At 68.9% G+C, this 56449-nt stretch carries 52 protein-coding genes and 5 tRNA genes (1 of these 57 cut by a window edge); 30 read left to right on the top strand and 27 right to left on the bottom strand.

Features of this window, described 5'->3' with window-relative positions; all coding sequences use genetic code 11:
• Positions 1-130: 130 nt before the first annotated feature.
• Together M3195_RS00005 and M3195_RS00010 are read right to left on the bottom strand one after the other, a co-directional pair.
• Positions 131-219 (bottom strand) — tRNA-Ser (locus tag M3195_RS00005).
• 72 nt (positions 220-291) lie between these two features.
• Entirely contained in the window at positions 292-1296 is a 1005-nt protein-coding gene (locus tag M3195_RS00010) for a LacI family DNA-binding transcriptional regulator (RefSeq protein ID WP_251583910.1), read from the bottom strand.
• Between the two features lie 144 nt (positions 1297-1440).
• On the opposite strand from M3195_RS00010, the gene rhaI reads away from it, so the two are divergent.
• From rhaI to M3195_RS00055, 9 genes are all read left to right on the top strand, one after another.
• Positions 1441-2607, top strand: a complete 1167-nt coding sequence (rhaI, locus tag M3195_RS00015) for an L-rhamnose isomerase (RefSeq protein WP_251583919.1) — start codon at positions 1441-1443, stop codon at positions 2605-2607.
• Positions 2604-4130: a sugar ABC transporter ATP-binding protein gene (locus tag M3195_RS00020; protein WP_251583921.1), complete on the top strand. Its 1527-nt coding sequence runs from the start codon at positions 2604-2606 to the stop codon at positions 4128-4130. Before rhaI ends, M3195_RS00020 begins: the two co-directional genes overlap by 4 nt.
• Positions 4127-5158: an ABC transporter permease gene (locus tag M3195_RS00025; protein WP_251583923.1), complete on the top strand. Its 1032-nt coding sequence runs from the start codon at positions 4127-4129 to the stop codon at positions 5156-5158. The genes M3195_RS00020 and M3195_RS00025 overlap by 4 nt, the downstream gene beginning before the upstream one ends.
• Positions 5151-6236 (top strand): ABC transporter permease, encoded by a 1086-nt coding sequence (locus M3195_RS00030; RefSeq protein WP_251583928.1) that lies wholly within the window; start codon positions 5151-5153, stop codon positions 6234-6236. The genes M3195_RS00025 and M3195_RS00030 overlap by 8 nt, the downstream gene beginning before the upstream one ends.
• Before the next feature lie 25 nt (positions 6237-6261).
• Entirely contained in the window at positions 6262-7317 is a 1056-nt protein-coding gene (gene rhaS, locus M3195_RS00035) for a rhamnose ABC transporter substrate-binding protein (RefSeq protein ID WP_251583934.1), read from the top strand.
• A gap of 91 nt (positions 7318-7408) precedes the next feature.
• Positions 7409-8854, top strand: a complete 1446-nt coding sequence (locus tag M3195_RS00040) for an L-fucose/L-arabinose isomerase family protein (RefSeq protein WP_251583935.1) — start codon at positions 7409-7411, stop codon at positions 8852-8854.
• Positions 8854-9246 (top strand): L-rhamnose mutarotase, encoded by a 393-nt coding sequence (locus tag M3195_RS00045; protein ID WP_251583936.1) that lies wholly within the window; start codon positions 8854-8856, stop codon positions 9244-9246. The genes M3195_RS00040 and M3195_RS00045 overlap by 1 nt, the downstream gene beginning before the upstream one ends.
• Positions 9243-11279 carry a bifunctional aldolase/short-chain dehydrogenase gene (locus M3195_RS00050; RefSeq protein ID WP_251583937.1) on the top strand — a complete coding sequence of 679 codons (2037 nt, stop codon included), beginning with the start codon at positions 9243-9245 and terminating at the stop codon, positions 11277-11279. Before M3195_RS00045 ends, M3195_RS00050 begins: the two co-directional genes overlap by 4 nt.
• A gap of 112 nt (positions 11280-11391) precedes the next feature.
• Complete coding sequence (locus M3195_RS00055) at positions 11392-12792, top strand: rhamnulokinase (protein WP_251583938.1); 1401 nt, start codon at positions 11392-11394, stop codon at positions 12790-12792.
• A 106-nt stretch (positions 12793-12898) separates the two neighbouring features.
• Here the strand turns inward: M3195_RS00055 and M3195_RS00060 are convergent, their stop codons facing one another.
• A complete protein-coding gene (locus M3195_RS00060; protein WP_251583941.1) occupies positions 12899-15187 on the bottom strand; it encodes a glycoside hydrolase family 3 C-terminal domain-containing protein in 2289 nt (762 codons plus the stop codon).
• 92 nt (positions 15188-15279) lie between these two features.
• On the opposite strand from M3195_RS00060, the gene M3195_RS00065 reads away from it, so the two are divergent.
• Positions 15280-15861, top strand: coding sequence for a TetR/AcrR family transcriptional regulator (locus M3195_RS00065; RefSeq protein WP_251583943.1), 582 nt, complete (start codon positions 15280-15282; stop codon positions 15859-15861).
• Positions 15862-15891: 30 nt separating this feature from the next.
• Here the strand turns inward: M3195_RS00065 and M3195_RS00070 are convergent, their stop codons facing one another.
• The 4 genes from M3195_RS00070 to serS all read right to left on the bottom strand — a co-directional run bounded on the left by M3195_RS00070 (position 15892) and on the right by serS (position 19418).
• Positions 15892-17142, bottom strand: a complete 1251-nt coding sequence (locus M3195_RS00070; protein WP_251583945.1) for an LCP family protein — start codon at positions 17140-17142, stop codon at positions 15892-15894.
• A gap of 50 nt (positions 17143-17192) precedes the next feature.
• Positions 17193-17277: transfer RNA gene (locus M3195_RS00075), tRNA-Ser, on the bottom strand.
• Positions 17278-17319: 42 nt separating this feature from the next.
• Positions 17320-18138, bottom strand: coding sequence for an HAD family hydrolase (locus M3195_RS00080; RefSeq protein WP_251583947.1), 819 nt, complete (start codon positions 18136-18138; stop codon positions 17320-17322).
• Entirely contained in the window at positions 18135-19418 is a 1284-nt protein-coding gene (gene serS / locus M3195_RS00085; protein ID WP_251583949.1) for a serine--tRNA ligase, read from the bottom strand. The genes M3195_RS00080 and serS overlap by 4 nt, the downstream gene beginning before the upstream one ends.
• Positions 19419-19492: 74 nt before the next feature.
• Between serS and M3195_RS00090 the strand changes: the two genes are divergently transcribed.
• A complete protein-coding gene (locus tag M3195_RS00090; RefSeq protein WP_251583951.1) occupies positions 19493-20491 on the top strand; it encodes a diacylglycerol/lipid kinase family protein in 999 nt (332 codons plus the stop codon).
• Between the two features lie 23 nt (positions 20492-20514).
• On the opposite strand, the gene M3195_RS00095 is transcribed toward M3195_RS00090, so the two are convergent.
• The 3 genes from M3195_RS00095 to M3195_RS00105 form a co-directional block, all read right to left on the bottom strand.
• Positions 20515-21240 carry a hypothetical protein gene (locus M3195_RS00095; RefSeq protein WP_251583953.1) on the bottom strand — a complete coding sequence of 242 codons (726 nt, stop codon included), beginning with the start codon at positions 21238-21240 and terminating at the stop codon, positions 20515-20517.
• Between the two features lie 63 nt (positions 21241-21303).
• Positions 21304-22764, bottom strand: a complete 1461-nt coding sequence (gene cls, locus M3195_RS00100; RefSeq protein WP_251583955.1) for a cardiolipin synthase — start codon at positions 22762-22764, stop codon at positions 21304-21306.
• A 90-nt stretch (positions 22765-22854) separates the two neighbouring features.
• Entirely contained in the window at positions 22855-23028 is a 174-nt protein-coding gene (locus tag M3195_RS00105; RefSeq protein ID WP_179297466.1) for a hypothetical protein, read from the bottom strand.
• Positions 23029-23140: 112 nt separating this feature from the next.
• On the opposite strand from M3195_RS00105, the gene M3195_RS00110 reads away from it, so the two are divergent.
• Positions 23141-24253 (top strand): DUF4192 family protein, encoded by a 1113-nt coding sequence (locus tag M3195_RS00110; protein ID WP_251583957.1) that lies wholly within the window; start codon positions 23141-23143, stop codon positions 24251-24253.
• 9 nt (positions 24254-24262) lie between these two features.
• Here M3195_RS00110 and lysS read toward each other — a convergent pair whose 3' ends face one another.
• The gene (lysS, locus tag M3195_RS00115) at positions 24263-25789 is read right to left on the bottom strand and encodes a lysine--tRNA ligase (RefSeq protein ID WP_251583959.1); all 1527 of its coding nucleotides are present in this window, start codon (positions 25787-25789) and stop codon (positions 24263-24265) included.
• Between the two features lie 103 nt (positions 25790-25892).
• Between lysS and M3195_RS00120 the strand changes: the two genes are divergently transcribed.
• Positions 25893-27731, top strand: coding sequence for a DUF2207 domain-containing protein (locus tag M3195_RS00120; RefSeq protein ID WP_251583961.1), 1839 nt, complete (start codon positions 25893-25895; stop codon positions 27729-27731).
• 10 nt (positions 27732-27741) lie between these two features.
• Here the strand turns inward: M3195_RS00120 and M3195_RS00125 are convergent, their stop codons facing one another.
• The 10 genes from M3195_RS00125 to hpt all read right to left on the bottom strand — a co-directional run bounded on the left by M3195_RS00125 (position 27742) and on the right by hpt (position 36439).
• Complete coding sequence (locus M3195_RS00125; protein ID WP_251583964.1) at positions 27742-28446, bottom strand: DUF2520 domain-containing protein; 705 nt, start codon at positions 28444-28446, stop codon at positions 27742-27744.
• On the bottom strand, positions 28439-30460 hold the full coding sequence (locus M3195_RS00130) for a PH domain-containing protein (RefSeq protein ID WP_251583967.1): 2022 nt from the start codon (positions 30458-30460) through the stop codon (positions 28439-28441). The genes M3195_RS00125 and M3195_RS00130 overlap by 8 nt, the downstream gene beginning before the upstream one ends.
• Positions 30457-31053 carry a PH domain-containing protein gene (locus tag M3195_RS00135; protein WP_251583975.1) on the bottom strand — a complete coding sequence of 199 codons (597 nt, stop codon included), beginning with the start codon at positions 31051-31053 and terminating at the stop codon, positions 30457-30459. The genes M3195_RS00130 and M3195_RS00135 overlap by 4 nt, the downstream gene beginning before the upstream one ends.
• Complete coding sequence (locus M3195_RS00140; protein WP_251583976.1) at positions 30989-31486, bottom strand: DUF3180 domain-containing protein; 498 nt, start codon at positions 31484-31486, stop codon at positions 30989-30991. Before M3195_RS00140 ends, M3195_RS00135 begins: the two co-directional genes overlap by 65 nt.
• Positions 31483-32022: a 2-amino-4-hydroxy-6-hydroxymethyldihydropteridine diphosphokinase gene (folK, locus tag M3195_RS00145; RefSeq protein ID WP_251583977.1), complete on the bottom strand. Its 540-nt coding sequence runs from the start codon at positions 32020-32022 to the stop codon at positions 31483-31485. Before folK ends, M3195_RS00140 begins: the two co-directional genes overlap by 4 nt.
• Positions 32019-32411 carry a dihydroneopterin aldolase gene (folB, locus tag M3195_RS00150; protein WP_251583978.1) on the bottom strand — a complete coding sequence of 131 codons (393 nt, stop codon included), beginning with the start codon at positions 32409-32411 and terminating at the stop codon, positions 32019-32021. Before folB ends, folK begins: the two co-directional genes overlap by 4 nt.
• A gap of 3 nt (positions 32412-32414) precedes the next feature.
• A complete protein-coding gene (folP, locus tag M3195_RS00155) occupies positions 32415-33218 on the bottom strand; it encodes a dihydropteroate synthase (protein ID WP_251583979.1) in 804 nt (267 codons plus the stop codon).
• The gene (gene folE, locus M3195_RS00160; RefSeq protein ID WP_251583980.1) at positions 33215-33817 is read right to left on the bottom strand and encodes a GTP cyclohydrolase I; all 603 of its coding nucleotides are present in this window, start codon (positions 33815-33817) and stop codon (positions 33215-33217) included. Before folE ends, folP begins: the two co-directional genes overlap by 4 nt.
• Positions 33818-33819: 2 nt before the next feature.
• The gene (ftsH, locus tag M3195_RS00165; RefSeq protein WP_251583988.1) at positions 33820-35820 is read right to left on the bottom strand and encodes an ATP-dependent zinc metalloprotease FtsH; all 2001 of its coding nucleotides are present in this window, start codon (positions 35818-35820) and stop codon (positions 33820-33822) included.
• Positions 35821-35887: 67 nt separating this feature from the next.
• Positions 35888-36439, bottom strand: coding sequence for a hypoxanthine phosphoribosyltransferase (hpt, locus tag M3195_RS00170; RefSeq protein ID WP_251583990.1), 552 nt, complete (start codon positions 36437-36439; stop codon positions 35888-35890).
• Between the two features lie 128 nt (positions 36440-36567).
• Here hpt and M3195_RS00175 point away from each other — a divergent pair, with 128 nt between their 5' ends.
• Complete coding sequence (locus tag M3195_RS00175; RefSeq protein WP_251583992.1) at positions 36568-37110, top strand: DUF937 domain-containing protein; 543 nt, start codon at positions 36568-36570, stop codon at positions 37108-37110.
• Between the two features lie 166 nt (positions 37111-37276).
• On the opposite strand, the gene tilS is transcribed toward M3195_RS00175, so the two are convergent.
• On the bottom strand, positions 37277-38263 hold the full coding sequence (tilS, locus tag M3195_RS00180) for a tRNA lysidine(34) synthetase TilS (RefSeq protein WP_251584002.1): 987 nt from the start codon (positions 38261-38263) through the stop codon (positions 37277-37279).
• A 66-nt stretch (positions 38264-38329) separates the two neighbouring features.
• Here tilS and M3195_RS00185 point away from each other — a divergent pair, with 66 nt between their 5' ends.
• Positions 38330-38959: a TMEM175 family protein gene (locus M3195_RS00185; RefSeq protein WP_251584006.1), complete on the top strand. Its 630-nt coding sequence runs from the start codon at positions 38330-38332 to the stop codon at positions 38957-38959.
• Positions 38960-39029: 70 nt separating this feature from the next.
• Positions 39030-39521: an inorganic diphosphatase gene (gene ppa / locus M3195_RS00190; RefSeq protein WP_096713254.1), complete on the top strand. Its 492-nt coding sequence runs from the start codon at positions 39030-39032 to the stop codon at positions 39519-39521.
• A 78-nt stretch (positions 39522-39599) separates the two neighbouring features.
• Here the strand turns inward: ppa and M3195_RS00195 are convergent, their stop codons facing one another.
• A complete protein-coding gene (locus tag M3195_RS00195; RefSeq protein ID WP_251584008.1) occupies positions 39600-40982 on the bottom strand; it encodes a peptidoglycan DD-metalloendopeptidase family protein in 1383 nt (460 codons plus the stop codon).
• A gap of 210 nt (positions 40983-41192) precedes the next feature.
• On the opposite strand from M3195_RS00195, the gene M3195_RS00200 reads away from it, so the two are divergent.
• From M3195_RS00200 to M3195_RS00250, 11 genes are all read left to right on the top strand, one after another.
• Positions 41193-41265 (top strand) — tRNA-Glu (locus M3195_RS00200).
• 29 nt (positions 41266-41294) lie between these two features.
• Positions 41295-41368 (top strand) — tRNA-Asp (locus tag M3195_RS00205).
• A gap of 68 nt (positions 41369-41436) precedes the next feature.
• Positions 41437-41509, top strand: a tRNA-Phe gene (locus M3195_RS00210).
• A gap of 160 nt (positions 41510-41669) precedes the next feature.
• Entirely contained in the window at positions 41670-42110 is a 441-nt protein-coding gene (locus tag M3195_RS00215; RefSeq protein ID WP_251584010.1) for a hypothetical protein, read from the top strand.
• Positions 42111-42171: 61 nt separating this feature from the next.
• Positions 42172-42423, top strand: a complete 252-nt coding sequence (locus M3195_RS00220) for a hypothetical protein (protein ID WP_251584012.1) — start codon at positions 42172-42174, stop codon at positions 42421-42423.
• Positions 42420-43379 (top strand): SRPBCC family protein, encoded by a 960-nt coding sequence (locus M3195_RS00225; protein ID WP_251584013.1) that lies wholly within the window; start codon positions 42420-42422, stop codon positions 43377-43379. Before M3195_RS00220 ends, M3195_RS00225 begins: the two co-directional genes overlap by 4 nt.
• Positions 43380-43679: 300 nt before the next feature.
• Positions 43680-44600, top strand: coding sequence for an AEC family transporter (locus M3195_RS00230; RefSeq protein ID WP_251584015.1), 921 nt, complete (start codon positions 43680-43682; stop codon positions 44598-44600).
• Between the two features lie 42 nt (positions 44601-44642).
• The gene (locus M3195_RS00235; protein ID WP_251584017.1) at positions 44643-45155 is read left to right on the top strand and encodes a hypothetical protein; all 513 of its coding nucleotides are present in this window, start codon (positions 44643-44645) and stop codon (positions 45153-45155) included.
• A 140-nt stretch (positions 45156-45295) separates the two neighbouring features.
• Positions 45296-46714: a cell division initiation protein gene (locus tag M3195_RS00240; protein ID WP_251584019.1), complete on the top strand. Its 1419-nt coding sequence runs from the start codon at positions 45296-45298 to the stop codon at positions 46712-46714.
• Between the two features lie 55 nt (positions 46715-46769).
• Positions 46770-47657, top strand: coding sequence for an ABC transporter ATP-binding protein (locus tag M3195_RS00245; protein ID WP_251584021.1), 888 nt, complete (start codon positions 46770-46772; stop codon positions 47655-47657).
• On the top strand, positions 47654-48487 hold the full coding sequence (locus tag M3195_RS00250; RefSeq protein WP_251584023.1) for an ABC transporter permease: 834 nt from the start codon (positions 47654-47656) through the stop codon (positions 48485-48487). The genes M3195_RS00245 and M3195_RS00250 overlap by 4 nt, the downstream gene beginning before the upstream one ends.
• A gap of 19 nt (positions 48488-48506) precedes the next feature.
• Here M3195_RS00250 and M3195_RS00255 read toward each other — a convergent pair whose 3' ends face one another.
• From M3195_RS00255 to M3195_RS00270, 4 genes are all read right to left on the bottom strand, one after another.
• Positions 48507-49619, bottom strand: a complete 1113-nt coding sequence (locus M3195_RS00255; protein WP_251585306.1) for a fatty acid desaturase family protein — start codon at positions 49617-49619, stop codon at positions 48507-48509.
• Positions 49620-49777: 158 nt separating this feature from the next.
• Positions 49778-50065: a hypothetical protein gene (locus M3195_RS00260; RefSeq protein ID WP_251584025.1), complete on the bottom strand. Its 288-nt coding sequence runs from the start codon at positions 50063-50065 to the stop codon at positions 49778-49780.
• 175 nt (positions 50066-50240) lie between these two features.
• The gene (locus M3195_RS00265) at positions 50241-51218 is read right to left on the bottom strand and encodes an intradiol ring-cleavage dioxygenase (RefSeq protein ID WP_251584026.1); all 978 of its coding nucleotides are present in this window, start codon (positions 51216-51218) and stop codon (positions 50241-50243) included.
• An 87-nt stretch (positions 51219-51305) separates the two neighbouring features.
• A complete protein-coding gene (locus tag M3195_RS00270; protein WP_251585307.1) occupies positions 51306-52451 on the bottom strand; it encodes a low temperature requirement protein A in 1146 nt (381 codons plus the stop codon).
• Positions 52452-52805: 354 nt separating this feature from the next.
• On the opposite strand from M3195_RS00270, the gene M3195_RS00275 reads away from it, so the two are divergent.
• The 3 genes in view from M3195_RS00275 to M3195_RS00285 are tightly spaced (at most 20 nt apart) and all read left to right on the top strand, a layout consistent with a single transcriptional unit that may run on beyond the window.
• Positions 52806-54338 carry a sugar transferase gene (locus M3195_RS00275; protein ID WP_251584028.1) on the top strand — a complete coding sequence of 511 codons (1533 nt, stop codon included), beginning with the start codon at positions 52806-52808 and terminating at the stop codon, positions 54336-54338.
• 4 nt (positions 54339-54342) lie between these two features.
• Positions 54343-55542 (top strand): DUF1972 domain-containing protein, encoded by a 1200-nt coding sequence (locus M3195_RS00280; protein ID WP_251584030.1) that lies wholly within the window; start codon positions 54343-54345, stop codon positions 55540-55542.
• Between the two features lie 20 nt (positions 55543-55562).
• Positions 55563-56449 carry the 5' portion of a glycosyltransferase family 4 protein gene (locus M3195_RS00285; RefSeq protein WP_251584038.1) on the top strand. 241 nt of this gene lie beyond the right edge of the window, so the window shows 887 of its 1128 coding nt (coding positions 1-887); its start codon is at positions 55563-55565; its stop codon lies off the right edge, out of view.

The raw sequence follows: 56449 nt of genomic DNA on the forward strand, positions 1-56449 counted from the left end.
ATCAGCCTCGGCACCGGCGAGCTCCTCGCCGAATACACCCTCGACCCCACCAAGAACTACCAACGAAAAAACGGCTGAACCCCCGAAACCGGGGGTTCAGCCGTTCACGATGTCCTGAGACATCACACTGCGGAGACGAGGGGATTTGAACCCCTGGTCCCCGTAAGGGGACTCCACCTTAGCAGGGTGGTGCACTAGGCCGGACTATGCGACGTCTCCAGGCATCCGCTCCGTGAAGACCGGATGCACCTAGCCATCGTAACGGATTCCGGGCGGGCGCACGAACCGCGCTCACGACCCCAGGGACGAGGCCCTCGCGACGAGTTCGGGTCGGAAGATCGACTTGGCCGCACCGAGCCCACTCCCCCGCGCACCGGAGAGCAGGAGGTCCACCGCGGTCGACCCGATGAGAGCCGCGGGTTGACGCACGGAACTCAGCGGGATGACGGCTGCCGCTGCGAAGTCGATGTCGTCGTAGCCGATCAGGGCGATGTCCTGCGGCACACGGGCATCACCCGTCATGACGAGGCTCTGCAGCACGCCGAGAGCGAGCAGGTCGTTGGCGGCGAAGACCGCATCGGGTCGCCGGTCGGAAGTCCGATCCAGGATCTGCCTACCCGCGCGCCGCCCTTCTTCGACTGTGAGCGCGCCGGTCGCGATGAACTCAAGACCCAGACCCGCCTCCCCAGCCACAGACTGCGCGCCGCGGAGCCGATCCGACACCTGGCGCAGCGTCACGGGTCCTCCCACGAATGCGACGCGCCGACGCCCCATCTCGAGCAGGTGCTGCATCGCCACCCGCCCGCCCTCGTTGTCGTCGACGGCGACTGCGGCGAATCGGGCGTCCTGCGATTCGCGGTCGACAAGCACGACCGGTGTGCCGCGCTCCTGTATCCGCTCGAGGCGCGGCACTGATTCGCCGACGGGCGTCACCAGCACTCCAGCGACCCGCTGCTCCTCGAAGAGGTCCAGGTGGCGCGCTTCACGCTCGGCCTTCTCGTCGCTGTTCGCCACGAGTACCGCGAGTCCGTGAGCATCGGCCCGCTCCTCCGCACCACGCGCGATCTCAGCGAAGAACGGGTTGCGGATGTCGAGTACAACGAGGCCGATGGTGCGGCTGCGACCTGCCCGCAGCTGGCGAGCCGCGTCATTGCGGACGAAACCCAGGAGGTCGATCGCCGAATGCACGCGCTGGACGGTCTCGGCTGACACCTTCTCTGGACGGTTCAGGACGTTCGAGACCGTCCCGACCGAGACGCCCGCTCGTTCGGCGACCTCGCGGATACTGACCGCCATGACCCTCCCGGATTGGATGAAACGACTCAACATCGCACCCTCAGGTTTTCATGCATGCTTGACAGCGGTCAACCCATGCCTTAGCTTCGTCTCAGAGTCGAATTGAATCGATTCATTCTGCACCGCGACGACAAGGTAGTCATCATGAGCATCCTCTCCTCAGCGCACTTCAACACCCTGGAGGCGCAGAGCATCGAACTCCCGAGCTGGGCGTTCGGGAACTCTGGGACGCGCTTCAAGGTGTTCGGCACCCCCGGAACGCCGCGCGACCCGTGGGAGAAGATCGCCGACGCCGCGCAGGTGCACAAGCACACGGCTCTGGCACCCAGGGTCGCCCTGCACATCCCCTGGGACCTCGTCGACTCCTTCTCCGACCTGCGCAAACACGCCGAGGACCACGGGGTGGAGCTCGGCACCATCAACTCCAACACCTTCCAGGACGACGACTACAAGTTCGGGGCTCTCACCCACGAAGACGCCGCGATCCGCCGCAAGGCGATCGACCACCACCTCGCCTGCATCGACGTCATGGATGCCACGGGCAGCCGCGACCTCAAGATCTGGCTGGCCGAAGGCTCGAACTATCCCGGCCAGGCCGACATGCGCGGACGTCAGGACCGCCTGCATGAGTCGCTCCAGGAGATCTACGCGCAGCTCGGCGACGATCAGCGCCTGGTGCTCGAGTACAAGTTCTTCGAGCCGGCGTTCTACCACACCGACGTCCCCGACTGGGGAACCTCCTACGCGCAGGTCAGTGCACTCGGCGACAAGGCCATGGTCTGCCTCGACACCGGGCACCATGCACCCGGCACCAACATCGAGTTCATCGTGATGCAGCTGCTGCGCCTCGGAAAACTCGGATCGTTCGACTTCAACTCTCGCTTCTACGCCGACGACGACCTCATCGTGGGCGCAGCGGACCCGTTCCAGCTGTTCCGCATCCTCTTCGAGGTCGTGCGCGGCGGCGGCCTGAACAACCCCGACGTGGCGTTCATGCTCGACCAGTGCCACAACATCGAAGACAAGATCCCCGGTCAGATCCGGTCAGTGCTGAACGTGCAGGAGATGACGGCGCGCGCGCTTCTCGTCGACCGCGAGGCGCTGACCGCCGCGCAGAAGTCCGGCGACGTCCTCGCCGCGAACGCCATCTTCATGGACGCGTTCTACACGGACGTGCGTTCGGCCCTCGCCGAGTGGCGCGAGGGCCGTGGCCTTCCCGCCGACCCGATGAAGGCCTACGCCGAGTCGGGATACCAGCAGAAGATCGCCGCCGACCGCGTCGGCGGGGTGCAGGCGGGGTGGGGCGCATGAGCGCGGCATCGACGTCTGATCAGCAGCCGCTCCTCTCACTGCGCGGCGCGGCGAAGACCTTCGGCCCCGTCGTTGCCCTGGCGGACGGCACCGTCGAGCTGCGCCGCGGCGAGATTCACGCCCTCGTCGGCGAGAACGGCGCCGGCAAGTCCACTCTGGTGAAGATCCTCGCCGGCCTGCACCATCCCGACGCGGGCGAGTTCCTCGTCGACGGTACGCCGGTCTCGTTCCGCACGGTGGCCGACAGCAAGGCGGCGGGCATCTCGGTGATCTACCAGGAGCCCACGCTCTTCCCCGACCTCACGGTCGCGGAGAACATCTTCATCGGGCGCCAGCCCCGCGGCCGCCTGGGACTCATCAACCGGTCGGCCATGCGTCGCGCGGCCGAGCGGCTCTTCGACCGGCTCGGGGTATCGATCGACCCCGACCGCCCCGCCGAGGGACTGTCCATCGCGGACCAGCAGCTCATCGAGATCGCGAAAGCCATCTCGATCGATGCCCGTGTCCTCATCATGGACGAACCGACAGCGGCCCTGTCGGGCACCGAGGTCGATCGTCTCTTCGGGGTGGCTCGTGCACTGCGCGACAACGGAGCCGGCATCCTCTTCATCTCCCACCGCTTCGACGAGATCTTCGCGCTCACGGACCGCATCACGGTCATGCGCGACGGCCGGTACATCCGCACCCACGACACGGCCGACGCCACGGTGCCCCAGATCGTCCGCGAGATGGTCGGGCGCGACATCGATCAGCTGTTCCCGAAGGAAGAGGCGCAGATCGGCGGGGTCGTGCTCGACGTGTCCGGCCTGTCGCGCACAGGCGTCTTCCACGGCATCGATCTCCAGGTGCGGGCGGGAGAGATCGTCGGTCTTGCCGGACTCGTGGGAGCCGGACGCACCGAGGTCGCTCGTGCGGTGTTCGGCATCGACCCCTACGATGCGGGCTCCGTCAGCGTGAACGGCGCGCGATTGCGGGGCGGAGACCCCCAGGCCGCTATCGACGCCGGCATCGGGTTCGTCCCGGAGGACCGTCGCAGACAGGGCCTCGTCATGGACCTGTCGGTCGGACGCAATCTGACCCTCACGCTCCGTCACGCTCTCAGTCGCGGCGGTCTGATCGATCGCCGGGCGGAGAGACGAGCCGTCGAGGAATGGTCGACGAGACTGCAGGTGAAGACCGGCTCGCCGGAGTTCGCGGTCTCGACCCTCTCCGGGGGCAATCAGCAGAAGGTCGTCCTCGCCAAATGGCTGGCGACGGCCCCCCGCCTGCTCATCGTCGACGAACCGACGAGGGGCATCGACGTCGGCACCAAGGCCGAGGTGCATCGCCTCATCTCCGATCTCGCCGGACGAGGCATCGGGATCCTGATGATCTCTTCCGAGCTGCCCGAGGTGCTCGGCATGGCGGACCGCGTCGTCGTCATGCGCGAAGGCCGCATCACCGCCCAGATCGCCCGCGCCGACGCGACCCCTGAACGCGTCATGCATGCGGCGACCGCCGACACTCTGGAGATGGCCGAATGACCGCCGTAGCCGTCCGCGATGACGCACGACCCACCCGTCGCTCGCCGATCGTCACCGCCCTGCGTCGCCGCGAGACGCCTGTCGCTGCCGCTCTCGTCGTGCTCGTGCTCGTTACATACGCCGCCAACCCGTTGTTCCTGAGTCAGCAGGGCGTGAAGGACCTGCTGCTGAACGCCACGATCATGGTGATCCTCGCCGTCGGCCAAGCGATGGTGATCTTCACCCGCAACGTCGACCTCTCCGTCGGATCGATCCTCGGCCTCGTCGCGTTCCTCACCGGGACGCTGTTCGCGCAGGTCGACGGCATCCCGATCCCGGTGGTGTTCCTCGCGGGCCTGGTACTCGGCGCGGTGCTCGGCGCGATCAACGGCCTTCTGGTCACCGTCGCCGGGGTGCCTGCCCTGGTGATCACCCTCGGCACTCTGTACGTGTACCGCGGGATCAACAACGCCTGGGCCGGCGGTACGCAGTACTTCGCGGGAGATCGCCCGGATGCCTTCGGCGCGCTGGCTGTCGACACGCTGCTCGGGTTCCCTCTCATCACTCTCCTCGCACTCGCTGTCGTGATCGCTGTTGGCATCTACCTGTCAGGGACCCGCTCGGGCAGGGACCTCTATGCGATCGGCTCCGACCCCGACGCCGCCCGGGTCTTCGGCATCCCGGTATCGCGTCGCGTCATGACAGCGTTCATCGTGAACGGTCTGCTCGCGGGCCTCGCCGGCGTCCTGTACGCGGCTCGCTTCAACTCCGTGGGCGCCACGACCGGCACCGGCATGGAGCTCGACGTGGTGGCGGCGGCCGTGGTCGGTGGCGTCGCGATCTTCGGTGGCAGCGGCTCTGTGGCCGGTGCCGCGATCGGCGCGGTGCTACTCACGACGATCACAAGCGCCCTGACCGCTCTGCGCGTCGACAAGTTCTGGCAGCAGGCCGTGGTCGGCATCCTGATCCTCGCGGCGATCCTCATCGATCGCATCGCCGCCGTCCGCACCGCACGCAAGCTCCGACTGAGTGAGGCCCGAGATGTCTGAGTCCGCACCCACCACCGCCGTGATCGCCGCCGGCGTGCTCGAGACAGAACCGCACGGGCGCACGGGTCTGACCCGCCTGTTGCTGGGGCGCCCCGCTATCATGATCTATGCGCTGCTCGTGACCGTCGTCGTGGCGATGGTCTCGATTCCCCGCTTCGCGTCACCGGTGACGACGGGGTTCCTCCTCCTCGACGTCATCCCTGTGCTGCTGATCGCGATGCCGATGACGCTCGTCATCCTGACCGGCGAGATCGATCTGTCGGTCGCAAGCACGGCCGGGCTCACCAGCGCCGTGATCGGCGTGCTGTGGCAGGCGGGTCTCGACATCTCGCTCGTCCTCCTGCTCGGGCTCGTCGTCGGCACCGTCGCAGGCGCCGTGAACGGCGCGCTCGTCGCGTTCGCGGGGCTGCCGTCTCTCGCCGTCACGATCGGCACACTCGCGCTGTTCCGCGGCCTCGCCCTCGTCGTGATCGGCGACAACGCCGTGGCCGACTTCCCGTCGGAGCTCACCGCGTTCTTCACGTCCAAGCTCGGTGTCACCGGCATCCCCACCGTGATGATCGGGGTGGCGCTGGTAGTGGTGTTCTTCGCGGTCCTGCTCCACCTCACGCCGTTCGGCCGGGCGCTCCCTGCCATCGGCTTCAGCAAGGAGGCCGCGCGCTTCGTGGGCATCAAGGTCGCGCAGGCGAAGTTCTGGCTCTTCGTCGGCACGGGCTCCGTGTCCGCGCTCGCCGGCATCTATTGGACTCTGCGCTACTCCAGCGCGCGCTCCGACAACGCCAGCGGACTCGAGCTCGCAGTGATCGCAGCCGTCCTCCTCGGCGGGGTATCGATCTTCGGCGGCCGCGGCACCATCCCCGGTGTCGTCGCCGGCGTGCTGCTGATCGGCGTGGTCAACTACGCGCTCCGCCTCGGCCGCGTCTCGGAGGTCGTGCTCATCATCGTCACCGGCTCGCTGCTGATCGCCTCGGTGGTCGCACCGAGCATCGGCCAGTACCTCAGCACCGCGCGCCATGACCGGCGCGTACGCCGACAGCTTCCCCGCGCCGCCGGCACGGGGCATGTGCGCGCCTCGTAGTGGGCGCACCAGGAAAGGAAGAAACATGCAGTGGATCCGCACCCGCTCAGGACGACGTTGTCTCTCGGGCATCGCAGCTCTCACCGGCATCGCGCTGATCGCCACCGGATGCGCCGCCGGCGCGTCGGACGGCGGTGATGGAGGCTCTGGTGCCGACGGTGAACAGACCATCACCTTCATCCCGAAGCAGCTCAACAACCCGTACACCGACGTCGTGCTCGGCGGCGGCGAGGACGGCGCGACGGCTGCGGGGTTCGCCGACAGCCAGGTGGTCGGCCCTCTCGACGCGAGCGCCTCCAGCCAGGTGTCGTTCATCAACGCCGAGACCCAGGCCGGGACGAACGTCATCGTGATCGCCGCGAACGACCCCGATGCCGTCTGCCCCGCCCTCGAAGAGGCGCGAACGGGCGGAGCGAAGATCGTCGCCTTCGACTCCGACACGAACCCCGATTGCCGCGACCTCTTCATCAGCCAGGTCGTCGCGAAGGACGTCGCACTGATCCAGGTCGAACTGATCGCAGAGCAGATCGGCGGCTCGGGTGAGATCGCGATCCTCTCCGCGACCGCCAACGCCACGAACCAGAACGAGTGGATCAAGTACATCGAGGAGGAGCTCGAGTCGAACCCCGACTACGCCGACATCACGCTCGTGGCGAAAGTGTACGGCGACGACGACGACACGAAGTCCTTCCAGGAGGCGCAGGGTCTGCTGCAGGCGCATCCGAACCTCAAGGGCATCATCTCGCCGACCACGGTCGGCATCGCGGCGACGGCCCGCTATCTCTCGACCTCGGAGTACAAAGGCAAGGTCGCGCTGACGGGTCTCGGCCTGCCGAACGAGATGCGTCCGTTCGTCAAGGACGGCACGGTGTCCGAGTTCGCGCTGTGGGACCCGGCTCAGCTGGGCTACGTCGCCGCCTTCGCCGGCAAGGCTCTCGCCGACGGCGACATCACCGGTGCCGAGGGCGACACGTTCGAGGCAGGCGACCTCGGCGAGCGCGAGGTCGGCGCGGACGGCACAGTCATCGTCGGTCCTCCGACGGTCTTCAACGCCGACAACATCGACGACTACGACTTCTAGTCGTCACCCGCTGCGGCTCTCCGTCGAGAGCCGCAGCGGTCCCGTCCGATTTTCTCGCGGCGCGCGACGCGCCTGACCGAAGGAAGAACCCATGTCGCAGTCCCCGTCATCGGCGCTCGCCGATCTCCTGCCGGCGAAACAGCGCCGCCGGCCTCGCATCGGCCTGGTCGCCGGGGGCCTCGGCACGTACTGGCCGCAGTTCCCCGGGCTCCTCCCCCAGCTGCAGGAGTCTTCCCGCTACGTCTCGGAGCGATTCCAGGCGATGGATGCCGATGTGGTCGACGTCGGCTTCATCTCCGATGCTCAGGAGGGCGCGGCGGCGGGTGAGACGCTGCGCGCCGCAGACTGCGACCTCATCGTCCTGTTCCTCACGACGTATCTGACATCCTCCATGGTGCTCCCGATCGCTCAGCGCGCGGGCTCCCCCGTGCTCGTGATCGACCTGCAGCCGACCGAGAAGATGGATCATGCCTCGTTCGACACCGGAGCGTGGCTCGCGTATTGCGGGCAGTGCCCCGTCCCCGAGGTCGGCAACGTATTCCGCCGCGCGGGGATCGAGTTCCGATCCGTGTCCGGGTGGCTGCGTCAAGAATCCGCGTGGGCGCGCATCGAGAGATGGATCAACGCAGCGCACATCCGCGCCGCACTGCGGCACGCCCGCCACGGGCTGATGGGACACCTGTACCCGGGGATGCTCGACGTGTCGACCGACCTCACCCTCCTGCCGACGACATTCGGCTCGCACGTCGAGGTACTCGAGTTCGACGACCTGCGCGTGCGGGTCGATGAGGTCACCGAGACCGAGGTGCGGGAGCGGATGCAACTGGCCACGGAGATCTTCACCCTCGACGAGTCGGTCAAGGACGAGGACTTCGCCTGGGGCGCACGGGTCTCGGTCGGCCTCGACCGACTGGTCGACGATCTTGAACTCGATTCGCTCGCGTACTACCACCGCGGGTGGGGCGGTGAGCTGCACGAGCGGCTCGGCGCAGGCATGATCCTCGGCGCCTCCCTCCTCACCGCGCGCGGCATCCCCGCGACCGGCGAGTACGAACTCCGCACCACGGTCGCGCAGCTCGCCACGCAGGTCATCGGCGCCGGAGGATCGTTCTGCGAGATCCAGGCCCTGAACTTCGACGACGGCGTGGTGGAGATGGGACACGACGGCCCGGCACACCTTGCCGTGTCGAGCCGCGATCCGCTCCTCCGCGGCCTCGGGGTATATCACGGCAAGCGCGGTTGGGGGGTGTCCGTCGAGTTCGACGTGCAGCCCGGCCCCGTGACGCTGCTCGGCCTCGGGCAGGACCGCGACGGATCGCTGTCGTTCGTCGCCTCGACCGGCACCGTCGTATCCGGCCCGCTGCTGGAGATCGGTAACACGACGAGCCGGGTTGACTTCGGCAGGGATCCGGGAGAGTGGGTCGACGCCTGGTCGGCCACCGGCATCGGCCACCACTGGTCGCTCTCCATCGGAGCGCGGGTCGAGGACTACCGCGCGGCAGCGTCGCTGCTCGGCATCGACTTTCGGGAGGTGTGATGCAGCGCGCCTGCTTCCTCCTCCGCGTTCGCCCCGAGCGCATGGACGAGTACCGAGAACGGCATGCCGCAGTATGGCCCGACATGCTGCGCGCGCTGACTCGTTCCGGATGGACCAACTACTCGCTGTTCCTCGCTCCGGATGGGCTGCTCGTCGGATACTTCGAGTCAGAGGACGTCGATGCAGCCATCGCCGCCATGGGCGAGACCGACGTCAACACCCGCTGGCAGGCCGACATGGCCCCGTTCTTCGTGGACGACGGTTCCGGCACGGGTCCGACGTTCCTGCCCTCCGTCTTTCACCTCGAGCAACAGCTGGACGCCCTGCCCACCGACGACCCCGCACGGCCGTACACGACGCCGTCCGCATCCGGCCTGGAGGACAACGCATGACGAACCCCACCGCCGCCGCTCTGATCGAGCGGTCGAACCGCCTGGGCGCCGACCCGAAGAACACGAACTACGCCGGGGGCAACACCTCGGCGAAGGGCACCGAGACCGACCCGGTCACCGGACAGCCGGTGGAGCTGCTGTGGGTCAAGGGCTCGGGCGGCGACCTGGGCACCCTGACCGAGCAGGGCCTCGCGGTGCTGCGCCTCGACCGCATGCGCGCGCTCGTCGACGTGTACCCGGGCGTGGAGCGCGAAGACGAGATGGTCGCCGCGTTCGACTACTGCCTGCACGGCAAGGGCGGCGCTGCGCCGTCGATCGACACCGCTATGCACGGGCTGGTGGACGCCGCGCACGTCGACCACCTCCACCCCGACGCGGGCATCGCGATCGCGACCGCTGCGGACGGGGAGACGCTGACGTCGACCATCTTCGGCGACAGGGTCGTGTGGGTTCCGTGGCGCCGTCCCGGCTTCCAGCTCGGCTTCGACATCGCCGAGATCAAGGCGCAGAACCCGCAGGCGGTCGGCTGCATCCTCGGCGGTCACGGCATCACGGCCTGGGGCGACACCTCGGAGGAGTCCGAGAGGAACTCGCTGTGGATCATCGACACCGCGGCCGCGTACATCGCCGAGCACGGAGCGTCGGAGCCCTTCGGCGGGGTGCGCGCCGGCTTCGAGGCGCTGGCCGAGGGCGAGCGTCGCGAGCGTGCTGCGGCCCTCGCCGGAACGATCCGTGGGATCGCGTCGACCGACAAGCCCATGGTCGGCCACTTCACCGATTCCGACGTCGTGCTCGACTTCCTCGCGTCCGAGAAGGCGCCCGCGCTGGCGGCCCTGGGCACGAGCTGCCCCGATCACTTCCTGCGCACGAAGGTCAAGCCGCTAATCCTGGATCTGCCGGCCACCGCGTCGGTCGAGGAGCAGGTCACGCGCCTGCACGAGCTGCACGCCGAGTACCGCGCCGACTACCAGGCGTACTACGACGCACATGCGACTGCCGAATCACCCGCGATCCGCGGTGCGGACCCGCTCATCGTGCTGATCCCCGGCGTGGGCATGTTCTCGTACGGCGCGAACAAGCAGACCGCGCGCGTCGCCGGCGAGTTCTACGTCAACGCGATCAACGTGATGCGCGGCGCCGAAGCGGTGTCGACGTACTCCCCCATCTCCGACGCCGAGAAGTTCCGCATCGAGTATTGGGCGCTGGAGGAGGCCAAGCTGCAGCGGATGCCGAAGCCGAAGACGCACCAGGGCCGCATCGCGTTCGTCACGGGCGCGGCGTCCGGCATCGGCAAGGCCATCGCCGCACGCCTCGCCGCCGAAGGCGCGTGCGTCGTCGTCGCCGACCTCGACCTGGAGAAGGCGCAGGCCGCGGCGGCAGAGCTCGGCACCCCCGACGTCGCGATCGGGGTGGCGGCGAACGTCGCGGATGCGGATGCCGTGCAGGCCGCTCTGAACGAGGCGGTGCTCGCGTTCGGCGGCGTCGACCTCGTCGTCAACAACGCAGGACTGTCGCTGTCGAAGCCGCTGCTGGAGACCACCGAGAAGGACTGGGACCTGCAGCACGACGTCATGGCCAAGGGCTCGTTCCTCGTGTCGAAGGCCGCAGCCCGCGTGCTGATCGACCAGAAGCTCGGCGGCGACATCATCTACATCTCGTCGAAGAACTCCGTGTTCGCCGGCCCGAACAACATCGCCTACTCCGCGACCAAAGCCGACCAGGCGCACCAGGTGCGACTGCTCGCCGTCGAGCTCGGCGAGTTCGGCATCCGCGTCAACGGCATCAACCCCGACGGCGTCGTGCGCGGCTCCGGCATCTTCGCCTCCGGCTGGGGAGCGAACCGCGCCGCCACCTACGGCGTCGCCGAAGAGGACCTCGGCCAGTTCTACGCCAACCGCACGATCCTCAAGCGCGAGGTCGTGCCCGAGAACGTCGCCGACGCCGTGTACGTGCTCACCGGCCCCGAGCTGTCCCGCACGACGGGGCTCCACATCCCCGTCGACTCCGGCGTCGCGGCCGCGTTCCTGCGATGAGCGTCTCCCTTCGCCGACCCACCCCTCTCTGTGCGAGCCACCCTTCTCTGAACCGCAGATACGGGGGTCGCTCGCGCGCGAGAGGGTGGCTCAGCACTGATGGGGTATGCCCATGACTGTCCGCGCGGTCGCGGCCGTCGACCTCGGGGCGACGAGCGGACGCGTCGTGATCGGTCGCATCGGCGACGGACGGCTCGACCTCGAGCTCGTGTCGCGGTTCCCGAACGGCCCGGTGGAGCGTGAGGACGGCCTGCACTGGGACTTCGGCCGCCTCTATGAGCACGTCGTGGAGGGTCTGGCGGAAGCGGTCCGCCGCGAGCCCGCGATCGAGAGCATCGGCATCGACTCCTGGGCGGTCGACTACGGTCTGATCTCCGCCGGTGAGCTGCTCGCGGAGCCGTTCCACTACCGCGACGACCGCACGGCTACCGGAGTCGATGAGGTGCACGCGGTCGCGCCCTTCGCGGAGCTCTATCAGCGCAACGGTCTGCAGTTCCTTCCGTTCAATACGCTGTACCAGTACCGGGTCGACGCACGACTGCGCGAGGCGGACCTGGCTCTCCTCATCCCCGACCTCATCGCGTACCTCCTCACGGGTTCCGCGGTGGCCGAGCGCACGAACGCCTCGACGACGGGGCTCCTCGGGGTGGAGACGGACGAGTGGGACGAGAAGCTGGCTGATCGGCTCGGCATCCCCTCGAGCATCCTGCCTCCTCTCGTCGACCCCGGCACCGTGATCGGCGCCCTGCGCCCGGAGGTCGCGGAGCGCATCGGCGCGGCGCTGCCGGTGATCGCGGTGGGTTCGCACGACACCGCATCCGCCGTCGTCGCGGTGCCGCTCGCGTCGCCGAACTCGGCGTACATCTCGTGCGGCACCTGGGGCCTCGTCGGGGTGGAGCTCACGGAGGCCGTGCTGACGGATGCCGCCCGCGAGGCCAACTTCACGCACGAGCTCGGCGTCGACGGGCGATATCGATTCCTGCACAACGTCACCGGCCTGTGGCTGCTCAGCGAGACGGTGCGCGCGTGGGAGGCCGAGGACGGCGCAGCGATCGACCTGCAGTCGCTGCTCGATGCGGCATCGCGGGTCGGGAGCGACGTGCCACTCTTCAACGCGAACGACTCCTCGCTGAGCGCTCCGGGCGACATGCCCGCGCGCATCGCCACCCTTCTCGGTGACGCTGCGCCTCTCACCCGCCCGGCCTTCGCGCGGTCGATCGTGGAGTCGATCGCCGCCGCGTTCGCCGACGCGGTCCGCACCGCGGAGGGGCTCACGGGTCGTGAGGTCGACAGCATCCACCTCGTCGGCGGGGGCTCGCTCAACCGCCTGCTGTGCCAGGCGACGGCGGATCGCACCGGCCTACCGGTCCTCGCCGGACCGGTGGAGGCGACGGCGCTCGGCAATGTCCTCGTGCAGGCGCGCTCTCTCGGCGCCGCTCCCGCGATGCTCGAGGAGCTGCGCGAGCTCGTCGCCGCAACTCACCCCCCGACGCGGTACACCCCGCGCCTCTGACCTTCCCTACCACCGAAACCCACCTCGCGCGTCGAAACCCACCTCGAGCGACGTCGCGGACGGTGGGTTTCGACGCGCGTGGTGGGCCTCGGCGCGAAGGAGAGCGTCAGCCCCGCGGCAGCGAGCCGGCGTTCGCGCCGGCGAGCAGCTGCTCGATCTGCTCATGCGTCACGTCGACACCGGGGAAGCCGATCAGCCGCCCGATCGGGAACGACGCCATCATCTTCTGCATGGCCTCGTGGTTGGGCATCATGGATGCCGCCGAGGAGTCTGCTCCGGTGAGGCCGCCCATCAGCCCGCCGAGCGCCTGCATGACGATCGGCCCAGCCACCGGATGCGACACCACGTCGCCGATCGACGAGTTCATGGACAACGGCAACGACACCTCGTCGCCCTCGACCTCGACGATCGCGAGGCAACGGATGTCGCGGCTCGACGCGGCCACCTCGACGGTATAGTCACCGCCCTCGACGACCCAGCGGTCGACCCGGACGTCCCAGTAGGCGAGGTCCTCGCGGCGCACGACGAGCTCCACCGTGCGCGTCTCCCCCGCGGCGAGCGGCACCGACGAGAACGCCTTCAGCTCACGCGGCGCTCGCTGCACGGCCGACCGCACCGGAGCGACGTACACCTGGACGACCTCGCGCCCGTCGCGGTCCCCGCCGTTCGTCACGTCGACGCGCACGGTCACATTGCCGTCATCTGCGACGGATGCCGTCGCGGCGCCGTACGAGAAGGTCGTGTACGAGAGTCCGTGCCCGAACGGGAACGTCACGTCGAGCCCCTTCGAGTCGTACCAGCGGTAGCCGACGAGGATGCCCTCGCCGTAGCGCACGTGCCCGAACTCTCCGGGGAAATTGCCGTACGACGGGTTGTCCTCCAGTCGCACGGGAACGGTCTCGGTGAGCTTGCCCGACGGGTTCACCGCGCCGTAGAGCACGTCTGCGACCGCTCCGCCGCCGGCCTGACCCAGCAGCCAGCTCTCGACGATCGCGGGCACCCGGTCGGCGAACGGGAGCGCGACGACGCCGCCGTTCGACAGCACGACGACCGTGCGCGGATTCGCCTCGACCACGGCATCCAGCAGCGCGAGCTGGACGGCGGGAAGGTCGATATGGTCACGGTCGAAGCCCTCGGACTCCTCCGCGGCGGGCAGTCCGAGGAACACGACGGCCACCTCGGCGGCCTGCGCGGCGGCGACGGCTTCGGACCGCAGCTCGTCGTCGGAACGCCCGGATGCCGCGATCGCGCCGCCCTCGACCGCGAACCCCGCGGCGTACGAGACGCGGTCCCCGCCGACGGCGCGCAGTCCGTCGAGGGCAGTGTCGACGCGCGTCGGGTTGATCAGCGAGGAGCCTGCACCCTGGAACCGGGACTCGGTCGCGAACGCTCCGATCACGGCCACGCTCTGCTCGGGGGCGAGCGGCAGCACGGCATCCTCGTTCTTGAGCAGCACGATCGACCGTCCGGCCGCCTCGCGGGCGAGGGCGTGGTGGGCGTCCACGTCGAGCGGCCCCTGCACGGCATCCCGCGCCTGCGCCTTGTTCACGAGAGCGATCGCCCGGTCGGCGGCCACGTCGAGCACGCTCTCGTCGAGCTCGCCACCCCGCACGGCGGCGACGAGCTGATCATCCGTCCGCCCTCCCGACGAGGGCATCTCGAGATCGAGGCCCGCCGCGACGCCGGCGACGCGGTCGTTGACGGCGCCCCAGTCCGAGACGACGAGGCCGTCGAAACCCCAGTCGTCACGGAGCACCTGCGTCAGCAGCCACGGGTCCTCCGAGGCGTAGACGCCGTTGATGCGGTTGTACGAGCACATGACGGTCCACGGCTGCGCGTCGCGCACGACCCGCTCGAAGCCGCGCAGGTAGATCTCCCGCAGAGGCCGCGGGTCGACGTCGGAGCTCGCGCGCATCCGGTCGAACTCCTGATTGTTCGCGGCGAAGTGCTTGAGCGACGAGCCGACACCCTGCGACTGGATGCCGCGCACCGACACGGCACCGAGGACTCCGGAGACCAGTGGATCCTCTGAGAAGTACTCGAAGTTGCGGCCGCAGAGCGGAGAGCGCTTGATGTTGATGCCGGGGCCGAGCACGACCGCGACGTTCTCGATCGCGGCCTCCACGCCGATCGCGGCGCCGACGCGCTCGACGAGTTCGGGATCGAAGGAGGAACCGATGCCGACCGCCGGCGGGAAGCACGTGGCCGGCACGCTGCTGGCGAGACCGAGGTGGTCGGTGGCGTCCGCCTGCTTGCGGAGTCCGTGCGGACCGTCGGTCATCATGATCGACGGCAGGCCTACGCGGTCGACGCCCTTCGTGGTCCAGAAGTCCGCGCCGCTCGTGAGCGAGGCCTTCTCCTCGAGGGTGAGGTCTGATGCCGAGGTGTCGGTCATGGTCGTCCTTTCGCGGCGACGGCGCTGTCCTCCGAAAACCATACGACAGTCAGTATTGGAATTCAAACAACATTCAGGATTAGGGTCGAGGGATGGCACGACGAGGTTCATACGCGAAGGGCGTCGCCCGGCGGCAGGAGATCCTGGAGAGCACCCTGGACGTCATCGGACGCACCGGCTACCGCAACGCGTCCCTCAAGCAGATCGCCGAGGCGGTCGGAGTCACGCCCGCCGCGCTGCTGCACTACTTCGGATCGAAGGAAGAGCTCTTCACCGAGGTGCTCCGCACGCGCGACGACCAGGACGAACGGTCCCCGCGCATCCATGAGTCCGTCGACGCGAAGGCGGCTTTCCTCGACGTCATCCGCCACAACACCGAGGTCCCCGGCGTCGTCGAGCTGTTCTCACGCCTGGCGGTGGATGCCGCCGATCCCGATCACCCCGCGCACGCATACTTCCTGCAGCGCAGCGAACGACTGCGGGGTAGCATCGCCGCGGCATTCCATGGGGACGCGGCAACACGGGCGGCGCTCGACGCGGACACCACCGCGCGCATCGTCCAAGCCGTCGCCGACGGCCTGCAGCTGCAGTGGCTGATCGATCCGTCCGTCGACATGCCCGGCATCCTCGAAGCACTCATGGACGTGCTGTACCCGCCGACGGTCGAGCGCTGACCTCGGACCCGCGAGGGCCGCCGGCGCGGGTCAGCGGACGTTGCCGTTGGAGCAGGTCTGCTGCGCGGCGGAGTTGCCCTTGATCGAGTTCGGGAGCGCGACGACGTTCGTCGGCTCCTCGGTCGCCGGGGCGGTCGCGGCGGGGTCGGGCACCGCCGGATCCTGCGGTGCCGGGTCCGTCACGACGACACCGTCGTTCGCGGTGTTCTCGTGCGTCACCTGCAGCTGCGCGTTCTGATTGATCGCATCCCACATGGCCTGGGCGGCGGACTTGTTGGGGACGACCTTGTTCGGGTTGTCGGCGTCCGTCCCGGTCGGGTACTGCAGGAACACGATGTCCTCGAACGGCACCGACTTCACGGCCAGGGCGATCTGCGCGATCATCGTGGGGTTGGCGAGCGAGGTGCTGGTCTCCATGTTGCTGAGGCCGGTGTTCGCGAGCTTGAGCATCATCGGGAAGTTGCCGAGCGTGTCGCTGCTGATCAGCTTGCGCACGAGGCTCGACATGTACTGCTGCTGGTTGCCGATCCGGCCGAGGTCGCTGCCGTCGCCCACGCCGTGCCGGGTGCGCAGGAACTGCAAGGCTTCGAGACCCTGGACCGTGTGGGTCCCCGCGGCCATGTCGAGGCCCGTGTACTTGTCCTTGATGGGGTTGGCGAGGCAGACGTCGACGCCGCCGATCGCGTTGGTGATCTCGATCACGCCGCCGAACGTGACAGAGGCCGCGAACTGGATCTCCTGCCCGGTGAGCTGCGTGATCGTCTTCGCGACGCAGTTCAGGCCGCCGTCGGTGTACGCGGTGTTGAGCGGCTGCTTGCTCATCGCCGAGTGCATATTGCCCTCGTCGTCCTCGCAGGCGGGGATGCCGAGCATGAGGTCGCGCGGAAAGCTCACCACGGTGATGCGGCGCGGCTCCTCCGAGACATGGACGAGCAGGTTGACGTCGTTGAGCGTGCCCTCGGAGTCCGGGCCGTCGCACCGCGCGCCGAAGTACTGCGCGTAGGCCTCTTCGCAGGTGTCGACGCCGGTGAGAAGCAGGTTGAACCCGCCCTTGTACTCGCCGATGTCGGGGGGAAGCTCCTCCGTGCCCTCCAGCTCGACGGCATTCGCGCTCACAGTGCTCGTCAGGTCGTACGCGACGTACGCCGCGACGCCGAGACCGCTCACGAGGACGACCGCGAGGCCGATGGCGATGAACTTGAGGAGCTGGCTGACCGCACCCGGGGTGCGCTGCTGTCCGTGCCGTGCGAGGGTACGGCGGCGGCGGGTGTGGGGACTCACTCGGGGCCTTTCGGTTCAGCGTCTCGGTGCGGCGACACCGTGCTTCGAAGCGGAGGGTGTGGGATTCGAACCCACGAGACATCTCTGCCCACTGGTTTTCAAGACCAGCTCCATCGGCCGCTCGGACAACCCTCCCGACAGACGAATCCGCCGACAAGCCGTGAGTCTAGCCGAGTTCTATTCTCCCGCGCTGACCTGGGCGGCCGCTGGAAGCGTGTTCAGCGCGTCGGCGAGTCCACCGTCCTCGACATCGGCCGTCGTCTCCCCCGCCGCGGCCTTCACCTCGTGGGGCGCCTGACCCATGGCGACGGCGCGTCCGCCGATCTCCTGCGCCCACGTGAACATGCCGATGTCGTTGCGGCCGTCTCCCGCGACGAGCACCCGGTCTCCGCCGAAACCGAGCCGGGCGCGCACGCGCTCGAGCGCGGTCCCCTTGTCCACGCCCTGCGGCGCGATGTCGAGCCATGCCGTCCAGCCGATCGCGTACGACACCTCGTTCAGGCCCGCGTCGGCGACGAGACGGTGGAAGTCCTCCTCATCGTGGCCGGGAGAGACCACCACGACACGCGAGACCGGTTCGGCGACGAGCTCTTCGAACCCGACCTGACGACCGCCGTCGAGGGTCCAGTCGTCGAGGTGCTCGGTGTAGAGCCGCTGACCCGAGGCGAGCTCCACCATGTATCGCGCCTCGGGCAGACGCGCCCGCAGCAGCGCCAGCACGGGCGACGCGTCGAACGTCTCGATGTGCCAGCGCTCCCACTCTTCTCCGACGCGGCGCATCGTGACAGCGCCGTTCGAGCACACCACGTACTCGGGGGTGAGACCCAACAGGTCGACGTACCGCTCGGTGGCGTTCCAGCTGCGGCCGGTCGCGATGGTGACCTCATGCCCGGCGTCGCGCAGGCGCGCGACGGCCTCGGGCACGCCCGGACTCATCGACTCGTCTTGCAGCAGGATCGTGCCGTCGACGTCGAGACCGACGAACCAGGAGGTCATGCGGTCGGCTCCAGCACCTCGAGCCCGCCCAGGTACGGGCGCAGCACCTCGGGCACGCGGACGGATCCGTCGGCCTGCTGGTGCGTCTCGAGCAGCGCGACGATCCACCGTGTGGTCGCCAGCGTGCCGTTGAGGGTCGCGACGGGGTGGGTCTTCGCCTGCTGCCCTTCCTCCGCAGCCGGGCGGTACCGCACGTCGAGGCGTCGAGCCTGATAGGTCGTGCAGTTCGAGGTCGACGTGAGCTCGCGGAACGCGCCCTGGGTGGGGACCCACGCCTCGATGTCGTATTTGCGCGCCGCGCTGGATCCGAGATCGCCCGCCGCCACGTCGATGACCCGGTACGCGAGGCCGAGCGAGGTCAGCATCTCTTCCTGCAGCGCGACGAGGCGCAGGTGCTCCGCCTCTGCCTCCTCGGGGCTTGTGTAGACGAACATCTCGAGCTTGTTGAACTGGTGCACGCGGATGATGCCGCGAGTGTCCTTGCCGTGCGACCCCGCCTCGCGCCGGTAGCAGGTGGACCAGCCCGCGTAGCGGAGCGGTCCGCCGCCGAGGTCGACGATCTCGTCCTTGTGGTACCCGGCGAGCGCGACCTCGCTGGTGCCGACGAGGTACAGGTCGTCGTCCTTGTCGAGGTGGTAGACCTCGTCGGCGTGCTCGCCGAGGAAGCCGGTGCCCTGCATGATCTCGGGGCGGACGAGTGTGGGCGTGATCAGCGGCACGAAGCCGTTCTGCAGCGCCTTGTCGAGGGCGAGGTTCATGAGGGCGATCTCGAGACGCGCGCCGATCCCGCGCAGGAAGTAGAACCGCGCGCCGGAGACCTTCGCGCCGCGCTCCATGTCGATCGCTCCGAGGATCTCGCCGAGCTCGAGGTGATCGCGCGGTTCGAAGTCGAACGCGGGCACCTCGCCCACGCGGCGCAGTTCGACGAAGTCGGCCTCACCGCCGGCCGGCACGCCGTCGATCACGACGTTCTCGATGCGCGCGAGCGCTTCGGCCGCCTTCTCGGACGCCTCGTTCGAAGTCTGCTGGGCCTGCTTGACGCGGTCGGCGAGGTCCTTGACCTGAGCGACGAGTGCGGCCTTCTCCTCCTTCGGAGCCTTCGCGACCTGCTTGCCGAACGCATTCTGCTCGGCTCGGAGATCCTCGAAGGCGGCGAGCGCCGCTCGGCGCGATCGGTCGGCCTCGAGTGCGGCGTCGACGGTGCCCTGGTCGTTGCCACGGGCGGCCTGAGAACGGCGGACGATCTCCGGGTTTTCGCGGAGGAGTGCGAGGTCGATCATCCACCAAGTCTATGGCGAGTCCCGGGCGCGTCAGTGCGGCGGGAGGCCGCTCCGCGCGGCGTTAGAGTAGCGCCATGACGAAGAGCTCCCCGGCCCGGCGACAGGCCGCTCTCGTCTACAACCCCATCAAGGTCGCCGAGAGGGATCTGCGCGCGCGGGTGCGTGAACTCTCGAAAGAGGCAGGGTGGGAGCACCCCGCGTTCTATCCGACGACGATCCAGGATGCCGGGCAGCGCGCGACCGCTCAGGCGATCGAGCGCGGGGTCGACGTCGTCCTCGTCGCCGGCGGGGACGGCACCGTGCGGGCCGTCGCAGAGACCATCGCCGGCACCGGCGTGCCGCTGGCGATCCTGCCGAGCGGCACCGGCAACCTCCTCGCCCGCAACCTCGGGCTCCCTCTCGCCGGTCCTGACGACATGATCAGGGCTGCGCTGGGCGATTTCCGGCATCCGATCGACATCGGCTGGGCGCGACTCACGCGCGAGAACGGCGACGAGGAGGAGCATGCGTACGTCGTGCTCGCCGGCATCGGCCTCGACGCCGACATGATCGCGAACACCCGCCCCGATCTCAAGCGCTCGGTCGGGTGGATCGCCTACGTCGACGGCGCGGCGCGCTCGCTCGTGACGGCGGAGCCCTTCCGGGCGGTGTTCCAGATCGACGACGGACGCCTGCACACCACCAAAGTGCACAGCATCCTCTTCGCGAACTGCGGCACGTTGCCCGCCGGGATCGCGTTGATCCCCGACGCGTCGATCACGGATGCCACGCTCGACCTCGCGGTGATCCAGCCGACTGGCGTGCTGGGCTGGCTGGGCGTGTGGCGCAAGATCTGGTGGGACAACTCGGTGCTGCGGCGTTTCCGAGCCGGGCGCCGCGTGCTCGACCGCCGTGGCAAGGACGCCTCTGTGCACTACTTCCGAGGCACGATAGCCGAAGCAGCGGCGAACCGGCCGACGCCCATCGAGCTCGACGGCGATGAGTTCGGCTCAGCCGTGCGCATCACGTGCCGGGTCGATCCGGGAGCCCTGCTGCTCGCCCTCCCGGCGGGGCATCCGGTCTCGTCGCTCTGACGCAGCCGGTGCCGCGCTGTGCGTCAGCCGCGGACCTGCACGGTGCCGTCGAGCGAGTCACCCACGAGCGTGAGCGTGAAGTCCTCGTCGTCGATCGCGTCGTCGTCGAAGGCGAGAATGGTTCCGCGAGGCGCCATGTCCATCGTGCACATCCGCTCGGGGTCGGTCGCGAACGTCACCGTTCCGGTGTTCCCCGACCCCTCGATGCTGTCGACCACGGGCGGGCAGCCCGACGAGCCCCAGGTGAGGAGCACGAGCGAGGAGTCGTCGAACCAGCCAGCCGAAGGTGTGTACTCGGTGGGTGACCCGGGCGTCGCGGTGAAGGCCGCGTCGCCCGCCAGGTCGACGTCGTCCCGAAGTTCGCCGTAGGTCACGTTCAGCGTGATGTCCTGCGTGGGGTCGACGCCCTCGGGAAGGGTGCCGAGGCTGGCACGCTGCGTCATGTCGGCGGTGCAGACCTCATCGGCATCCGAGTCGACGAGCGACACCGTGACGGTCTGCCCGTCGGCGCTCACCTCGTCGACCTGTGGGATGCAGGTGGACGACCCCCAGGTCACGACCGCGAAGGACCGCCCCTCATCGAGGATCGTGCCCTCCATCTCGTCGAACTCCTCGGAGGTGCCGGGACCCGAGGACGGATCGGACGTGGTCTGCCCGGCCCCCGCACCCGGCCCGGTTGTGCACCCGGCGAGAAGCAGCACGGCGGCGAGGGCGGACACTGTGGCGGTGACGAGCCTGGGGGAGGTCATGCTCTCAGGCTAGCCACGGAGAAAGTGGCCGGAAAGGACCGTTGACGAAGTGCGGCCGAGCCGTTACTGCAGCGCCGACGTGAGTCGCGCGAGGTTGTCGAGCACCGTGGAGCGCAGCGGCTGCTGCATCCACTCGTCGAGGGTGAGCTCGCGGCTGAGCGCCCGGTACTCGTCCTCGACCTCGCGCATCTCGGCTACGAACTCCTCGCCGCGCACGAGCATCGACACCTCGAGGTTGAGGCCGAACGACCGCATGTCCATGTTGCTGGAGCCGATGACGGCGACCTGGTCGTCGATCGTGAGGCTCTTGGTGTGCAGGATGAACGGCTTGCGGTACATCCAGATGCGCACGCCCGCCCGCAGCAGCGCCTCGTAGTAGCTGCGCTGGGCGTGGTAGACCATGGCCTGGTCGCCCTCCTCGGAGACGAACAGCTCCACCTCGACGCCGCGGTCGACCGCGGCTGTGACCGCCAGGAGCAGCGCTTCGTCGGGCACGAAGTAGGGGCTGACGATCATGATCTTCTGCTTGGCCGCGTACAGCAGGCCGAGGAAGAGACGCAGGTTGTTCTCGACCTCGAACCCGGGTCCCGACGGCACCACCTGGCAGTCGAGGTCTCCCGATCCCGGCTCGGCATGCGAGATGTCGATCTCCTGCAGCACCTCGTCGGTCTCGCTGTACCAGTCGCTGAGGAAGATCGCGTTGACGCTCAGCACGACCGGCCCGTCGATGCGCACCATGAGGTCGACCCAGTGCAGCCCGCGCTTGATGTTCTTGGGCAGGTTGTACGTCGAGTCGGTGACGTTCTGGGAGCCGAGGAACGCGACCTTGCCGTCGACGACGAGGAGCTTGCGGTGATTGCGCAGATCAGGCCGCTGCATCCTCCCCTTGAACGGCTGCACCGGCAGCATGAGGTGCCAGTCGGCGCCCATGCGGTTGAGGCGCTTGATCGTGGCCTTGTAGCGGGGCTTCCACCTGTTCGCCCAGTGATCGAGCAGGACGCGTACGTGCACGCCCCTCTCCGCGACCTCTTCCAGCGCGCGGAAGAAGTTGTCGGTCGATGCGTCGGACTGGAGGATGTAGAACTCGACGTGCACGTAGTCCTGTGCCGTGCGGATCGCGTCGGCCATCGCGTCGAGCGATTCCTGATACCCGCCGATCAGGTGCGCGCCGTTGTCACCGGAGATCGGGAGGGCACCGAGTCGGTGGTTCATCTCGACGAGCGGTGGGAACCAGCTCGGCGCATCGGGACGCAGGGTGCCGAAGTGCAGGTGCTCACTGGTCTCGGCGATGTACTCGTTGATCTGATCCTGCTTGCGGCGGCGCGCACGCGGCAGCCGGGGGTTGCCGATCAGGATGAAGAGGAAGACGCCGACGAACGGGATGAAGAACACCGCCAGCAGCCACGCCATGGCGGCGGTCGGGCGGCGATTGCGCGGGATGACGATGATCGCGGTGATGCGGATCGCCAGATCGAGTAGCAGGAGGAAGCCGGTGATCCACCAGCCCCAGCTCTCGGTCGTCATCGCTCCCTCTCGGCCCGCAGCGGGGATCGCGGGGAGCGGATGCTCGACCCGGTGTCTTCGCTACACAGTAGCCGATGGGTCGGACGTCGCTCAGGGGCGCGGGGGCAGTCCACGTGCGGCGCGCTCCTCGGCCTCGATGCGCGCATGCACCTTGCGCTCGGTGCGGTCGAACCGGAGGATCCCGCGGAGCACGAAGAAGAACACGACGCTCACCCCGATGGTCGGGAGGATCGACCAGGCGACCGCGAGCCAGAAGTTCTCCATCCCTCCATGGTACGCGAGCCACCGTTCCTGCACATTCGACGAGTCTGGGAGATCCGGCCCGCCGCCTGTGGAATCGCCCCGCAGCCGGCGGACGCTCGACCACACTCGGCGCATGACCACCGTGCTCCACGCCTCCAGCTCCGCCGATTTTCTCCGCATCGTCCCGTCGCTCGCCGGCTTCACGCCGCGCGAGAGCCTCGTGCTGGTGCCTTTCCATGCGACCCGCACCACGGGAGCCATGCGGCTCGATCTCCCCCGCGGCGAGGTCGACCTCTCCGAGTACGCCGACACCGCCGTCGCCCTCGTCGCCAGGGTGGAGAGGACGGATGCCGTGGCCGTCGTCGTCTACACGGACGACGACGCCCAGGTCACGCGGGACGGTGTCGTGCTGCCCTTCGCGGTCGAGGTCGACGTGGTGTTGGGGTGCGCGGCGGATGCGGGGCTCGACATCGTCGACGCCCTGTGCGTGATTCCGTCGGGGTGGTCGAGCTATCTCGTCGACGAGCCGGAGCTCGAGGAGTTCGACCACGAGTCTCCCCCGCCAGTGCTCGGGATCGGCGACGTGTCGGGCGACCAGTGCGCGGGTGCCGACCTCCCTGCGACGGACTTCGCGGAGCGCGAGCGAGTCGGGCGCGCACTGCTCCGGATCAGCGAGCTGCTCGACCGCGACACGGCGCCCACCGCCCGCGACGACCCGCAGGCACTCGCGGCAGTCCTGCTGCTCGACGACGTCCCGGTGTTCTTCGAAGCCGTGCTCGCGATGCGCGAGGAGCTGCCGACCTTCGCCACGGCCGCGCTGCTCTGGTGCCTCGACAGGCCACTGCTTCGCGATGTCGCCATCACGCAGTGGGCGACCGACGTCGTCGGCGGCGTGCGCACGCTCGACGCGCAGCTGGAGTTCGCCGACGACCGCACGGCCGTGCCCGACGATCTCGGCGAGGTGTTCCTCGGGCGCGGTCCTCGCCCCGATCCCGATCGCCTGGAGCAGGCGCTGACAGTCGTCCGTGCGGCGGCGACCCGCGCGCCACGCGCGTCCCGACCGGGGCCCCTCACCGCAGCGGCATGGCTGTCGTGGGCGCTCGGCCGGTCCAGCCATGCCGGTCGGTACCTCGACATGGTCGGTGAGATCGATCCCGAGTACAGCCTCGCGCAGCTCCTCGCGACCATGATCGGCGCGGCGGTGCTGCCCGAGTGGGCGTTCCGTCGCGGCGAGTCGGCGGCCTGAGTGCGCGTTCTACTTGACGAGCGGGAACAGGATCGTCTCGCGGATCCCGAGGCCCGTGATCGCCATGAGCAGACGGTCGATACCCATGCCCATACCGCCGGACGGTGGCATGCCGTGCTCGAGGGCACGCAGGAACTCCTCGTCGACCGGCATGGCCTCGACGTCACCGCGGGCCGCGAGCTTCGCCTGCTCGACGAAGCGCTCCCGCTGGATGACGGGATCGACGAGCTCGGAGTATCCCGTCGCGAGCTCGAAGCCGCGGATGTAGAGGTCCCACTTCTCGACGACGCCCTCGATCGAGCGGTGCTCACGCACGAGTGGAGACGTGTCGACGGGGAAGTCCATCACGAAGGTCGGGCGCACGAGATCGGGCTTCACGAAGTGCTCCCACAGCTCCTCGACGAGCTTGCCGTGCGTGGCCTGCGCCGGCAGGTCGACGCCGTTCTCCTCGGCGAAGGCGATGAGGTCGTCGACCGAGTCCTGCGGAGTCACGGTGCGACCGGAGGCCGCCGAGAGCGAGTCGTACATCGAGATGCGGTCCCACTCGCCGCCCAGGTCGTACTCGGTGCCGTCGGCCCACGTCACGGTCGTCGAGCCTGCGACGGCGATAGCCGCCCGCTGCACCAACTCCTGGGTCAGCTCGGCCATCTGCCGGTAGTCACCGTACGCCTGGTACGCCTCGAGCATCGCGAACTCCGGACTGTGCGTGGAGTCGGCGCCCTCGTTCCGGAAGTTGCGGTTGATCTCGAAGACCCGCTCGATGCCGCCGACGACGGCGCGCTTGAGGTAGAGCTCGGGCGCGATGCGCAGATAGAGCTCGGTGTCGAACGCATTCGAGTGCGTGACGAATGGACGGGCGGAGGCACCACCGTGCTGGACCTGCAGCATGGGGGTCTCGACCTCGAGGTAGTCGTGCCCGGCGAACGTCGCACGCAGACTGGCGTTGACCGCGGCGCGGGCGCGCACGGTGGTCCTCGCCTGCTCGCGCACGATCAGGTCGAGGTAGCGGCTGCGCACGCGGCCCTCCTCGCTCAGCTCGGCGTAGGCGTTCGGGAGCGGGAGTATGGCTTTCGAGGCGATCGCCCAACCGTCGGCCATGATCGACAGCTCGCCGCGGCGGCTGGAGATGACCTCGCCGTGCACGAAGACGTGGTCGCCCAGGTCGACGTACTCCTTCCAGTCGGCGAGCGATTCCTCGCCGACGTTGGCGAGCGAGATCATCGCCTGGATGCGCGATCCGTCGCCGGCCTGCAGCGTCGCGAAGCACAGCTTGCCGGTGTTGCGGCTGAACACCACGCGGCCGGCGACTCCGGCGCTCACTCCGGTCTCGGCTCCTGCCTCGAGGTCGCCGTACTCGGCGCGAAGCGCGGGGATCGTGTGCGTCACGGGCACGCCGACCGGGAACGCCCCGCCGCCGGCATCCGCGCGCTTCGCGATGAGTCGTTCGCGCTTGGCGAGTCGCACGGCCTTCTGCTCGTGCACGTCCTCGTCGGCGGCTTCGGTGGTCTGCTCGGGCGCGGCGGACGCGTCAGTCATTCGGGGCTCCTCGGAAAGTCGGTTCCAGTCTACCGAGGCAGGCGGAGCGCTCCGGGGCCGCCCGATCGCGGCATCGGAAAGAGCGCAGGGGTAGCCTCGAAGCATGGCAGCCATCCGCTACGCCTCCGCCCTCGCCGCGATCGCGTTGGGCGGCGCGGTCGCTCTCGCACCGGCGTCCGCAGCATCGGCGGCCGTTGCACCGCACTCGTCCGAAGCGGCCCTCGCCGCAGTCGGGGCCGACGTCGACGACTTCTCGTACGCGTCGTGGGACGCCCGCTACGAGGTCGGTCTGGACGCCGAGGGGCGATCGCACATGCACGTCACCGAGACGTTGACCGCGCGCTTTCCCGACGCCGACCAGAACCGCGGCATCGTGCGGGGCCTGCCGACGAGCTACGAGAACGCCTGGGTCGATCCGCGGGTCCTCTCCGTCACCGACGAGCAGGGCGCGGCCGTGCCCTACGAGACGGACGAGGACGACGGCGTGCTGTACGTCCTGACGGGCGACGACGACTACGTGCGGGGTCTCACGACTTACGTCATCGAGTACGAGATGCGGGACGTCATGCTCGCCGCAGGGAACGGCGCCGACGAGTTCTACTGGGACCTCCTGCCGCTCGACAGCACACAGCCGATCGAGTCGTTCCAGGCCGAGATCGTCTTCGACCGCACACTGACCGAAGACCTCACCGGGAACGCCCGCTGCTACATCGGGTATTCGGGCTCCAGGGAAGAATGCCCGATCCTTCCCGGCTCCGACAGGTCGTCGTTCCGGGTGAATCAGGATTCGCTCGCTCCGGGCGAAGGCGTCACCGTCGCGATCGGATTCGAGGCCGGCACCGTGACGCAGCCCACGGCACGACAGCCGGACCCCGTGACGGACGTCGGGCCCGCGATCGCCGGACTCGCCGCGCTGGGCATCTCCGTCGCCGGCTGGTTCGCCGTGGGGTCGTTCCGTCGCGCACGACGGCGTGCGACGGACATCGTCGTCGCTCAGTACGACGTCCCCGACTCCCTGCCTCCCCTGCTGGCGGCGGCGATCGTCCCGGGCGCCAAAGATACGATTCCCGCCGAGATCGTGCATCTCGCCGTCCGCGGCACACTGCGGATCGAAGAAGGAGCGGATGCCGGGCAGCCCCGTCTGCGCCGGCTGCCCGGCTCGCGCATCCCCGACCAGCTCGACGTCGAGGCACTCGACGCCCTGTTCGCCGAGGCCGACTCCGACGGTGTGGCCGACCTGCCCTCGTCGAGCGAGACCTTCGCCGCACGCATGACCGCCCTCACGCAGCGGGGCACGGCGGAGGCCGCCGCCCGCGGACTGACGACGAAGGCGCGGAGTCGTGGGGCGATGATCCTGCAGGGGATCGCCATCGCCGTGGTGCTCGTCGGATTCGGAATCGGGCTGTTCGGGATCATCACTGGCAGGGTCTCCGCGATCCCGGCGTTCGTCGCCGTCGCGTTCGGCGTCGTGCTCGTGCTGATCTCGAGCTTCTACGCCTTCTCGAAGCACACCGTCCTCACACCGGAGGGCGCACGCGAGTACGAATACCTCGAGGGCGTTCGAGAGTTCATCCGCGTCGCCGATGCCGACCGTCTGCAGATGCTGCAGTCGTACTCGGGCGCCGATCGGCGTCAGGACGGTGGCGCAGACGTGATCGTCGTCTACGAGCGGCTGCTTCCGTACGCGATGCTCTTCGGCATGGAGGACGAGTGGGGCGCGGTGCTCGAGAAGGCATACGCCTCGGCCCAGCGCGGGGCCGGATGGATCGGCGACCCGACCTCGCCGTTCCTCCGCTCGCAGCTCGCCGCGTTCGCAGTCACCTCGCATGCGGCGGCGACGTATTCGGCACCGAGCGCGAGCATCTCGTCGAGCGCCGGCGGGTCGTTCGGCGGCGGGTTCTCGGGCGGCGGTGGAGGGGGCGGGTTCTCGGGCGGCCGCTGATCGATGCGCCTCAGAGCAGCGGAGACGGCCCGGAGGCGTCGCGCAACGCACGCTCGACGGTCGACTGCACGAGCGCCGAAAGGAACCCTCCGGCGTTCTCGACCCCGATCGCACTGAGGCGCGACGTCGACTGCGCGATGATCGAGCGAGAGAACTCGGTCGCCGTCTGGATCGCATCCGCGTACGCGGCCCGGTCGGCCTCGGCGATCACCACCGGTTCGCATCCCATCTCCACCGCGAGGGCCTGTGCGATCGGCAGCACCGCAGCCGGCGCGGTCACCGCCGCATAGCCGGCCTGCAGCCGACGCAGATCGATGGACGAGCCCGTGAACGTGATGGCCGGATGCACGGCCAGCGGGATCGCTCCTCGCTCCGCGGCGGGGCGCAGCACCTCGATCCCGTACCCGGGGTCGGTATGGAGGACGAGCTGCCCGACCTGCCAGCCGCCCACCTCGGCGATGCCGGCGACGAGCGATGGCAGTTGCTCGTGCGGAACGGCTACCACGACCAGCTCGCTGCGCCGCACCACCTCGAGCGCGTCGAGCACCGGCACGTCGGGGAGCACCGCTGACGCACGGTCGTCGTCCGATCCAGTCGTGATACCCGTGACCGCGTGACCGGCGCCCGCGAGAGCCGCCCCGATCACCGGACCGACGCGGCCGGCACCGATGATGCCGACGCCGAGTCGACCGTCGCGGTTCGCCGGATCACTCACCGTTCGACGCCGGGCGTGCGGGTGGGACCGGCGGCGGCGCGACCGGAGGTACCGGTGGCGGCATGACCGGCGGGGCGGGCGGGGGCACGACCGAAGGGCTTACCGCAGGCGGCGCGACCGGCGGCACCGGAGGCTGCGCGACCGGAGGCGGCGCGACCGGCGGAACCGGAGGCTGTCCCACGGGAGGCGGCGCGACCGACGGAACCGGAGGCTGCCCCGCGGCAGAGGGAGCGACCGGCGGGGCCGGCGGCTGTCCCCCCGGAGGCGGCGTCTCGGCCGCCGTGCGACCGGTTCCGTCGAGATCCGCCACGGCCGCGGCATCCGCGGCTTCGTACGCACCCCAGCGGTGGGTGTGGTCCATCGCCGCCGCCTGGGCCGCAGCTGTGCTCACGCCGTCGATCAGGAACAGGGCGTCGGGCATCTCGAGCGCCGAGATGTACCCGGTGATGATGCCCTGCACGGAGTGGATCTGCGCGCCGGAGACCCGCTGCGCGCGATCGATGGGACCCTGCGACAGCGAGACGCCCTGCAGACGAGCGAGGGGGAAGATCGCGAGCTTCCGCCAGATGACACCGCGACGCAGCAGCAGACCGAAGTCGGTGAGGAAGTAGCCCTGGCGCTTCCACGAGATCGGACGGCGCCACCACGCGCGGCGTGGCATGGTGCGGTACGGATCGCCCTCCGTCGGGCCGAGGATGCCGTGCTCCCAGACGAGCGGGATGTCGGAGACCGGCGCATCGGGCAGCACCAGGGAGAGCACCCGCTCGACGTCGGCGCGCTTGCCCACCGGGAGGACCACGTTGAACTGCTGAGCGCTGCCGGACTGCTGCTGCGCAGCGCTCTTGCCGCTCATGCGGTTGATCCGGACCGTCCACCACCCGAACGGCCGCCACAGCAGCGATTGCGACACCTCGACCGCGAAGATCCGCCCGGGCGGAAGCGTCTCGGTGACGGTCGTCAGCAGACCGTATGTGATGCGAACGCCGTCGGGCGTCGGCGCGATCGAGTAGCGCAGCGACTTCGAGATCTGCGCCCAGGTGATACCGACCACGGCGACCACGAGCGGAATGCCGATGCCGAGCCCGAGCCCGAGCCCGATGAAGCCGCCGAGCGGCTCGCCGTCGAGCACCGAACCGATCAGGATTCCGCCGAAGGCCACGAGGAAGATCACCCCGAAGAACACCAGCCAGAGCACGCTCGAGATGAGCTGCGAGCCGACGAGGCGTCCTGCCGGGATCTTGACCACGCTCTCCGGTTCGACATCGGCGAGATCCACGCCGCTGATGAGACCGTTGACGCCCTCGTTCATCGATCCGACGAGCTGGGCACGAGCCGTGGCGGGGGCCGAGCCCGCGGCATCCTCAGCCGGGTTCGACGCGCCGGTGACCGCCGACCGGCGAGCAGCGCGCGCACCGGACGCGAGACGGAGGATGTCGGCGCGCACCGACTCCGCGCGAGTCGTGGCGAGGTATTCGAGTTCGACGTTGGAGTCGGTGCCGGCTCCGACCACCTCGAGCTTCGCGAGCCCGATGATGCGCGCGGGGAACGGACGGGTGAGGTTCACGCCCTGCACCCGATCGAGTGGCGCGCGGCGATGCGAGCGGAAGACGATGCCCTTGCGCACCTCGACGTGGTCACCCGTGATGCGGAACTGGTGGAAGCGCCAGACGAACCAGAAGATCGCCACCAGCACGACGGCGAGTCCGAGCACGCCGAGCAGCACCACGAGGATCAGGTTGTTGGCGAGCACCCACTCGACCGGGTCCCCGCCGCCGTACTGGTCGTAGTGGGCTTCCTCGGGAGTGAACAGGTCGACGAACCACGCGATGAGGCGGTCGCGCAGGTTCGCGATCGCGATGCCGGCGACCACGATCAGCGCCAGCCCGCCTTTGAAGAGCGGGGTGAGCGGATGCATCCGGTGCCACTCGCCGTCGGCGAGGGTCGTCGCACCCGTCGCACGAGGGGGCGTGGACGCGGTGGGCGCGGCGGGCGGCGGGAGCTGCGGCTCGCTCACAGGCCGGTCCGGCGGGTCTCGGCGACCTCGATGAGCGTGTCGCGCAGCGCCTCCGCTGCGGCCTGCGTGAGACCGGGGATCTGCACCCCGGTGGTCGCCGCAGCCGTCACCATCTTCAGCTGCGTCACTCCGAACGCCCGGTCGAGCGGACCCTGCGTGATGTCGACGAGCTGCATGCGTCCGTAGGGCACGGCGATCATGCGCTGCCACAGGATGCCCTTGCGGAAGACGATGTCGTCATCGCGCAGCATGTAGCCGATCGCCTTCGCCTGGCGAGGGAGGATGATCAGGGTGATCAGGGTGATCAGCACGACCACGCCGGCGGGGATCCACGCCCATGTCTGGTCCAGGACGAGCGCGAGCACCGCCGCCGCGATCGCGACGATCGCGATGAAGATGACGTTCTGCACGATCTGCGACACGACGTACCTCGGCGAGATCTGGTGCCAGACGCCGTCGAGTTCGAGACGCGCCTCGCTGCGCACCGTGCGCAGCGCCGTGTAGGTGCCGGCGTCGAGGGCCGCGAGGTCAGTGACCTCCGCCGAGTTCAGCGGGGCCGGGGTCCCCGGCTCGGTCTCTGGGTTCTGAGTCATCAGGATCCTTCGGCAGTGTGCAGAACTGTTCGGCGACGAGCGCGGCGACAGCGAGCACGACCGCACTCCCGATCAGCGCCAGCATCGCCACAGTCGACCCTACCGGGGGATCAACCGGCCGCGACAGGAGGAACACGAGCAGCCCGGCGCCGAAGCCGGCCATGATCGCCCCGAGCAGACTCGACGCCCGCGCGAGGGTCACGGCCCTCGTCGCGCGGAACGGGTCGATGCGGATCCCCTTGCGCACACTCGCGCGCACCGGCCAGGCGAGCGACAGCGCGGCTGCTGCGATCAGCAGAAGCAGCAGCGGGAGCAGGAGCGACGGCGTGAAGGTCAGGCGTCCCATCACGGTGAGCACATGGTCGAGCAGGAAGCCCGCGCCGGTCGCCAGCAGCGCGAGGACGACGAGCACGCCGATCGACGTGCGCTTCATCCGTCACCCCGGTCGCGGAGAGCCGCGGCGAGGTCGGCCACGCGACCATGGCCGGGGAGCACCGCGTCGGCGTCGAGGTCGAGCCACGGGTCGAGCACGAAGAGCCGCTCGGCGGCGCGCGGATGCGGCAGCTGCATCGCCTCGGCATCCGATGTCTCATCGCCGTAGGCGATCAGGTCGAGGTCGAGAGTGCGGTCGCCCCAGCGCACGTGACGCTCGCGTCCGTTCTCGTCCTCGATCGCATGCAGCATGCCGAGCAGCACCGATGGCGCGAGGCGCGTCGTCACCAGAGCGACCGCGTTCACGTACGCGGGAGCCTCGGGGTGCGGGCCGTCGAGTCGCACCGCGACGGTTTCGTGAAGCGGCGACAGCTGCACCTCCGACACGAGCGGAAGGCGGGCGATGCGCGCAGCGGCGGCGCGGATCGTCTCCTCACGATCTCCGAGGTTCGCCCCGAGCGCGACGACGGCGACGGTCTCGGAGCGCGGCGCGCGGGGTCCGGGCAGGTTCGGCGGGATGGTCAGGTTGCGGCTCACGGCGTGACCTCCTCGGCGGGATGCCGACGTGCGCGATGCACGGTCACGGAGACGTCGGCGAACGTCAGCGGGATGGGAGCATGCGGCTTGTGCACGGTCACCGTCACAGTGTGCACGCGCTGGTCGTCGAGCGCGACCTCGGCGATGCGCTCGGCCAGTGTCTCGATGAGATTCACCGGATCTCCGGCGACCACCGCGGCGATCCGCTCCGCCAACTCGCCGTAGTGCACGGTGTCTGCGACGTCGTCGGATGCGGCGGCGTCGCCCAACGGCATCCGGAGGCGCACGTCGATCGTGAACTCCTGTCCGTCGCGGCGCTCGTGGTCGTAGACGCCGTGTCGGCCGAAGACCGTGAGTCCCGTGAGGGCGATCTCGTCGAGCTCGGTCATGGCTCAGCCCTCCCAGGCGCGGGCGACGGCGAGGGCGTCGCGGGTGGCTTCGACGTGGTGCACGCGCACGGCCCATGCGCCGGCGCGCATGGCGAGTGCGCTCGTCACGGCCGTCGCGAGGTCGCGCCGGCGCTCGCTGACCGAGCCTTCGTCGTCGGCTTGGAGGGTGTCGGCGAGGAACCGCTTGCGCGACGTGCCGACGAGCACGCGGGGACCCAGCGCGACGATCTCGTCGAGTCCGCGCAGCACCTCCCAGTTCTGCGCGCCTGCCTTCGCGAAGCCGATGCCGGGGTCGAGGATGATCCGCGACGGCGCGATGCCCGCGGCGGCGGCCTCACCCATCCGCTCCTGCAGTTCGCCGGCGACCTCGCGGGCGACACGGTGATATTCGGCCCGTGCGTACATGTCGTCGGAGAAGCCGCGCCAGTGGCCGATCGCGTAGTCGGCTCCGGATGCCGCGACGACGCCGCGCATGTCGGGATCGGCCAGGCCGCCCGACACGTCGTTGACGATCCGCGCTCCTGCCCGCACCGCGGCGTCGGCCGTGGCGGCGTTGATCGTATCGATGCTCACGGGCACTCCGGCATCGACGAGGCGCTCGATCACGGGGATCACCCGCTGCTGCTCGACCTCGGCACCGACGCGCTCGGCGCCCGGTCTGGTCGACTCGCCGCCGACGTCGAGCACCGTGGCTCCCTCGGCGCGCAGCCGGAGACCGTGCTCGACGGCCCGATCCACCTCGAGGTAGCGTCCGCCGTCGCTGAACGAGTCCGGCGTGACGTTGACGATGCCCCAGATGCCTGTCATGCGCGCGATGCTCCGGTCGACGCGCCGATCAGGGCGATGAGCTCGGCACGGGCGACGGCGTCGGCGTACTCGCCGCGCGCCGCGATCGTGAGGGTCGACGCCTCGGGCTGTCGTCCGCCGCGCATCGTCACGCAGCCGTGGCTGGCGTCGAGCACGACGAGCACGCCGCGGGCGTCGAGGTTCTCGGCGATCACGTCGGCGATCTGCTCGCCGAGGCGCTCCTGCACCTGGGGTCGCGTCGCGAGGATCTCGACGACGCGCACGAGCGCCCCGAGCCCGACGACCTGCTCACCGGGGAGATAGGCGATGTGCGCGTGCCCGGCGAAGGGCAGCAGGTGGTGCTCGCACACCGACCGGAAGCGGATGTCGCGCAGCAGCACGGCACCCGAGGGAAGAGTGTCGGGGGCCGGGCCGCGCGAGACGCTGATGGTTCGCGCGAGGGGCGCCGCGGCATCCTCGCCGACGCCGGCGAAGAACTCCGAGTACAGGTCGGCCATACGCGCGGGCGTCTGCCGGAGCCCCGGGCGGTCGGGGTCTTCTCCGATCGCCTCGAGGAGCTCACGCGTGAGCCGCTCGATCCGCGTCCTGTCGACGCTCACGGTCAGGCCGTCGCGGGGCGCGGGTTGGTCGCGGTCGAGGGGCCCTGCTGCGTGCGCGGCGCGACGGACGGCTCCTCGACGGAGGCGGCGACCGGCACGACCTTCTTCGGCACCTCGATGGGCGGCACGTCCGACACCGGACGGTCTTCGCTCGACAGCCAGAGCGGACGCTCGGGCAGCTTGCGCACCTCGGTGAAGATCTCCGCGATCTGATTGTGATCGAGGGTCTCCTCCTCGAGCAGCGCGAGCGCGAGACGGTCGAGGATGTCGCGGTTGTCGCTGATCACCTGGTAGGCCTCGTCATGCGCCTGCTCGATGAGCGCGCGCACCTCGGTGTCGACTCGCTCGGCGACCTTCTCCGAGTACTCGCGCCCGCGACCCATGTCGCGGGCCACGAACATGTCGCCCCCCTCGGATCCGAGCTTGACCGGGCCGACCTCGGTCGTCATGCCGTACTCGATGACCATCTTTCGGGCGATCGACGTCGCCTTCTCGATGTCGTTCGATGCGCCGGTCGTCGGGTCATGGAAGACGATCTCTTCGGCGACGCGCCCACCCATCGCGTAGGTGAGCTGGTCCTGCAGCTCGTTGCGCGTCACGGAGTACTTGTCGTCGAGCGGCAGCACCATCGTGTAGCCGAGCGCCTTGCCGCGGGGCAGGATCGTGATCTTCGTCACCGGGTCGGTGTAGTTCATCGCGGCCGCGGCGAGCGCGTGACCGCCCTCGTGGTACGCCGTGATGAGACGCTCGCGGTCCTTCATGACGCGGGTGCGTCGCTGCGGACCGGCGATGACGCGGTCGATCGCCTCGTCGAGCGCACGGTTGTCGATCAGCTGGGCGTTCGAGCGGGCCGTGAGCAGCGCGGCCTCGTTGAGCACGTTCGCGAGGTCGGCGCCGGTGAAGCCGGGGGTCTTGCGGGCGACCACCTCGAGGTCGACGCTCTTCGACAGCGGCTTGCCCTTGCTGTGCACCTCGAGGATCTTCTGACGACCCTTGAGGTCGGGCGCGTCGACGCCGATCTGACGGTCGAAGCGACCGGGACGCAGCAGCGCGGGGTCGAGGATGTCCGGACGGTTCGTCGCCGCGATCACGATCACGTTCGCGTTCGGGTCGAAGCCGTCCATCTCGACCAGCATCTGGTTGAGCGTCTGTTCGCGCTCGTCGTTGCCGCCGCCCATGCCAGCACCGCGATGACGGCCGACCGCGTCGATCTCGTCGATGAAGATGATGGCCGGCGCGTTCTCCTTGGCCTGGTTGAACAGGTCGCGGACTCGCGAGGCACCGACGCCGACGAACATCTCGACGAAGTCCGATCCGGAGATCGAGTAGAACGGTGCGCCCGCCTCGCCGGCGACCGCGCGGGCGAGCAACGTCTTACCCGTTCCCGGAGGGCCGTACAGGAGCACACCCTTCGGGATGCGGGCGCCGATGGCCTGGAACTTGGCGGGGTCCTGCAGGAACTCCTTGATCTCGTGCAGCTCCTCGATGGCCTCGTCTGCACCGGCGACGTCGGCGAAGGTGACCGTCGGGGTCTCCTTGTTGACGAGCTTCGCCTTCGACTTGCCGAACTGCATGACCTTGCCCCCGCCGCCCTGCATCGACGACAGCAGCCACCAGAACAGGAGGCCGAGCAGCACGAGCGGGAGCAGCAGAGACAGGATGCCGTCGAACCACGTCGCACGCGGCACGCTGTCGTTGAAGCCGTCCTTCGGGTCGGCGGCGTTGATGGCGGTGACGACCTCGTCGGCGCGCGCCTCGACGTAGTAGAACTGGACCTTCTCGGAGCCCTCGAACGCCTTCGACAGCGTCATGTCGACGCGCTGGTCTCCGTCGGTCGTCACGACCTCGGTCACGGTGTCGCCGCCCAGCAGCTCCAGACCCTGTTGCGTGGTGATCTGCTTGGGGGCGCCGAGGTTCGAGATCAGCAGGAATCCGCCGAACAGCAGCAGACCGATCAGGGCGACGTAGATCAGCGGGTTCCGCGTGAGCTTCTTGACATCCATGGTCGGATCAGCGTATCGCGCGAGCCCTAGGTGACCGCTGTGCGTTCACCCACGGCGTACCGCCCGCTCAGGAGTAGACGTGCGGCGCCAGCACGGCGACGTCGCGGAGGTTCCGGTAGCGCTCGTCGTAGTCGAGTCCGTAGCCGACGACGAAGTCGGTGGGGATGTCGAAGCCGACGTACTTGCAGTCGATCTCGACCTTGGCCGCCTCCGGCTTGCGCAGCAGGGCGAGCACCTCGATCGACGCGGCGCCGCGCGATCCGAAGTTCTCGAGCAGCCAGCTCAGCGTCAGGCCGGAGTCGATGATGTCCTCGACGATGAGCACGTGCTTGCCGTTGAGGTCGGTGTCGAGGTCTTTGCGGATCTGCACGACGCCGCTCGACTTCGTGCTCGCGCCGTAGCTCGACACGGCCATCCAGTCCATCGGGGCGTGGAACGGCAGCGCCCTGGCGAAGTCGGCCATCACCATCACGGCGCCCTTGAGTACTCCGACGAGGATGAGATCCTTGCCCGCGTAGTCCTCCGCCACTTGTGCGGCGAGCTCGTCCAGCTTCGCGACGATCTCCTCCTCGGTGACGAGGATCTGTGCAAGGTCGTCCTGGATCTCCGCGGCGCGCATGGATCGATTTTAGGCGACGCGATCGGATGCTCCGACCGACGGCGTCCTCCACACCCTCCCCTCTGTGCCTCGGCGCGCACTACCCTGGGCGGTGACACGGGCGTGCGCCCCTGATGGAAGGAATCCTCATGGCCCTCGACGACATCCTGAAGCAGGTCCCGATCGACGACGTCGCCGCGAAGCTCGGCGTCTCGCACGACGAGGCGAAGGTCGCGGTCGAGCAGGGCGGAGCGGTGCTGCTCAGCGGGCTCGCCAAGAACGCCTCGACGTCGGAGGGGTCATCGGCGATCGAGAACGCGCTGGAGCGGCACAAGGGCAAAGCCCCGGCGAAGAGGGTCGACGACATCGATCAGAACGACGGCGGGAAGATCGTGTCGCACATCCTCGGCGCGGACGAGAAGAAGGTCACGAAGAAGCTCAACGACTCGAAGGAGACCGCGGGCATCGATTTCGGGAAGCTGCTACCGATCCTCGCGCCCATCGTCATGGGACTCATCGCGAACGCGACGAAGAGCAAGGACACCACCGCAGGCAGTCAGACGCAGACGGGCGGCGGGGGTCTCGGCGATGTGATCGGCGGACTGCTCGGCGGCGGCTCGAGCTCCGGCGGCTCGGGCGGCGTCGGCGACCTGCTCGGCGGCGTGCTGGGCGGCCTCTTCGGCAAGAAGTAGGACGCGGAACCCCGTGGCGGCGCGAGCCCGCGGGTCGTAGCGCGTTTCGTCTCGGTCGCTGCGCTCCCTCGCTCAACGACCCGTGGAACGACGGTGGAGCGAGACGAAACGCCTCAACGACCCGAGGACCGACGGTCGTTGAGCGAGCGGAGCGAGACGAAACGCGTCAGCGGGCCGTGAACACGATCCGCCCGCCGACGCGCCGCGCGGAGCATCCGGGCAGATCGATCGGTCCCTGACCCGCCCAGTCGGTCGCGAGCCGCGCGACCTCGACTGTCTGCACACGGCTGAGGCTGGCACCGAACTCGCTGTCGACGACGAGGCGGATGATGCGGTTGCGCAGCGCGGCGGGGTTCGCGGCGAGCGCGGCGGCGCTGACCGAGATGCCCGCCTCGGCGTGCTCGACGATGTCCTCGATCGTCTCGTGGATCATCTCGTCGAACGCCTCCGCGTCCTCCCGCAGCTGCTCGGCGGTGCGGGCGAGCGCCTCGGCGACACCGGGTCCGAGTTCGGCTTCGAGGACCGGCAGCACCCGGTCGCGTACCCGCACCCGGGCGAACCGCACATCGGCATTGTGCGGGTCGTCCCACGCCTCGAGCGCGGATGCCGCGCAGAACGCGCGCGTCGTCTCGCGGCGCACGCCCAGCAGCGGCCGGATCCAGCGGAGTCCTTCGTCATCCACACGGACCGGAGCCATGCCCTGCAGACTCGCCGCGCCCGACCCCCTGGCCAGTCCGAGCAGCACGGTCTCCGCCTGATCGTCGAGCGTGTGCCCGAGCAGTACGGCCGCCGCACCGGCATCCGCCGCCGCATCCGCGAGGACCCGATAGCGGGCGTCACGGGCCGCGGCTTCCGGTCCGCCCTCCCCACCGACCTCGACGCGCACGACCAGGGCGCCGAGGCCGAGCGCGTCCGCTGCCTCCGCCGCGCGGCGAGCGACGGCATCCGACCCGTCCTGGAGTCCGTGGTCGACCGTGAGCGTTCCTGCTCGCAGACCGAGCTTCGGGGCTTCGAATGCGGTCGCAGCCGCGAGCGCGAGGGAGTCGGCTCCGCCGGACAGGGCGACGACCACCGTCGATCCCTCGGGCAGATCGACGAGCGCGGTGCGCACAGCAAGGCGGGTCTGAGCGATGGAGGCAGGGAGCGACGGCACGGTCCCACGGTAGACGACGGATGCTCCGCCCTTCCGCCCCGCCCGCGTCGGCCATAGCCTGTTGCCGTGTCCTCAGAGCCCGCCGTCGTCCGCCTGAATCCCGAGCGCTTCACCGCCTTCGTCGACGCCGTCGTCGCGATCGCCATGACGCTCCTCATCCTGCCTCTGATGGAATCCGTGTCCGACGCGGCGAGCGGGAAGCTCACCACCGCAGACTTCTTCCACGAGCACCACGGGCAGCTCGCGAGTTTCGCGCTGAGCTTCCTTCTGATCGCCTCGTTCTGGACGGAGCATCACCGCGTGTACAGCCGCGTGCTCCGCATCACGACCCCGCTGATCTGGATCAACATCGTCTGGCTGTTCACGATCGTGTGGCTGCCGGTCGCGACAGCCATGATCGGACAGATGCCGGCGGATGCGCTGCAGAGGGTCGTCTACATCGGCACTCTGATCGCTACGCAGCTCACGACGCTCGCGGCCAAGTGGTACTTCCTCCGGCATCCGCACCTCAGCGACTTCTCGAGCACATGGCTGCAGAGCGGTGTCGCCGGCGATGCGGCATCCGCCACGCTGTTCCTCATCGCGCTGGCGATCTCGATCCTCTTCCCCGGCATCGGCTATGTGGCGCTGTTCCTGCTCCTGCTGACGTCACCCCTGGCGCGCCTCCTGCACCGGGCCTTCGCCAGGAAGTCCTGACGGGTGCTGATGGAGGCGCGCGGGTAGGCTGGTACGCGGCATCCACCCGTCTTTTCCAAGGAGCACACGCATGGGCGCACACGACGCCGTCATCGAGATCCCGCGCGGCAGCCGCGTGAAGTACGAAGTCGACCACGAGACCGGGCGAGTGCACCTCGACCGCGTTCTCTACACGACCTTCGGCTACCCGGCCGACTACGGCTACTTCGACAACACGCTCGGCGAGGACGGCGACCCGCTCGACGTGCTCGTGCTCCTCGACCACGCCATCTATCCGGGCGTCGTCGTCGAGGTGCGTCCCGTGGCCGTGCTCAAGATGAGCGACGAGGCCGGCGGCGACGACAAGCTGGTCGCTGTGCTGTCGAAGGACCCGCGCTGGGCGCACATCCAGGACATCGACGACATCGCCGAGTACACGAAGAAGGAGATCGCGCACTTCTTCGAGCACTACAAGGACCTCGAGCCCAACAAGTGGGTCAAGGTCGACGAGTGGGGCAATGCCGCCGAGGCGCAGCGCATCCTCGACGAGGCGATCGCCCGTTTCGGCGAGCAGGGTCACTGACGCCGCATCGTCGGTCACGACGTGAAGACCCCCGGTCCGCTCCGCGGCCGGGGGTCTTCTTCGTTCAGCGCGTGCGGGTCAGACGGAGATGCCGCGGTCGGCCATGAACGCCGTCGGGTTGACGTAGCCGCCGTTGTGATAGACCTCGAAGTGCAGGTGGCAGCCGACGGATGCCCCGGTGTTGCCGGCGTAGGCGATGACCTGTCCGGAGTTCACCCACTGGCCGCTGCGTACCGCGAAGCCGCCGTTGCGGATGTGCGCGTAGCCGGTGGCGATTCCCCCACCGTGCTGAATGCGGATGTAGTTGCCGTAGTTGCCGTTCGGCCCGGCGTAATCCACCGTGCCGGACTGAGCGGCGTAGATGGCTGCACCGCAGCCGTTAGCGAGGTCGACGCCGAAGTGGTTTGCCGAGCACGTGGGGCACGGGCGGGGGCGGGGGCCGAAGCCGGCGCTGCGATGCCCGCCGTGCGGACGGACCCAACCGCCGGAGCCCGGGGACCCGCCGGTGCCTCCGCCTCCGCCGCCGCCTCCGCCGGAGTTCGCCGCCGCAGCGGCCGCGGCCGCTGCTTCGGCTGCTTCGCGCCGCTTGCGCTCCTCCTCGGCGACCCGCACGCCCTCCTGGTAGCCGGCGACGGTCGTGGCTGTCTGGTCCTTGAGCGCGGCCAGCTGCGCCTGCATCGTGGCGAGGTTGGCCGTCTGCTCGTCGAGTGCCGCCTGAGCCGCCGCAGCCGCTTCCTGCGCCGCGATCATCTTCTGCTCGGCGATCTGCTGCAGCCGATCACGCTCGTCGCGCGCCACCTTGGCCTGATCGCTGAGCGACTGGGCCGAGTTGCGAGCGGCGACGGCGTTGTCGTACATCGTCTGGTTGTACTGGTAGACCTTGTCCATCGACCCGAGTCGGGACAGCAGGTCGTCGACGTCATCCGCCGACTCGGAGAAGAAGAGCTGCAGGGCGGTGTCGTCGCCGCCGTTGCGGTACAGCTGTGCGGCGAGCTGGGCCGCCTTGTGCGTTGCCTCGTCGGCGACGAGCGCCTGCGCGTCGGCCTGAGCCTGCAGAGCGTCCGCTGCGGCGATCGCCTCGAAATACGCCTGCTGGGCGGCGTAGTACTCGTTTCCCGCCAGCTCGGCGGCGGCCTGCGTGTCAGCGACCTTCTGCGTGAGCGACTGGATCAGTCCCTCGATGCGGGTGACCTCGGCCGCCTTCGCGTTCTGGTTGCTCATGGCCCGCTGCACGTCGTCCCAGCTCGGATACGTCGCGGCATAGGCGGCGGATGTCGTCGCGCCGATGCCGAACGCGCTGAGCGCGACGACGCCGAGAGCACCGAGCCCGAGGCCGAGCGCGCCGCGGCGGCTGACGGAATCCTTCGACCAGAAGGCGCGGCTCTCAGCGGACGTGGGCGCGCAGCCGCAGTCGTCGGACGCCAAAAGGCCCGCATCCTGGGGGAGATGCTTGTCGTTCACGCGGCCCCTTCCGCCGGTTTCACAGATGCCACACTAACAACAACTTTCACACCAGCAACAGAGCCGGATCGGAACGCGGGCGCAGTTCAGCGTCCCCCATCGTCCTACCGAACACGCCCGGGACGTGGGCGGCGCGCCCTCGATTCGCAATTTGCCTGAGCGATCCCTTATGCTTGAGCGTCGGCAAGGAAGTCCCCCGGGACAGACTTCGGCCCCATCGTTTAGCGGCCTAGGACGCCGCCCTTTCACGGCGGTAGCACGGGTTCGAATCCCGTTGGGGTCACTCCATCCGATACAATTGAAAACAAGTATGGCCCTGTAGCGCAGTTGGTTAGCGTGCCGCCCTGTCACGGCGGAGGTCGCGGGTTCAAGTCCCGTCAGGGTCGCTCTGTGCGATTGGTCCTTTTCTCGGAGAGGGCCTTTCGTCTAGATGCGACAGGTTCGCCGGTCGCACGGCTCTGTAGCTCAGTTGGTAGAGCGCACGACTGAAAATCGTGAGGTCACGGGATCGACGCCCGTCGGAGCCACAAGGACCGTCATTACAACGGTCCCAGAAACCCTCGCCTAGCTTCTACATGGCGGGGGTTTTGCTTTGCCCCGGTGACGAAGCGACGTCATCCTCGAGGTGGACGCCGATACCTCGCCCGCCGGATGACCCGGCCCCGCGCCCGCGGCGAGGCTGGATGCATGAACGCACGAACTGCCCTCGCCGCCCCCGCCCTGATCGCCGCCGGGCTGCTGGCTCTCACCGGATGCTCCGCGTACGACAGCCTCGTCCACAAGTACGCGACGACGGCGTTCGACGACAGGAGTGCCTTCGAGGCGGATGCAGAGGTCGACGCCTCGTGGATTCCCACCGATGCGACCGGCATCACTGTGAGGACGTCGACGCTGGAGGATGCTGCGGACGCCGTCATCCTGCTCACGAGCGACTCTCCGCTCTCGGATGACTGCCGCGAGGTCGATCGCTACTCCGCTCCCTCGTGGGTGCTCGACGGCGCCCCCGATCCGTACGAGGCCGAGACCGTCTTCGCCTGCGATGACTGGAGCGTGATCGCAGGCGACGGCGTGTGGTTCGGGTGGACCCCGAACTCGCCCGAAGAGCGCGGGGCCACCAGCGCAGGCTGAGCCAGCACCGCCCGAGCAACTCGGGTTGACAAGCGATCACTAAGCAACGTAGGTTGACGGCATGGACTCCGACTCCTCCGACGTGGCGACCATCGCCGCCAGCACCAGCGATCCCCGCGCCGGCCTGCGCGCCATCGCGACGCTACGGCGCCTCACCGACACCTGGGAGCTCGCGCAGGTCGAGGCGGGTCTGCGCGCCGGGATGACGTGGCAGGACGTCGCCGACGCCCTCGGCGTCACGCGTCAGGCCGTGCACAAGAAGCACGCGCGGCGCATCGATCCCACCATCCCCGTCCCCCGGAGGAACTCTTGAGCAAGCTGACGCGCGCCGCCGCCACCGCTCACACGCTGTCACTCGCCGCGATGGAAGAAGCCTCGCGATACGGCACGCGCGATGCCGGGATCGAGCACCTCCTGCTCGCGCTCACCCTCGACGCCGACCTGGGCGGGCAGGTCTTGCGCAGCCTCGGACTCGGCCTCGACCCGGTGCGCGCCGCCATCGACGAGGAGCGTGCGACTCAGCTCGCCGCACTCGGCGTCGACGTCAGTCACGAGCCGTCGCGCATCGTCTTCCACGAGACGGCCGGGTACGACTGGACCCCGCAGGCCCTCGCGGTGCTCAACCGCGCGAACACACGAGGACGCGACGGCAGCTCGATCGCCGTGCTCCGGTCGCTGCTCGACGAACCGAGCGGCACCATCGACGCGCTGCTCGCTCAGCTCGGTGTCACGAAGCCGGAGGTCACCGCCGCCCTCGACCGGGTCGAGCACCTCCCCGACACAGACGTCACCGGAGCATCCGAGATCCTTCGGAGGATGCATGACGCGTTCGTGCCCGCACCACCCGCCGAGGTCGAGGCGTTCGTCGCGAATCCGACGAGGATCCCGGAGTGGGAACCGAGCATCGAGTCCATCGCTCTGACGGACGGGCGCTGGGAGGGTCGATCGACCTCGGAGCATCCGGACGGGAGACCGGTGGAGATCAGGGACGGCTTCCACCGCCAGCTCGTCGAGCCAGCCGAGTCCGAGGTCGGCACCACGTGGCGCTTCTCCTACCCCGACGCTGCGCACTCGAACACACGCGTCGTGGGCTTCCGCTGCGAGCCGGCGGCCGGCGGCACCCAGCTGCGCATCACCCTCGCGTGGGAGCGCGCCGCGACGCGGCGCCCGAACAGGGTGCGATCCTTCCTGCTCCGACCGGTGTTCCGCGTGCTGATGTACACGCAGCTGACCCAGATAGCCAGCGGGATCACGCGAGCGTTCCGCTGACGCATCCGAGCGGACCCACGGGGAGGAAGAGGTTCCGGTCCCCCGTACCCGATTACGGAGGACCGGAGCAGTCGATGAGAAGGTCCGCAAGCGCACCCACCCCCGCAGTGCGCTCGAGACCGAGAGAAACCCGAAGACGCCGACTGGGCCGACCGACGCGGAGCGGCACGGGTGCGGCTCGTTGTACTGCCAGCGTACGGATGCCGCCGGATCCCCGCTCGTAAGGGCCTCACCATTGACGCGGGCCTCGGCCCCTGATAGGCGTCCTCCCGCACGCTCGACCCTCGCTACGCTCGGAGGATGCTCGATACGCTCACCGGATTCGCCGTGGTGGGTGTCGCAATCGCCCTCGGGTGGATCATCGGACGCATCGATCTGCTCGGCCCGCACGCTCGGCACGTGCTCGGCCGGCTGATCTTCTTCGTGCTCTCGCCGTTCCTGCTCTTCACCGTGCTGGCCCAGGCCGACGCGACGATGCTGTTCTCGTCGCTCCTCCCCGTCTCCGCGATCGCGGCCGTCGCGGTCATCGCCGTCTACGCGCTCGTCGCGCGCCTGTGGTGGCGGCGTCCGGTGGGCGAGACCTTGATCGGCGCCCTGGCGGCCGGACAGGTCAACTCGAACAACATCGGCATCCCCCTCTCCCTCTACCTGTTGGGCAGCGCCGCGTATCCGGCGCCGGTGGTGCTCATGCAGCTGCTCGTCTTCACGCCGATCTCGCTGTCGACCCTCGACGCGGTCACCAGCGATGCGGTCTCGTTTGCCAAGACCCTGCGCCGCACGGCGACGAACCCCATCATCATCGGCTCGCTGCTGGGCACCCTCGTGTCGGTGTTCGACATCTCGCTGCCGCCGATCGTGACGCAGCCGGCGCAGCTCATCGCCGACGCCGCAGTCCCCGTCCTGCTCATCAGCTACGGCATCTCCCTGCACGGTCAGCGCGTGCTGGGGGCGCGGGGGCACCGCCGTGACGTGGTCCTCGCCTCGGTGCTGAAGCTCCTCGCGATGCCGGTCATCGCCTGGGTCGTGGCGGAGTTCGTCTTCGGGCTCTCGCCGCACGAGGTGCTGATCGTCGTCATCCTCGCAGCCCTCCCGACGGCACAGAACGTCTTCAACTACTCGCAGCGATACGACGTGGGTGAATCGATCTCACGCGACACGGTGTTCCTCACGACAGTCGGATGCCTTCCCGTGCTCGTGCTGATCATGGCGCTGCTCGGATGACCACGCCGATGCGGAACACCGACGGGTCGTAGGTTGGTGACCGTGGACAACCCGATCCTCCTCTTCGCGCCGATCGCCGTCATCGTGGTGCTCGCGATGCTGCTGCCCGGGTGGATTCGGCGGTCATCGAACACCCGGGCCCGACGCGCGGGTCGACGCTTCGAGGAGGGCCAGCTGCTCGTGATCCTGGACTCCCTCGGCACCGCCCTCGACCTGGGCACCGATCCGGAGGCCGCTCGACGACTCGTCGACCGGATGGTGCAGCGAGAGCCGCGCAAGTACACGATGCTCGGAAACGGCGTCTACGGCATCCGCTTCGTGGAACCGGATGACGCGATCGTGCGGCTCACCGCCAGCGACATGGGCACACGTCTGCGGGTCGAGGAGTTCCGGGAGTACCTCGGCCGCCCGAACACGGCCGGGTTCTGGAACGACCTGCGCAGCGGCGTCATCGCCGAGGCCGAGGCGCACGGCATCCCGACCACGGCACCGTCATCCCCCTCGACGTTCGAGCGCCGCGGTGGCCCTGAGCCGGTGTGGCGGCTGAGCGGCTGAGCTCCGGAAACGGGTGGGTGAATCCGGGCCGACGCAACTAGGCTGTGGTACGTCGTCGATGCGCCCGCTCGGCCCTCGGCATCCGACAGCTCGCCACATCGCAGACCTCCGGACTGCGACATGCGCCAGAAAGGCTGACCATGAGTGACTCCCCCCAGAACGACCGCACTCCCGATTTCTTCGACAAGCTCATCGAAGACGCACCTCGCGAGCAGACCGGCGGCTTCACCGCCTCGTTCCGCGGCTACGACAAGGCGGAGGTGGATGCTGCGCTCAGCGCGCTGCGCAACCAGTTGCAGCAGGCCAAGGCCGACTTGGCCGACGCCGAGGCGCGGCACGAGGACGCCGTCGAGGCACTGAAGGGCGAGGAGCGCGACGCGCGCGAAGCCCTCGAGGCCGAGCTCGCCGCCGCCAAGGCGCAGGCCGCCGACGCCGAGCAGCAGATCACCACCCTCACCAACGAGCTCGTCGACGCCCCGCGCCCCGAGGGCGTCGAAGCCCCGTCCCGCGAGCAGTTCGAGGCGATCCTCCGCGTCGCCGAGGAGCAGGCCAACGTGCTGATCCAGAACGCCGCCGTGCAGGCCGACCGCCTCATGGCCGCGGCCCGCGAGGAGGTCACACAGCAGCGCGCCGAGGCGGACGCCGACGTGGCCCGCATCATCGCGCAGGCCCAGCACGACGCCGACCAGGTGCGCCTGAAGATCGACACCGAGTACACGGCCCACCAGGCGACGCTCGAGCGCGAGGCCGCGCACGCCGCGGAGAAGGTGCACCAGGCATCGCAGGAGGCCACGGCCATCCGGACCGAGGCCGAGAAGGGCGCGGCTGCCCTGCGCTCGCTCGTGACGCGGGAGACCACGCAGTTGCGCGCGGACGCCGAGCGCGAGGTGCGCGAGATGAACGCCCGCGTCCTCGAGTTCGAGGAGACCCTCACGCGCCGTCAGGACGACGCCCAGCAGGAGTTCCTCGTCCTGCACAACCAGGCCGTCTCGCACGCCGAGCGCATCACGACCGACGCCAACGAGCAGGTCACCGCGTCGCTCGAGCACGCGCAGCGCATCTCGGCCAAGGCAGACGACTACGAGCGGCTCATGCGCTCGCAGGCCCAGACCATCGAGGCCGATGCCCAGGTCCGCGCCCGCGACACCCTGGATCGCGCCCGCGCCAAGTCGCAGAAGATCGTCGACTCGGTCACCCAGCACACCTCGACCGTCCTGCGCGACGCCGAAGACCACGCGCGCCAGCTGCGGTGGCAGCAGCAGCAGCTCGCCAGCTTCATGGCCGAGGTGCGCGAGCTCATCCGCCCGGACGGCATCTTCAGCGACGAGCAGTCCGCCCCGGCGACACCCAGCGCGGGGACGGCTCTCGCAGACGACGAGGCGGACGACACGTCCGACGACGTCGTCGCGGCTGAGCTCGTCGCCGAGGCGCCGGAGCCCGTCGAGGAGTTCCGCGGCGATGAGGCGCTGGACGACGAGATCCTCGACGAGGACGACGCGACGATCGACGGCAAGATCACGATCGAGGTCGTCGAGGCCGACGAGAACGCCCCGCGCTGATCTTCCGACGCATCGGGCACTATCGCGGAGCCGTCTGTAGCGGCAGTCTGGACGGATGACAGACAGCGTGGTCGAGGTTCGCGACCTCCGCAAGGCCTATGGCGCGTTCACGGCGGTCGACGGAATCACCTTCGACATAGACCGCGGGGAGACGTTCGCGCTCCTCGGGCCGAACGGCGCGGGCAAGTCGACGACGATCGAGATCCTCGAGGGCTACCGGCACCGCACCTCCGGCGAGGTGCGGGTGCTCGGTGTCGATCCGCAGCGCGGCGGCCTGAGCTGGAAGGCCCGCCTCGGCATCGTGCTGCAGTCATCCGGCGAGGCAGGCAACTTCACCGTTCGCGAACTCCTCACCGAGTTCGCCGGCTACTACCCCGATCCGCGTTCGGTGGACGAGGTGGTCGCGGCGGTCGGCCTCGAACAGAAGCAGCGCACGAGAGCGGGTCGCCTGTCGGGCGGCCAGCGGCGGCGCCTCGACGTGGCCCTGGGCATCATCGGGCGCCCTGAGCTTCTCTTCCTCGATGAGCCCACGACCGGATTCGATCCGGAGGCGCGGCGGCAGTTCTGGGAGCTCATCCGCTCGCTCAAGGCCGAGGGCACCAGCATCCTGCTCACGACCCATTACCTCGACGAGGCCGCGCAGCTCGGCGACCGCGCCGCCGTCATCGCGAACGGCCGCATCGCCGACATCGGGCCGATCGACGAGATCGGCGGAGCGGAGGCGCGCATCCCCGCCGTCCGCTGGATCGACGACGACGGCATCCGTCGCGAGGAGCGCACGCACTCCCCCGGCGCGCTCGTCGCCGATCTGATGCGCGACGGCGGGGAGCCGCGCGACCTCGAGGTGGTGCGACCGACGCTCGAGGACGTCTACCTCGACCTCATCCTCGAGCACGGCGCCGTGGATGAACGGGCGCTGCTCGACGCGAAGGAGCAGTCATGACCACGTCCATTACGTCCGCTCGATTCGGGGTCGCCCGAACAGTCCGACTCGGCATCCGCCGCATCGGGTTCGAGCTGCGTCAGTACTTCCGCGCCGGAGACCAGGTGTTCTTCACCTTCCTGTTCCCGACCGTGATGTACCTCATCTTCGCAACGGTCTTCACCGGGGACATCGGCCAGGGCGCCGATACGGTGAGCATGGCGACCTACTACCTGCCCGGACTCATCGCGGGCGGCATACTGCTCTCCGGTGTGCAGGGACTGTCGATCGAGATCGCAGTGGAGAAGAGCGACGGGACGCTGAAACGGCTCGGCAGCACGCCGATCTCCCCGGTCACCTACTTCATCGGCAAGCTCGGCGAGGTCTTCGTCACCGCGGTCCTGCAGATCGGATTGCTGATGATCGTCGCGGTTGTGCTGTACGACGTCGATCTGCCCTCGGATGCCGAGTCCTGGGGCCGTTTCGTCTGGGTGTTCATCTTCGGCCTGCTCACCTGCGCGCTGCTCGGCATCGCGCTGTCGGCGGTTCCGCGCTCCGGCAAGACGGCATCCGCCGTCGTCATCCCGGTCGTGCTTCTGCTGCAGTTCGTCTCGGGCGTGTACATCGCCTTCTCGACGCTGCCGGAGTGGCTGCAGAACGTCGCCGCCGCATTCCCGCTGAAATGGATCGCCCAGGGGATGCGCGCAGCGATCCTGCCGGACTCGTTCGCGTCGGCGGAGCCGGCGGGCGACTGGCAGCTCGGCGCGATCGCTCTCGCACTCGCGATCTGGCTGGCGGTCGGCCTCGTGCTGAGCCGGGCGACCTTCCGCTGGATCCGTCGGAACGGGTGACGCCGGTGGACCGCCTCCGCTACGCGCGACCGAACTGCGCGGCCGCGGGGCAGTCGAAGGGATCGCGGGCGGCGAGGCCGACGCGGTTGAGGTACTCGATCACGATCGCGTACGAGCGTCCCAGGCTCGTCTCGGTGTAGTCGACGTCGTTCGCCGCGCAGTAGTCGCGCACGATCTCCCGCGCCTTCGACAGGTGCGGCCGCGGCATGCTCGGGAACAGGTGGTGCTCCACCTGGTGGTTCAGGCCGCCCATGAGCCAGGTCACCCAGCGACCGCCGCGGATGTTGCGGGACGTGCGCACCTGCTTAGAGAAGAAGTCGAGGCGGGCGTTCGGGTCGATGATCGGCATGCCCTTGTGGTTGGGCGCGAAGGACGCGCCCATGTAGACGCCGAACACCGCCAGCTGCACGCCCATGAAGGCGAAAGCCATACCGAGCGGGAGCAGCAGGAAGACGGGCACGAGCACCGCGGCGAAGCGCACCGCGATGAGAGCGATCTCGGTCCAGCGCCCCTTGACCTTGCGGCCGGTGGCGAGGTGCTTGATACCGAGGTAGTGGAGGTTGAGTCCCTCGAGGGTGAGCAGGGGGAAGAAGAGCCACCCCTGCTTGCGGGTGATCAGGCGTACGAGCCCCCGCGACTTCGCGGCATCCGTCTCGAGGAACGAGATCGTGTCGACCTCGATGTCGGGGTCCTTACCCACCTGGTTCGGATTGCCGTGGTGGCGCGTGTGCTTCGAATCCCACCATGCGTAGCTGATGCCGACGATGCCGGCCGCGAGGATGCGGGCCAGGCGGAAGTTCGCCGGGCCCGACGAGAGGATCTGCCGGTGCGCAGCCTCGTGCGCGAGGAAGGCGACCTGCGTGAGGATGACACCGAGCGCCGCCGCGATGAGCAGCTGGAACCAGCTGTCGCCGAGGAGGATGAACCCGGTGATCGCGCCGCCGAGCGCCGTCGCGATGCCCGCCGCCACGAGTCCGTAGAACCACGGCGTACGCTGCAGCAGCCCGGTCTCTTTGACGACCTGCGACACCTGCTTGTAGGCCTGTGCCATGGGTGGGAACTCGGCGTTTCCGGAGTACGTCTGACGGATCGGTCCGAGGGTGCTGGTCGTGTCGACCTGTGCGAGGGAGATGCTGTCTCCTAACGATCGGGAGCCCTTGAGCTGTGGAAGCCAAGGGCGGATGCCGATCGCTGTCCTCAGGCTAACCCGGCCCGCATGCGGTGGTCGGCATACGACGGGCTTTCCCAGGGCACTGCCAGACCGTCTCCCAGCGCACGGTCAGAGGGCGGTCAGGCCCGGGCGCGGCGCGGCCTCCGACGCAGCACTCGGGGCAGAGCGAAAGGGAAGGTCGACGGACGGCGCTGGGGTGCGTTGACGCGCTCGAGCGCGTGCCGAGCTGCGTCGAGCGAGTCGAACGCGCCGAGCGCGGTGCCGCGGTGATCGTGCGTGACGTGCGCCGAGCCGTCGAATTCGACGAAGCCGGCGAACTCGCCGCCACGGGTGGCGACGTGCACGTCGATGTCGGCCTGCTTCCAGGTCAGGGGATCGGAGGAGGAGGAGATGGCGGTCGTGCTCATGGTGATACTCATTGCTGTGTGGCGGGCGCGCGTCAGCGCTCCGCAAGTCGTGCGATCGAGGGCGGATGCCGCGCGCGTCGATGTGCGTGGTCCGTAATGGCCCTGACCAGTGGCGCCGCAGCGGCCCAGAGGGTGGCCATGTCACACGGTGCGTCCGCCAGTCTAGCAGATAGAGTCACCGCGCCGGGGGCTCGCCTCCGCCGCCCGGTCCTCCGTCGCCGCCGCCCGGCCCGCCGGACGGCGCCGATCCGGCACTCGGAGCGGTGGTCGTGTCGACCGAGACGACGAGCGCGGCGGTGTACCCGGCATCCGCGTCTCCGGTGATCGTCGCGAGCTGCAGCGCGGCGGAATCGTCGCCGAAGACGTTGTCGCTCGCGAGGCTCGTCTGCGCCAGGTTCTGCGCGGAGCCGTCGTACCGCGCGTCCGCGTAGACCGTGGAGCATGTCTCCTCCGGCAAGGCCATCTGGGAGGTCGCGATGGCGTTCGCGGAGTCGGTGATGGAGTCGACGTCGGGATACACCTCGAAGTGGATGTGCGGCCAGCGGCCCGAGTAGCACCCCGGGAAGATCGACGAGAACGACACCCACCCGTCGGCATCCGTCACCTGGACTCCGCGCAGGTAGTCGACGTCCTCGAGGCCCGACGAGTACATCGAGTACTCGCCCTGGGCGGTGCAGTGCCACGCGTAGACCGCGACGCCCGCGAAGGGGACTCCGCCGTTCGCCCGGTCGAGGATCTGGAACCGAACGGTCAGCGGGATGCCGTCGGCCGTCGCCGATCCGTCGATCGAGGATCTGATGTCCTGGCGGACGATGCCCGACTCCTCGAGCACGTCCGGTCCGTTCGAGCCGTCGCCCGGATACGGCCCCGCCGTCTCGTCGGGGATCACCCCGTCGGCGGTCCCGGCACTGGAGCCGCTGGACCCTGTCGTGGCCGTCGGGGTGGACGAGCCGCCTGTGGCTGGCGCGCAGGCGGCGAGGATGACGGCGCCGACGCCGAGGCCTGCGAGGCCCAGGACGCGGCGACGGCTCACGAGGGTGCGCAGATCGAACGCGGCGCCCTGGTCGACGACCTCCTCGTCGACGCGGTCGAGCAGTCGCCCCTCGTAGGCGGGGCCCTCAGGCGTCTGGACGGGTTCGGGGATGCGGCTCATGTCGGGCTCCTGTAAGGGGATGGGTCGGCGATGGATCCATGCTCACGGAGGAGTCGATCAGGAGGCTATGGTGCACCTGTGGCGCGACTATGAAGAGCGCTCCCCGCCCCGATGGATGACCGGCGGGCGCAAGACGAGCACCACGACGATCGACGCCATGACCGCCGCGGTGATCGCGACGGGGATCGGCAGCACCGGATCGAGCAGCACCAGCACCGCGCCGAGCGGGACGACCGTGTTCACGACGCGGTCGGCGTTGTCGCGGATCGCGACCCACCAGATCGCGATCAGGAAGAGCGCGATCGGGATCGTCACGGTCAGGGACGCCTCGACGGTCGACAGATGACTCTCGCCCGTCAGCACGTCGAGCTCGACCTCGATGCCCGCCGAGAAGGCGGCGGCCGCAGCGAACACGAAGTAGTGGGTGTAGCCGTACCGCAGCGACCGACCGAAGGTGGTGATAGCCCGGTGGTGCGGCGGCCAGAAGTAGATCCACCACAGCGAGGCCGTCACGACGAGCGTGAGCACGGAGATCGAGATGAGCGGGACGAAGGATTCCAGCTCGCGGCTCGCATCGATGATCGCGTTCGCGGAGGCGAGCAGGCTCTCGCCCAGAACGATCAGCGTGAACAGGCCGTAGCGTTCGGTGATGTGGTGCGGATGCCACGGAGTCTGACGCCGATACTCCGCGAAGACCGGGATGCTGACCTCGAGAAGCGCGAACACGACGAACGCGACCAGTTGCAGCGTGCCGGACGGGATGAGCAGGAACAGCACCCAGAGCACCTGCACCGCCGCGATACCGACCGCATAGCGACGGGTCGCCCCGCGGAGATCGCCGGCTCCTCGAGAGGCGCGGAGCCACTGCGCGATCATCGCGGCGCGCATCACCACGTACCCGATCACGGGGACGGTGAAGTCGCCGTGCTCGAACGCGGCGGGCACACCGGCAGCGAGAACCAGCACCCCGCCCATCTGCACGATCGTCGTCACGCGGTACAGCCAGTCATCGGTGTCGAAGGAGGTGGCGAACCAGGTGAAGTTCATCCACGCCCACCAGATCGCGAAGAACAGCATCGCGTACGACGTGATGCCGTGCACGAAGTCGCCGTGGCTGAGCGCGTGATGCAGTTGCGCCGATGTGATGCTCACCGCCACGACGAAGACGAGATCGAAGAACAGCTCGAGGCTGCTCGCCGTCCGGTGCGGCTGTGCGGGGTCGCGCGGCTGCATCGGATTCAGTCGGAAGCGGTGCGTGGAGGCGGTCGTCACGCCGGTCAGGATATCCCCGCCCGCGTCGGCGTTACGAGATGACTGAAAATTCATTCATCCAATCGGCGGAAATATCTTCCACTGAGGGCGACCGATCCGCTAGAGTGATCGAAGTCTGCAGCTCCTGCTGTACGCCTGCACCGTGTGGGACGGTGCGAGCACTCCCGTGATGTGGGATCACGGTTCGCGGCAGGACCCGAGGGGTCGGGTGTGCAGACGATGCTGGGGACGTGGGGTCCCCGGTCTGGGGAACACTGGGGAAAACATGTCGCACTGGGGATATCTGCGTACATTCACGGCTCACGAGGCCTCGGCATGACTTCCGTCGAGGATGCTCTGAGCATCACTCGCACGGGTTCGGTCTTCGCCCCGGTCGCGGCCCCACGGGCCATCAAGCCGGTCACGCACACGGTGGTCACACCGCGCGTGTCCGCAACGCTGGAGCGACGCCGCCAATGGGAGCGGCGTTATCGGATGCGACTGCGAATCTCGGATGCGGGGATCATCCTCTTCGCGGTCGCGCTCACCGCAGCGATCCAGCTGATGACCGGTGCCGCGGGGGAAGAGGCCCTGCGCAACGGCATCCTGCTGGGTTCGCTCTGGTATCTGATGCTCAGCGCTCTGCATACGCGTGATGCAGCGCTGTTCCGCGCCAGCGCCACCGAGTATCGCGGCGTCGCGCACGCCAGCGGACTGGCGTTCGGGATCATCGCCATGGTCGCTGTCGTGCTCGGCTGGGAGTCGATGCAGCTCGTGCTGCTCGTCGGCCTCCCGTTCGGCGTGCTCACGCTGCTCGTCACCCGATGGACGTGGCGGCACTGGCTGACGGCGCAGCGTGCGCAGGGGCGATTCGCCTCGCGCACGCTCGTCGTCGGCAACCGCGACGACGTGGAGTACGTCGTCCGCACACTCCACCCGATCGGCGCATCCGGGCATCAGGTCGTGGGCGCCACGCTGCTCGACGGCAATGCGCGGGATGTCGAGGTCGCCGGCACGCATTTCCCGGTCATCGGCAACGTGAACACCGTGTCGACGGTGGCGGCGGAGCTGGGCGCCGACACGATCATCGTGGCGAGTCGACCCGACGGCGAGCCGGACTTCGTGAAGAAGCTCAGCTGGCAGCTCGAGGGCACCGCCGCCGAGCTCGTGCTGTCCAGCCGTCTGACCGACGTGGCGGGCCCCCGCATCTCGTTCGCCCCGGTCGAGGGTCTGCCGCTGATCCAGGTGCAGATCCCTTCCTATGAGGGTGGGCAGCACATCCTCAAGCGCGCCCTCGACATCGCCGTCGCGACGATCGCACTCATCCCGATCGCGCTGATCACGCCGCTCCTCGCGCTGCTCGTGAAGCTCGACTCGCCGGGTCCGCTGTTCTTCTTCCAGGAGCGGGTCGGACGCGACGGCCGGACGTTCAGGATCGTCAAGTTCCGCTCGATGAAGACGGATGCCGAGCAGCAGCTCGCCGCGCTCAAGGAGCAGAACGAGGGCGCCGGCCTGCTGTTCAAGATGAAGGACGACCCCCGCGTCACCCGGGTCGGACGTATCCTGCGCAAGCTCTCACTCGACGAGCTGCCGCAGTTCTGGAACGTCCTCGTCGGCGACATGAGCGTCGTCGGCCCACGCCCTCCGCTGCCCTCCGAGGTGACCGCGTACGACGGCACCGTGTACCGCCGCCTGTACATCAAGCCCGGCATAACGGGCCTGTGGCAGGTCTCCGGCCGCAGCGATCTCTCCTGGGATGAGAGCGTGCGCCTCGACCTGCGGTACGTCGAGAACTGGTCGGTCATGAACGATCTGCAGATCATGTGGCGCACCGCCAAGGTCATGGTGCAGCCCAGCGGGGCATACTGAATCCATGAGCAAGGGGAACGCCCTCACCATCGCGATGGTGGGGACGCGGGGGGTGCCCGCAGCATACGGCGGTTTCGAGACGGCGATCGAGGAAGTCGGTCGCCGTCTCGCTGAGCGCGGTCACGACGTCGTCGTGTACACGCGAGGGTCGGAGCGCCGAGAGAAGGAATACCTCGGCATGCGCGTCGTGCACCTTCCCGCGGTACCCGTGAAGCAGGTGGAGACGCTGAGCCACACCGGCCTGTCGACGCTGCATCTGATGTTCCGCCGACGGCCGGATGCGACCTTCGTGTTCAACGCGGCGAACTCGCCGTTCCTCCCGCTTCTGCGGCTGCGCCGTGCTCGCGTCGCCCTGCACATGGACGGCCTCGAGTGGCGCCGGTCGAAATGGGGCCCCCGAGGCAAGGCCTACTACCGCTGGGCCGAGCAGTTCGGCGTGCGCACCGCAGATGCGCTGATCGCCGACGCTCCCGGGATCGCCGACTACTACATGCACCAGTTCGCTGTGCCGACGGAGCTCATCCGCTACGGCGCACCGATCCTCGACGAGCCGCCCGCACGAGGGGTGGGCGAACTCGACCTCGAACCCGACGGCTACCACCTCGTCGTCGCGCGGTTCGAGCCGGAGAACCACGTGCGCGAGATCGTGCAGGGGTACCGCGACAGCGATGCGACGCTGCCCCTCGTCGTCGTGGGCTCCGCGCCGTACAGCGCGGAGTACACGCAGGAGATCCAGCGGCTGGCCGACGGCGACGACCGCATCCGACTCATCGGCGGAGTGTACGACCAGGAACTCCTCGACGCCCTCTACGCGAACGCTCTCACGTACGTGCACGGCCATTCCGTCGGAGGCACGAACCCCTCGCTCCTGCGCGCGATGGGTGCCGGCACCGCGGTGATCGCCTTCGATGTGCCCTTCAACCGCGAGGTGCTCGACGATGACGGCTGGTTCTTCGCCGACGCCGGCGATGTCGCCGCGCACGTGGTCGCAGCGGAATCCGATCCCGAGGCGACTCGTGCGATCGGCGCGCGCGCACGAGAACGCGCCCGTTCTGCCTTCCGCTGGGAAGACGTCGCCGACGCGTACGAGCGATTGGCGCACTCGCTTACGCTGGGCAATTCGATCCACCGGCTCGCACGCAGAGCCCGGCGAGCCGTCCATGACTGGACGGGTGCGTCTCGCTCGGAGCCACATACGCCATGAGCGCTCGACCACTACGCACCGTGCTACTCGCACACCCCGGTGCCGAGATGTTCGGCTCCGACCGCATGCTGCTCGAGAGTGTGATCGGCCTGGTCGATGACGGCATGAGGGTGGTTGTCGCGCTTCCCGGCCGCGGCCTACTCGACGAGGCGCTGCGCTCTGCGGGGGCGGAGGTCGTCGTCGTTCCCATGCTCGTGCTGCGCAAATCGTTGCTCTCGCCACAGGGGTTGCCGATCCTCGTTCGAGACGCCTTCAGGGGCCTGGGCGCGGCGTGGCGTCTGATCGGACAGCTTCGCCCCGATGCCGTGTACGTGTCCACGATCATCGCGCCGCTGTGGCCCCTCGTCGCGAGGTTGCGTCGCGTACGGTCCGTCAGTCACATACACGAGGCCGAGGCGTCGGGAAGCAGGCTCATCAACCGCATCCTGTACCTCCCCCATCTCGCCTCGCAGCGCACCCTGGTCAACAGCCGTTTCAGTCTCGAGACAATCCGCTCGGCGCTGCCATCGCTCGCCGAGCGTTCCGTCGTGGTGTACAACGGTGTCGCCTCTCCCGAGGATCCACCGCCGCCGCGGGAGCGCATCAACGACCCGGTACGTGTTCTCTACGTCGGACGGCTGTCGCCCCGAAAGGGGCCTGATTTGGTGATCGAAGCAGCACGCCTCCTTCGAACACGGAGGCGAGAGGTGACCGTGACTCTCCTCGGCGCAGTGTTCCGCGGGTACGAATGGTTCGAGGATCAGCTGCGCGAGCAGTCTCGCACGAGCGGAGTCAGGGTCGAGTTCGCCGGATTTCATCCCGACATCTGGCCCTTCCTCGCGGAGTCCGACGTCCTCGTCGTCCCCTCGCGCGTCGATGAGCCCTTCGGTAACACCGCCGTGGAGGGGGTACTCGCTCGCCGCCCCGT

The organism is Microbacterium hydrocarbonoxydans (assembly GCF_023715885.1).
In the GTDB taxonomy this organism is placed as follows: domain Bacteria; phylum Actinomycetota; class Actinomycetes; order Actinomycetales; family Microbacteriaceae; genus Microbacterium; species Microbacterium hydrocarbonoxydans_C.

Excerpts from the sequence above, each read along its gene's own strand:
- M3195_RS00275 (WP_251584028.1), top strand. The coding sequence starts at position 52,806 with ATGACTTCCGTCGAGGATGCTCTGAGCATCACTCGCACGGGTTCGGTC.
- serS (WP_251583949.1), bottom strand. The coding sequence starts at position 19,418 with ATGATCGACCTCGCACTCCTCCGCGAAAACCCGGAGATCGTCCGCCGT.
- M3195_RS00020 (WP_251583921.1), top strand. The coding sequence starts at position 2,604 with ATGAGCGCGGCATCGACGTCTGATCAGCAGCCGCTCCTCTCACTGCGC.
- M3195_RS00010 (WP_251583910.1), bottom strand. The coding sequence starts at position 1,296 with ATGGCGGTCAGTATCCGCGAGGTCGCCGAACGAGCGGGCGTCTCGGTC.
- M3195_RS00080 (WP_251583947.1), bottom strand. The coding sequence starts at position 18,138 with ATGACCTCCTGGTTCGTCGGTCTCGACGTCGACGGCACGATCCTGCTG.
- M3195_RS00090 (WP_251583951.1), top strand. The coding sequence starts at position 19,493 with ATGACGAAGAGCTCCCCGGCCCGGCGACAGGCCGCTCTCGTCTACAAC.
- M3195_RS00260 (WP_251584025.1), bottom strand. The coding sequence starts at position 50,065 with ATGAGCACGACCGCCATCTCCTCCTCCTCCGATCCCCTGACCTGGAAG.
- M3195_RS00025 (WP_251583923.1), top strand. The coding sequence starts at position 4,127 with ATGACCGCCGTAGCCGTCCGCGATGACGCACGACCCACCCGTCGCTCG.
- M3195_RS00050 (WP_251583937.1), top strand. The coding sequence starts at position 9,243 with ATGACGAACCCCACCGCCGCCGCTCTGATCGAGCGGTCGAACCGCCTG.
- M3195_RS00250 (WP_251584023.1), top strand. The coding sequence starts at position 47,654 with ATGACCACGTCCATTACGTCCGCTCGATTCGGGGTCGCCCGAACAGTC.
- folP (WP_251583979.1), bottom strand. The coding sequence starts at position 33,218 with ATGACAGGCATCTGGGGCATCGTCAACGTCACGCCGGACTCGTTCAGC.
- hpt (WP_251583990.1), bottom strand. The coding sequence starts at position 36,439 with ATGCGCGCCGCGGAGATCCAGGACGACCTTGCACAGATCCTCGTCACC.
- M3195_RS00060 (WP_251583941.1), bottom strand. The coding sequence starts at position 15,187 with ATGACCGACACCTCGGCATCAGACCTCACCCTCGAGGAGAAGGCCTCG.
- ftsH (WP_251583988.1), bottom strand. The coding sequence starts at position 35,820 with ATGGATGTCAAGAAGCTCACGCGGAACCCGCTGATCTACGTCGCCCTG.
- M3195_RS00280 (WP_251584030.1), top strand. The coding sequence starts at position 54,343 with ATGAGCAAGGGGAACGCCCTCACCATCGCGATGGTGGGGACGCGGGGG.
- M3195_RS00220 (WP_251584012.1), top strand. The coding sequence starts at position 42,172 with ATGGACTCCGACTCCTCCGACGTGGCGACCATCGCCGCCAGCACCAGC.
- M3195_RS00135 (WP_251583975.1), bottom strand. The coding sequence starts at position 31,053 with ATGACTCAGAACCCAGAGACCGAGCCGGGGACCCCGGCCCCGCTGAAC.
- M3195_RS00120 (WP_251583961.1), top strand. The coding sequence starts at position 25,893 with ATGGCAGCCATCCGCTACGCCTCCGCCCTCGCCGCGATCGCGTTGGGC.
- M3195_RS00040 (WP_251583935.1), top strand. The coding sequence starts at position 7,409 with ATGTCGCAGTCCCCGTCATCGGCGCTCGCCGATCTCCTGCCGGCGAAA.
- M3195_RS00045 (WP_251583936.1), top strand. The coding sequence starts at position 8,854 with ATGCAGCGCGCCTGCTTCCTCCTCCGCGTTCGCCCCGAGCGCATGGAC.
- rhaS (WP_251583934.1), top strand. The coding sequence starts at position 6,262 with ATGCAGTGGATCCGCACCCGCTCAGGACGACGTTGTCTCTCGGGCATC.
- M3195_RS00110 (WP_251583957.1), top strand. The coding sequence starts at position 23,141 with ATGACCACCGTGCTCCACGCCTCCAGCTCCGCCGATTTTCTCCGCATC.
- M3195_RS00055 (WP_251583938.1), top strand. The coding sequence starts at position 11,392 with ATGACTGTCCGCGCGGTCGCGGCCGTCGACCTCGGGGCGACGAGCGGA.
- M3195_RS00215 (WP_251584010.1), top strand. The coding sequence starts at position 41,670 with ATGAACGCACGAACTGCCCTCGCCGCCCCCGCCCTGATCGCCGCCGGG.
- M3195_RS00095 (WP_251583953.1), bottom strand. The coding sequence starts at position 21,240 with ATGACCTCCCCCAGGCTCGTCACCGCCACAGTGTCCGCCCTCGCCGCC.
- cls (WP_251583955.1), bottom strand. The coding sequence starts at position 22,764 with ATGACGACCGAGAGCTGGGGCTGGTGGATCACCGGCTTCCTCCTGCTA.
- M3195_RS00245 (WP_251584021.1), top strand. The coding sequence starts at position 46,770 with ATGACAGACAGCGTGGTCGAGGTTCGCGACCTCCGCAAGGCCTATGGC.
- M3195_RS00140 (WP_251583976.1), bottom strand. The coding sequence starts at position 31,486 with ATGAAGCGCACGTCGATCGGCGTGCTCGTCGTCCTCGCGCTGCTGGCG.
- M3195_RS00175 (WP_251583992.1), top strand. The coding sequence starts at position 36,568 with ATGGCCCTCGACGACATCCTGAAGCAGGTCCCGATCGACGACGTCGCC.
- M3195_RS00105 (WP_179297466.1), bottom strand. The coding sequence starts at position 23,028 with ATGGAGAACTTCTGGCTCGCGGTCGCCTGGTCGATCCTCCCGACCATC.
- rhaI (WP_251583919.1), top strand. The coding sequence starts at position 1,441 with ATGAGCATCCTCTCCTCAGCGCACTTCAACACCCTGGAGGCGCAGAGC.
- M3195_RS00230 (WP_251584015.1), top strand. The coding sequence starts at position 43,680 with ATGCTCGATACGCTCACCGGATTCGCCGTGGTGGGTGTCGCAATCGCC.
- M3195_RS00270 (WP_251585307.1), bottom strand. The coding sequence starts at position 52,451 with ATGCAGCCGCGCGACCCCGCACAGCCGCACCGGACGGCGAGCAGCCTC.
- ppa (WP_096713254.1), top strand. The coding sequence starts at position 39,030 with ATGGGCGCACACGACGCCGTCATCGAGATCCCGCGCGGCAGCCGCGTG.
- M3195_RS00265 (WP_251584026.1), bottom strand. The coding sequence starts at position 51,218 with ATGAGCCGCATCCCCGAACCCGTCCAGACGCCTGAGGGCCCCGCCTAC.
- M3195_RS00065 (WP_251583943.1), top strand. The coding sequence starts at position 15,280 with ATGGCACGACGAGGTTCATACGCGAAGGGCGTCGCCCGGCGGCAGGAG.
- M3195_RS00030 (WP_251583928.1), top strand. The coding sequence starts at position 5,151 with ATGTCTGAGTCCGCACCCACCACCGCCGTGATCGCCGCCGGCGTGCTC.
- lysS (WP_251583959.1), bottom strand. The coding sequence starts at position 25,789 with ATGACTGACGCGTCCGCCGCGCCCGAGCAGACCACCGAAGCCGCCGAC.
- M3195_RS00240 (WP_251584019.1), top strand. The coding sequence starts at position 45,296 with ATGAGTGACTCCCCCCAGAACGACCGCACTCCCGATTTCTTCGACAAG.
- folB (WP_251583978.1), bottom strand. The coding sequence starts at position 32,411 with ATGACCGAGCTCGACGAGATCGCCCTCACGGGACTCACGGTCTTCGGC.